Source organism: Pseudomonas bharatica, assembly GCF_048586865.1.
Lineage (GTDB): Bacteria > Pseudomonadota > Gammaproteobacteria > Pseudomonadales > Pseudomonadaceae > Aquipseudomonas > Aquipseudomonas bharatica.
On the sequence record NZ_JBMAWR010000002.1, the window covers coordinates 55,953 to 113,623 of the forward strand.

Annotated in this window: 47 protein-coding genes, 1 tRNA gene and 1 pseudogene (2 of these 49 cut by a window edge); 21 read left to right on the top strand and 28 right to left on the bottom strand. The window is 61.8% G+C overall.

Annotated elements, in window-relative coordinates; genetic code table 11:
- The 6 genes from ku to ACKLLE_RS02745 form a co-directional block, all read right to left on the bottom strand.
- Nucleotides 1-667: the 5' portion of a non-homologous end joining protein Ku gene (gene ku / locus ACKLLE_RS02720; RefSeq protein WP_064303781.1), read on the bottom strand. It extends 167 nt beyond the left edge of the window; only the first 667 of its 834 coding nucleotides appear in the window; it begins with the start codon at nt 665-667; the stop codon falls past the left edge of the window.
- Between the two features lie 9 nt (nt 668-676).
- Nucleotides 677-811 carry a PSPA7_2676 family Cys-rich small protein gene (locus ACKLLE_RS02725; RefSeq protein ID WP_346425417.1) on the bottom strand — a complete coding sequence of 45 codons (135 nt, stop codon included), beginning with the start codon at nt 809-811 and terminating at the stop codon, nt 677-679.
- A 72-nt stretch (nt 812-883) separates the two neighbouring features.
- The gene (locus tag ACKLLE_RS02730; protein WP_158467786.1) at nt 884-1,069 is read right to left on the bottom strand and encodes a hypothetical protein; all 186 of its coding nucleotides are present in this window, start codon (nt 1,067-1,069) and stop codon (nt 884-886) included.
- A gap of 110 nt (nt 1,070-1,179) precedes the next feature.
- On the bottom strand, nt 1,180-1,356 hold the full coding sequence (locus ACKLLE_RS02735) for a con-10 family general stress protein (protein ID WP_009408912.1): 177 nt from the start codon (nt 1,354-1,356) through the stop codon (nt 1,180-1,182).
- A gap of 379 nt (nt 1,357-1,735) precedes the next feature.
- Nucleotides 1,736-2,215: a copper chaperone PCu(A)C gene (locus tag ACKLLE_RS02740; RefSeq protein WP_420057056.1), complete on the bottom strand. Its 480-nt coding sequence runs from the start codon at nt 2,213-2,215 to the stop codon at nt 1,736-1,738.
- Nucleotides 2,209-2,814 (bottom strand): SCO family protein, encoded by a 606-nt coding sequence (locus tag ACKLLE_RS02745; protein ID WP_009398928.1) that lies wholly within the window; start codon nt 2,812-2,814, stop codon nt 2,209-2,211. The genes ACKLLE_RS02740 and ACKLLE_RS02745 overlap by 7 nt, the downstream gene beginning before the upstream one ends.
- 310 nt (nt 2,815-3,124) lie before the next feature.
- Here ACKLLE_RS02745 and ACKLLE_RS02750 point away from each other — a divergent pair, with 310 nt between their 5' ends.
- Complete coding sequence (locus tag ACKLLE_RS02750; protein WP_420056713.1) at nt 3,125-5,068, top strand: autotransporter outer membrane beta-barrel domain-containing protein; 1,944 nt, start codon at nt 3,125-3,127, stop codon at nt 5,066-5,068.
- A gap of 171 nt (nt 5,069-5,239) precedes the next feature.
- Nucleotides 5,240-6,073, top strand: coding sequence for a bifunctional allantoicase/(S)-ureidoglycine aminohydrolase (locus ACKLLE_RS02755; protein WP_009394085.1), 834 nt, complete (start codon nt 5,240-5,242; stop codon nt 6,071-6,073).
- A 172-nt stretch (nt 6,074-6,245) separates the two neighbouring features.
- Here the strand turns inward: ACKLLE_RS02755 and ACKLLE_RS02760 are convergent, their stop codons facing one another.
- The 6 genes from ACKLLE_RS02760 to feaR all read right to left on the bottom strand — a co-directional run bounded on the left by ACKLLE_RS02760 (nt 6,246) and on the right by feaR (nt 14,061).
- Nucleotides 6,246-7,121, bottom strand: a complete 876-nt coding sequence (locus ACKLLE_RS02760) for a LysR substrate-binding domain-containing protein (RefSeq protein ID WP_420056714.1) — start codon at nt 7,119-7,121, stop codon at nt 6,246-6,248.
- A gap of 45 nt (nt 7,122-7,166) precedes the next feature.
- Nucleotides 7,167-7,607: a lysozyme gene (locus tag ACKLLE_RS02765; protein WP_064303785.1), complete on the bottom strand. Its 441-nt coding sequence runs from the start codon at nt 7,605-7,607 to the stop codon at nt 7,167-7,169.
- 108 nt (nt 7,608-7,715) lie between these two features.
- On the bottom strand, nt 7,716-9,734 hold the full coding sequence (locus ACKLLE_RS02770; RefSeq protein WP_420056715.1) for a TonB-dependent receptor family protein: 2,019 nt from the start codon (nt 9,732-9,734) through the stop codon (nt 7,716-7,718).
- A 164-nt stretch (nt 9,735-9,898) separates the two neighbouring features.
- Entirely contained in the window at nt 9,899-10,759 is an 861-nt protein-coding gene (locus tag ACKLLE_RS02775) for a transporter (protein ID WP_064301745.1), read from the bottom strand.
- Between the two features lie 83 nt (nt 10,760-10,842).
- Entirely contained in the window at nt 10,843-12,960 is a 2,118-nt protein-coding gene (locus tag ACKLLE_RS02780) for a PQQ-dependent dehydrogenase, methanol/ethanol family (RefSeq protein ID WP_420056716.1), read from the bottom strand.
- 168 nt (nt 12,961-13,128) lie between these two features.
- The gene (gene feaR, locus ACKLLE_RS02785; RefSeq protein ID WP_420056717.1) at nt 13,129-14,061 is read right to left on the bottom strand and encodes a transcriptional regulator FeaR; all 933 of its coding nucleotides are present in this window, start codon (nt 14,059-14,061) and stop codon (nt 13,129-13,131) included.
- Nucleotides 14,062-14,313: 252 nt separating this feature from the next.
- Between feaR and ACKLLE_RS02790 the strand changes: the two genes are divergently transcribed.
- Entirely contained in the window at nt 14,314-16,497 is a 2,184-nt protein-coding gene (locus ACKLLE_RS02790) for a TonB-dependent siderophore receptor (protein WP_064301747.1), read from the top strand.
- A 142-nt stretch (nt 16,498-16,639) separates the two neighbouring features.
- Nucleotides 16,640-18,544 (top strand): sigma-54-dependent Fis family transcriptional regulator, encoded by a 1,905-nt coding sequence (locus ACKLLE_RS02795; protein ID WP_420056718.1) that lies wholly within the window; start codon nt 16,640-16,642, stop codon nt 18,542-18,544.
- Nucleotides 18,545-18,654: 110 nt separating this feature from the next.
- Here the strand turns inward: ACKLLE_RS02795 and aldA are convergent, their stop codons facing one another.
- Nucleotides 18,655-20,088 carry an aldehyde dehydrogenase gene (gene aldA / locus ACKLLE_RS02800; protein ID WP_064301749.1) on the bottom strand — a complete coding sequence of 478 codons (1,434 nt, stop codon included), beginning with the start codon at nt 20,086-20,088 and terminating at the stop codon, nt 18,655-18,657.
- A 26-nt stretch (nt 20,089-20,114) separates the two neighbouring features.
- A complete protein-coding gene (locus tag ACKLLE_RS02805; protein WP_420056719.1) occupies nt 20,115-22,295 on the bottom strand; it encodes a PQQ-dependent dehydrogenase, methanol/ethanol family in 2,181 nt (726 codons plus the stop codon).
- Between the two features lie 258 nt (nt 22,296-22,553).
- Between ACKLLE_RS02805 and ACKLLE_RS02810 the strand changes: the two genes are divergently transcribed.
- From ACKLLE_RS02810 to tcuC, 6 genes are all read left to right on the top strand, one after another.
- A complete protein-coding gene (locus ACKLLE_RS02810) occupies nt 22,554-22,874 on the top strand; it encodes a nucleotide pyrophosphohydrolase (protein ID WP_037058315.1) in 321 nt (106 codons plus the stop codon).
- A complete protein-coding gene (locus ACKLLE_RS02815) occupies nt 22,874-25,075 on the top strand; it encodes a DNA/RNA helicase domain-containing protein (protein WP_420056720.1) in 2,202 nt (733 codons plus the stop codon). The genes ACKLLE_RS02810 and ACKLLE_RS02815 overlap by 1 nt, the downstream gene beginning before the upstream one ends.
- Before the next feature lie 16 nt (nt 25,076-25,091).
- Complete coding sequence (locus ACKLLE_RS02820) at nt 25,092-26,027, top strand: LysR substrate-binding domain-containing protein (RefSeq protein WP_009394067.1); 936 nt, start codon at nt 25,092-25,094, stop codon at nt 26,025-26,027.
- A 144-nt stretch (nt 26,028-26,171) separates the two neighbouring features.
- Nucleotides 26,172-27,626 carry an FAD-dependent tricarballylate dehydrogenase TcuA gene (tcuA, locus tag ACKLLE_RS02825; RefSeq protein WP_420056721.1) on the top strand — a complete coding sequence of 485 codons (1,455 nt, stop codon included), beginning with the start codon at nt 26,172-26,174 and terminating at the stop codon, nt 27,624-27,626.
- Complete coding sequence (gene tcuB, locus ACKLLE_RS02830; protein WP_420056722.1) at nt 27,607-28,788, top strand: tricarballylate utilization 4Fe-4S protein TcuB; 1,182 nt, start codon at nt 27,607-27,609, stop codon at nt 28,786-28,788. The genes tcuA and tcuB overlap by 20 nt, the downstream gene beginning before the upstream one ends.
- A 48-nt stretch (nt 28,789-28,836) precedes the next feature.
- On the top strand, nt 28,837-30,129 hold the full coding sequence (gene tcuC, locus ACKLLE_RS02835; protein ID WP_420056723.1) for an MFS transporter: 1,293 nt from the start codon (nt 28,837-28,839) through the stop codon (nt 30,127-30,129).
- A 51-nt stretch (nt 30,130-30,180) separates the two neighbouring features.
- Here the strand turns inward: tcuC and ACKLLE_RS02840 are convergent, their stop codons facing one another.
- Both ACKLLE_RS02840 and ACKLLE_RS02845 read right to left on the bottom strand, forming a co-directional pair.
- Nucleotides 30,181-31,563: an amidohydrolase family protein gene (locus ACKLLE_RS02840; RefSeq protein WP_420056724.1), complete on the bottom strand. Its 1,383-nt coding sequence runs from the start codon at nt 31,561-31,563 to the stop codon at nt 30,181-30,183.
- A 40-nt stretch (nt 31,564-31,603) separates the two neighbouring features.
- On the bottom strand, nt 31,604-32,977 hold the full coding sequence (locus tag ACKLLE_RS02845) for a nucleobase:cation symporter-2 family protein (protein WP_420056725.1): 1,374 nt from the start codon (nt 32,975-32,977) through the stop codon (nt 31,604-31,606).
- Nucleotides 32,978-33,117: 140 nt separating this feature from the next.
- On the opposite strand from ACKLLE_RS02845, the gene ACKLLE_RS02850 reads away from it, so the two are divergent.
- Together ACKLLE_RS02850 and chrA are read left to right on the top strand one after the other, a co-directional pair.
- Entirely contained in the window at nt 33,118-34,017 is a 900-nt protein-coding gene (locus ACKLLE_RS02850) for a LysR family transcriptional regulator (RefSeq protein WP_420056726.1), read from the top strand.
- 65 nt (nt 34,018-34,082) lie between these two features.
- Nucleotides 34,083-35,447, top strand: coding sequence for a chromate efflux transporter (gene chrA, locus ACKLLE_RS02855; RefSeq protein WP_420056727.1), 1,365 nt, complete (start codon nt 34,083-34,085; stop codon nt 35,445-35,447).
- 6 nt (nt 35,448-35,453) lie between these two features.
- Here chrA and ACKLLE_RS02860 read toward each other — a convergent pair whose 3' ends face one another.
- The 3 genes from ACKLLE_RS02860 to ACKLLE_RS02870 form a co-directional block, all read right to left on the bottom strand.
- Nucleotides 35,454-36,041, bottom strand: coding sequence for a cytochrome b (locus ACKLLE_RS02860; RefSeq protein WP_420056728.1), 588 nt, complete (start codon nt 36,039-36,041; stop codon nt 35,454-35,456).
- Nucleotides 36,038-37,288 carry a catalase family peroxidase gene (locus ACKLLE_RS02865; protein WP_420056729.1) on the bottom strand — a complete coding sequence of 417 codons (1,251 nt, stop codon included), beginning with the start codon at nt 37,286-37,288 and terminating at the stop codon, nt 36,038-36,040. The genes ACKLLE_RS02860 and ACKLLE_RS02865 overlap by 4 nt, the downstream gene beginning before the upstream one ends.
- A gap of 8 nt (nt 37,289-37,296) precedes the next feature.
- Nucleotides 37,297-37,372: transfer RNA gene (locus tag ACKLLE_RS02870), tRNA-Gly, on the bottom strand.
- Between the two features lie 329 nt (nt 37,373-37,701).
- Between ACKLLE_RS02870 and ACKLLE_RS02875 the strand changes: the two genes are divergently transcribed.
- Complete coding sequence (locus ACKLLE_RS02875) at nt 37,702-39,132, top strand: tyrosine-type recombinase/integrase (protein WP_420056730.1); 1,431 nt, start codon at nt 37,702-37,704, stop codon at nt 39,130-39,132.
- On the opposite strand, the gene ACKLLE_RS02880 is transcribed toward ACKLLE_RS02875, so the two are convergent.
- From ACKLLE_RS02880 to ACKLLE_RS02895, 4 genes are all read right to left on the bottom strand, one after another.
- Nucleotides 39,090-39,371, bottom strand: a complete 282-nt coding sequence (locus ACKLLE_RS02880) for a winged helix-turn-helix domain-containing protein (RefSeq protein ID WP_420057057.1) — start codon at nt 39,369-39,371, stop codon at nt 39,090-39,092. The genes ACKLLE_RS02875 and ACKLLE_RS02880 overlap by 43 nt on opposite strands.
- Nucleotides 39,372-39,658: 287 nt before the next feature.
- The gene (locus ACKLLE_RS02885; protein ID WP_420056731.1) at nt 39,659-40,504 is read right to left on the bottom strand and encodes a pyrroline-5-carboxylate reductase; all 846 of its coding nucleotides are present in this window, start codon (nt 40,502-40,504) and stop codon (nt 39,659-39,661) included.
- A 32-nt stretch (nt 40,505-40,536) separates the two neighbouring features.
- Nucleotides 40,537-41,307, bottom strand: a complete 771-nt coding sequence (locus ACKLLE_RS02890; protein WP_420056732.1) for an SDR family NAD(P)-dependent oxidoreductase — start codon at nt 41,305-41,307, stop codon at nt 40,537-40,539.
- Nucleotides 41,308-41,382: 75 nt separating this feature from the next.
- Entirely contained in the window at nt 41,383-42,216 is an 834-nt protein-coding gene (locus ACKLLE_RS02895; RefSeq protein WP_420056733.1) for a transporter substrate-binding domain-containing protein, read from the bottom strand.
- A 324-nt stretch (nt 42,217-42,540) separates the two neighbouring features.
- On the opposite strand from ACKLLE_RS02895, the gene ACKLLE_RS02900 reads away from it, so the two are divergent.
- The 3 genes from ACKLLE_RS02900 to ppsA all read left to right on the top strand — a co-directional run bounded on the left by ACKLLE_RS02900 (nt 42,541) and on the right by ppsA (nt 47,006).
- A complete protein-coding gene (locus tag ACKLLE_RS02900) occupies nt 42,541-43,065 on the top strand; it encodes a heme-degrading domain-containing protein (protein WP_420056734.1) in 525 nt (174 codons plus the stop codon).
- A gap of 93 nt (nt 43,066-43,158) precedes the next feature.
- Nucleotides 43,159-44,559 (top strand): GABA permease, encoded by a 1,401-nt coding sequence (gene gabP / locus ACKLLE_RS02905; RefSeq protein WP_420056735.1) that lies wholly within the window; start codon nt 43,159-43,161, stop codon nt 44,557-44,559.
- A gap of 32 nt (nt 44,560-44,591) precedes the next feature.
- Entirely contained in the window at nt 44,592-47,006 is a 2,415-nt protein-coding gene (gene ppsA / locus ACKLLE_RS02910) for a phosphoenolpyruvate synthase (protein WP_420056736.1), read from the top strand.
- A 73-nt stretch (nt 47,007-47,079) separates the two neighbouring features.
- Here the strand turns inward: ppsA and ACKLLE_RS02915 are convergent, their stop codons facing one another.
- From ACKLLE_RS02915 to aptA, 5 genes and pseudogenes are all read right to left on the bottom strand, one after another.
- Nucleotides 47,080-47,847: a methyl-accepting chemotaxis protein gene (locus ACKLLE_RS02915; protein WP_420057058.1), complete on the bottom strand. Its 768-nt coding sequence runs from the start codon at nt 47,845-47,847 to the stop codon at nt 47,080-47,082.
- A gap of 90 nt (nt 47,848-47,937) precedes the next feature.
- Nucleotides 47,938-49,032: pseudogene (locus ACKLLE_RS02920) on the bottom strand (HAMP domain-containing protein); the annotation flags it as partial.
- Nucleotides 49,033-49,335: 303 nt separating this feature from the next.
- Nucleotides 49,336-50,640, bottom strand: a complete 1,305-nt coding sequence (locus tag ACKLLE_RS02925) for an aspartate aminotransferase family protein (RefSeq protein WP_420056737.1) — start codon at nt 50,638-50,640, stop codon at nt 49,336-49,338.
- A 106-nt stretch (nt 50,641-50,746) separates the two neighbouring features.
- On the bottom strand, nt 50,747-52,243 hold the full coding sequence (locus tag ACKLLE_RS02930) for a CoA-acylating methylmalonate-semialdehyde dehydrogenase (RefSeq protein ID WP_420056738.1): 1,497 nt from the start codon (nt 52,241-52,243) through the stop codon (nt 50,747-50,749).
- A 76-nt stretch (nt 52,244-52,319) separates the two neighbouring features.
- Nucleotides 52,320-53,666 carry an omega-aminotransferase AptA gene (gene aptA, locus ACKLLE_RS02935; protein WP_420056739.1) on the bottom strand — a complete coding sequence of 449 codons (1,347 nt, stop codon included), beginning with the start codon at nt 53,664-53,666 and terminating at the stop codon, nt 52,320-52,322.
- 101 nt (nt 53,667-53,767) lie between these two features.
- On the opposite strand from aptA, the gene ACKLLE_RS02940 reads away from it, so the two are divergent.
- From ACKLLE_RS02940 to ACKLLE_RS02960, 5 genes are all read left to right on the top strand, one after another.
- Complete coding sequence (locus ACKLLE_RS02940) at nt 53,768-54,688, top strand: LysR family transcriptional regulator (RefSeq protein ID WP_420056740.1); 921 nt, start codon at nt 53,768-53,770, stop codon at nt 54,686-54,688.
- Nucleotides 54,689-54,811: 123 nt separating this feature from the next.
- Entirely contained in the window at nt 54,812-55,744 is a 933-nt protein-coding gene (locus ACKLLE_RS02945; RefSeq protein WP_420056741.1) for a transporter substrate-binding domain-containing protein, read from the top strand.
- 52 nt (nt 55,745-55,796) lie between these two features.
- Complete coding sequence (locus ACKLLE_RS02950; RefSeq protein ID WP_420056742.1) at nt 55,797-56,618, top strand: amino acid ABC transporter ATP-binding protein; 822 nt, start codon at nt 55,797-55,799, stop codon at nt 56,616-56,618.
- A gap of 10 nt (nt 56,619-56,628) precedes the next feature.
- Complete coding sequence (locus tag ACKLLE_RS02955; RefSeq protein WP_420056743.1) at nt 56,629-57,300, top strand: amino acid ABC transporter permease; 672 nt, start codon at nt 56,629-56,631, stop codon at nt 57,298-57,300.
- A 10-nt stretch (nt 57,301-57,310) separates the two neighbouring features.
- Nucleotides 57,311-57,671: the 5' portion of an amino acid ABC transporter permease gene (locus tag ACKLLE_RS02960; protein WP_420056744.1), read on the top strand. Its footprint extends 305 nt past the window's final position; the window shows 361 of its 666 coding nt (coding positions 1-361); the start codon lies at nt 57,311-57,313; its stop codon lies off the right edge, out of view.

Consider the following 57,671-nt stretch of genomic DNA (forward strand, 5'->3'; position numbering starts at 1 on the left):
CCAGGTCCATGATGGTCTGGCGAAACTCGTCGCGGTAATCCTCGGGTGTCCAGCTGCCGCTCATGTCCCTGACCAGGCGCTTGGCCATGTCCAGTTCGGCCTTGCTGACCTTGGCATGGGTCACGCTGTCATCCAGCTCCAGGCTGTCGAGGTCCTTCACTTCGTCTGGCCAGCGCAAGGTAATCAGCACCAGCGCCTCGTCCAGTGGCCGCACAAGTGCCAAATGCTGCTGGGTATGTAGCACCACCGTGGCCAAGGCCACCTTGCCGGTGCTTTCCAGCGTATCGCGAAGCAAGGCGTAGACCTTGCCGCCGCGCTTGTCCGGCGCCAGGTAGTAAGGCGTGTCGAAGTGCTGCAAGGGAATGTCCCCGGCATCGACGAAAGAAAAGATATCGATGGTCTGGGTCGCCTCCGGCCGGGCCTTGCGGATCTCGTCCTCGCTGATCACCACATAGCGGCCCTTCTCGTATTCCACACCCTTGACGATATGTTCCTTGCTGATTTCCTTGCCGGTGACCTTGTTGATCCGCTTGTAGCCCACCGGGTCCATGCTGCGTTGGTCGAGCCAGTCGAAATCGACCCGCTGGCTGCGCACGGCGGATGCCAGGGCGACCGGGATATGCACCAGGCCAAAGCTGATCGCGCCCTTCCAGATTGCACGAGGCATGGCGGACTCCTAGCGACGCGGAAGTTGCAGAAGGTGATGACGCAAGGCACCGCAACGCTCGCAGCATTCGCAGTCGCCCTGCCCGGCATCGTTCACCGGCATCCAACGCCACTGGCATCCACGTAGCAGGCAAAGAAAGGTCATGGGGCACCTCCTGGTCATAGGTCTGTTACCACTAATGACTACCAGGAGGTGCGGAAGGTTTGATCGGGATGATCAGTTGTCGCTGTCCTTGCTCGGCGCCAGTTGCGAGGCAGGGCTTTCCGATTGCGGTTGCTGCATTTGCAGCGATGGCTTGCTCGGATCGGAATCCTTGCCGGGATGATCGGAATTGTCGAAACAGCCGCCCAGGGCCAGCAGGCCGGACAGCAGCAACAGGGCTGCGCCTTTGTTCATGGCCATGTTCTCCAGGAAAGTTCTTCACAACAGCAAATGGCGCATCAAGGCCGAGGCCTCCGATGCGCCAGACGAACGGGGCATGGCTATGCCCGGTCATTCACTACGCTACCGCGTCAGGAACGGCCACCCTTGCGGCCGGAGTCCTGGGTTTTCTGCCGATCCTGATTCATGCCACCCGAATGTTGCCCGCCCTTGCGACCGGCTTCGGAGGCTTTTTCCCGATCGTTGGCAAAGTTGCCCGGGTTGCCGCCGCCTTGCTTGGAGCCAGTGCGGTTTTCATTGTTAGCCATGATCTTTCACCTCATAGAAAACTAGGGATGCACGACGTTTGCCGTACATGATGTGTGAGTTCATGGCGGTACAAGGATTCGCTTTGGTTCGAAGCGGCCGGACGGGTGGCGGGAAATAGCGGGAAGGGGGTGTTTGGGGTGCGGGGTATTTGTGGTGTGGGTATCGGTTTTGGTGGCTGCGACGTGCCCGTCAGAGAACCGCGTTAGGGCCACTAGGCGCTTGCCGGGAGATCTTCAGCGCTCTCCAGATCGAGCGCCGCCCGCGCGGCGCTCGATCTCAAGGGCGCGGGAGAAGTCATGACAAGCACCTGTCAGCCCTGATGCGATCTACTGACGGACCTTCAAGACACAAGCCAACCGGGCGACGAAGCCCGTGAAATCACTGATGCACGTGACCGTGCTTCATTTCCGGCTCACCCTCGGTCAAGGAGCGCACCGGCGCCTTGATCTCGAGGTTTTCCTTGTTGCCCTTGGCATCCTCGATCACCAGGGTAAGCGGCACTTCCTGACCCTGCTTGAGCTGGTGAGCCAGGCCCATGAGCATCACGTGATAGCCGTTGGCATCCAGGCTCACCGCCTTGCCGGCCGGCAGGTCGAGGCTGGAGACCGGCCCCATGGTCATCACGTCGCCGTTCATCTTCATTTCATGGATCTGCACATCCTTGGCGACCGGCGACTGCACGGCGACCAGCTTCGCGTCGGTATCGGAGGTGAGGGTCATGAACGCGCCGGAGGAATGCTGGTTGGCCACGCTGGCACGGGCCCAGGCATTTTCCACGGTGGTTTGCGCCAGCGCCGGCAGGGCGGCGGCACACAGGGCCAGGACGGCCAGGGGTTTGCGAATCGGCAGCATCAGCAGATCTCCATCAGGGTCAGCAGGTCTTCGGCGCATTCCTTCGCCGTCAGCGAATGGGACAATCCCAGGTGCAGGCGCCCACGGGAATCGAAGACGAAGCTGGTGGACGAGTGCGACACGGTGTAGCTGTCGCCCAGCGGTACCTTCTCGTAGAACACGCCGAACTCCTTGGCGGTGGCCGCGATCTGTTCCGGGGTGCCGGACAGCGCGGTGAAGGTCGGGTCGAAGGCCTTCACATAGTCTTCGAGTACCTGCGGGGTATCCCGTTCCGGATCCAGGGTGATGAACACCACCTTGAGGAAATCGCCGTCACGGCCCATCAGTTTCTTGATCTGCACCGCACGCGCCAGGGTGGTCGGGCAGATCGCCGGGCACTGGGTGAAGCCGAAGAACACCATCGGCATGGAGCCGTAGAAGCTCGACAGCGCGTAGGTATCGCCGTGGACATCCTGGAGCTTGAAGGAGCGGCCGAGGATCTTGTTGCTCAGGTCCTTGCCGTATTTGAAGTCGAGCTTGGGCGAGGTATCGCAGCCGGTCAGGGCGGCGAGCCCCGCCAGGCCGAGCCCGGCGAGAACCTTGCGCCGGGTCAGTAGGTCGTTCATGTAACCATCCTTTGGGGAAGGTGCACGCTTGCGCAGGGAAGCTGTTCATTCCAGCTTTTCACGGGGCGGCATTTTCGCACGCGAGGACAGGAGGGGCCAGCGCAGGGCGCCCGAAGGGTGCGGCGTGGTGTCGCAGAAGGCGCTGCAAAAGCGTAACAAGGCATTAAACAATTCGTGCCGAATACGACAACGACACCGGACAAATCCGACAATTTACCCAAGCCTGTCACATATCGGCCCATTTCCTGCTGTCCTTGCGCCAGCGCATCGACAAGATGCCAACGCCTACCGACACACAAGGACAAGTGCCGTGCTCAAACCCCTCGCCATCGCCGTTGCCCTCGGATCCGCCTTGCTCCCCATGGGGGCTGGCGCCTATGACTACGGGCAATATGCCAGCCAGACCCTGGATCGCCTGATCCACGACTATCCCGGCCGTTATCGCGGCACCGCCAATTTCGCCGGCGCTGCCGACTGGATGCAGGCGCAATTGGCCTATGGCTACCAGACCAGCCGCCAGGATTTCACTTGGGCCGGCACACGCAGTTCGCAGAACGTCATCGCCTCCGCCGCCGGGACCAGCAGCAACTATGTGGTGCTGGGTGCGCACTTCGACACCTATTTCGGGCGCCCGACCCTGCAAGGCCTGGACGACAATGCCTCGGGCGCGGCGGTGCTGACCGAGATCGCCCGCAACCTCGGCGGCGTGCAACTGGAGAACGGCCTGGAAGTGGTCGGCTTTGGTGCCGAGGAAGAAGGGCTGCGCGGCTCCCGGGCCTACGTCGCGGCCCTCAGCGACAGCCAGCGCGCCAACCTGCTGGGGATGATCAACCTCGATAGCCTGGTCACCGGCGACAAGATGTACGCCCATGCCGGCAGCAATGCCGCCGACAACCCGGCCCTCGGCGCGTACCGCGACCAGCTCATGCGTATCGCCGGGGAGTTGAAGATCGACCTGTTCACCAACCCCGGCCTGAATCCCGCCTACCCTGCTGGCACAGGCTGTTGCAGCGATGGCGCAAGCTTCGAGGGCCTGAATGTGCCAGTGCTGTTCATCGAGGCGACCAATTGGGAGCTGGGTGATCTGGACGGCTACGAGCAGACCGACAACCCGGCGATTCCGGGTGGGTCCACCTGGCACGACCCGAACGAAGACAACCAGACCGTGCTCACCGGCGCCTTCGGTCAGGAGCGCATCGACCAGCGCCTGCGGGATTTTTCGCGGCTGCTGACGCGCCTGGTACTGGAGCTGACCAACGCCGACCTGCTCGCCTCCACCGCGTCCGGTGGGGCCATGGCGCGGCAAATGGAAGACCAGTTGCAGCGCCAGCATCAGGCCATGACGCGACTGCATGACCGCCGCTGGTTGAGCTTGCTGGACAGTCAGCGGACCGTGGGCAGCTTCGATGGCGAGGTTGGCGTCGAGGGCGAGGTGTCGCCCGACAGCGGATTCGATGTGGCCGGCAACCCGGAGTCCAAGCGCGTCGGCGTGCATGTGCTGGGCGACTACCGGCTGAGCGATGCGCTGACCGTCGGTGCCAGCCTGGGCTTCGAGCGCAGCCGCGACAGCCTGGAGCATGGCGGGCGGGTCGAAGGCGATACCTGGCAAGCCGGCCTGTTCGGCCTGCTCGATGATGGCGCAGCGCAGTGGCTGGCGGGTGAGCTGAGTGCCGGGCATACCCGTTTCGACACCCGCCGCTCGGTGTACATCCAGGCCAACAACGGCCCGGTTTTGCTTGACCAGCGCCTGTCCGGGGATACCTCCGCGCTGTTCTGGGGCGCGCGGCTGGAGGGTGGCCATGACTTCGACCTTGGAGGCTTGAAGACCGGGCCGCTGGCGGGGCTGGATTACGTGCATTACCGCATCGATGACTTCCATGAAGACGAAGCGCTGCGTACCGCACTGGGTTACGAGAAGCAGGACTACGACGGGCTCGAGGCCAGCCTGGGCTGGCGCCTGCGTGGCGAACTGGGGCTGGGTGCCGGCATGCGGGTCAAGCCCTACGCCAGCGTGCGCTGGGTGCGGGAGCTGGCGGATGGGCGACTGGACGAGATGGACCTGGCAGCCCGGGCCGACGGGCGCGTACGGGTCGCGGACCTGACGAAGGTCGACAAGAGCTTCGGGCGCGCGCAGCTCGGCGCGCAACTGATGGTGACCGAACAGCTGGGGGTATTTGCCGAGGCCAATACCCGATTCGCCCATGACGAAGGAAACCAGGCGGGATATTCGTTGGGCGTGCAGTGGCTATTCTGAGCCTTCGACGCAGTGGTGCATGATGGCGCCCATTCACAAAGCGAATAGAACGGATTCCAACATTTAATTTGTGGATGCACCGCGATGCTCATACTGTAGAGCGGCAGCCCCGGTAGAACGCCCGTTACAGGCGCTCCCGGGGTCACAACAACAAACACCCCGAGACTGTCCATGTCCAAATCCTACTTCGCCCCTCACGGCGGGCACCCGGCTCAGACCGAGCTGCTGACAGACCGTGCGATGTTCACCGAGGCCTATGCCGTCATTCCCAAGGGCGTGATGCGCGATATCGTCACCAGCCACCTGCCCTTCTGGGACAAGATGCGCATGTGGGTCATCGCCCGCCCGCTGTCCGGTTTCGCCGAAACCTTCTCCCAGTACATCGTCGAGGTGGCTCCGGAAGGCGGCAGCGAGCGTCCTGAACTGGACAAGAACGCCGAAGCGGTGCTGTTCGTCGTCGAGGGTGAAGTCGACATCACCCTGCAGGGCAAGAACTACACGCTCAAGCCGGGTGGCTACGCCTTCATCCCGCCGGCGGCCGAATGGAGCCTGCGCAACAACAGCAAGGCCAATGTCACCTTCCACTGGATCCGCAAGCACTACGAAGCCGTGGAAGGCCTGCCGCATCCGGAAGCGTTCGTCACCAACGAGCAGGACATCACCCCGATCCCGATGCCGGGTACCGACGGCGCCTGGGTCACCACCCGCTTCGTCGACATGGCGGACATGCGTCACGACATGCACGTCAACATCGTTACCTTCCAGCCGGGCGGCGTGATTCCGTTCGCCGAAACCCACGTCATGGAGCACGGCCTGTACGTGCTCGAAGGCAAGGCGGTGTATCGCCTGAACCAGGACTGGGTGGAAGTGGAAGCCGGTGACTTCATGTGGCTGCGCGCGTTCTGCCCGCAGGCCTGCTACTCCGGTGGCCCTGGCCCGTTCCGCTACCTGCTGTACAAGGATGTGAACCGCAACGTGCACCTGACGCTGAACCCGAAGCGTTGAGTGACGTCGGGCTCGCAGCCTGAATGAGAAAGCCCGCCGGTGGATGGCGGGCTTTTTTATGGGTGTCTGTGAGGGCCTCATCGCCGGCAACGCCGGCTCCCACAAGGTTTGCGGTGCACACAAAACCTGTGGGAGCTGGCTTGCCAGCGATGAGGCCGTCGAGGTCAAGCACTCATTCCTGATCCAGCAACCCCGCCAGCACAACCCCCAGCTCCTTCACCATCGGCTCCGCCGTCGACCGGTGCACCACCACGATCTCGTAGCTGTCCACCACCGGCAGCCCGTCCTTTGCTCCCAGCACCCGATGGTCTGCGGTGACTGCCCGCGGAGGCAGCAGGCTGATGCCCATCCCGTCCGCCACTGCCGCCTGGATTCCGCTGAGGCTGGAGCTGGTGAACGCGATCCGCCAACGCCGCCCAAGGCCTTCAACGGCATTGATGATCTCGTCACGGTACAAACCCCGGGGCGGGAAGGTCACCAGCGGGATCGGGTCCAGTTGCAGCGCCGGATTCTTCGCGCTGTCGATCCAGGACAGTTCTTCCGACCAACTGGCCACCCCTTCCCTACCGTTGCGCCGTTGCTTCAACAGCACCAGATCCAGCTCGCCGTTGTCGTAGCTCTGGGCGATGTCCCGGCACAGGCCGCTGGCGACTTCCAGCTTGACCTCGGGATGCTTGCGGTTGAAGGCGGACAAGGCCTTGGTGGTGCGGCCGCCGACGAAATCCTCCGGCACGCCCAAACGCACGGTAACGCCTACGGTTGCTCCGGCCAGGGCTTCGAGCATCTGGTCGTTGAGCGCCAGCATGTGCCGGGCATAGCCGAGCAGGGTCTGGCCGGCATCGGTGGGCAGTACGTCGCGGTTGCCGCGTTCGAGCAGGCGGTGGCCGACCATGTCTTCCAGGCGGCGGACCTTCTGGCTGATGGTTGATTGGGTGGAGTGCAGGCGCGAGGCGGCGGTGGTGAAACTGCCGCAGTCGGCGACCACCACGATCGCGCGTAGCAGATCGAGGTCGAACAGGGTTCTAGCGGGTTTCGCAATGGCAGGCATGGGGGCATTTACAGAATGAATGACCCCCGAGGTTTTAGCATGCCCTCAGGCTGCCGGCGAGCCTTGCAGGAACATCTGCCGTTCGGCATCGCGGCGCTTGACCATGCCGATATCCGGTCGCCCACGGACCTGGATCCATTTGGAAAACTCCGCCGCTGCGTTTTCGAAATCGCCGGCGTTGACGTGGCGCAGCAGGATCGAGTTGCGCAGACGCGCCAGGCCGTAATCGAACACCAGCAGCAAGAGCGCGTCCCATTGGCCCTGGCTGACCGGAACCGTCAGCATCCCGGCCAGTTGCGTCTCGAAACGGCCAATCTCGTGTTCCAGCTTGGCCTCGGCCTCGGGCTGGGTGATCTCCATGCCCTCGCTGACATCGCCATAGTGGGCATAACCGATGAACCACAGGCCGCTGACATCCTGGCGGGCCTTGAGGGTCAGTCCGTTGCGGCGTTTGATCAGGTCCAGGCCCGTCGGGGACAGTCGCATGTGCCAGCTCCTTGCATGAAAGTGAAGGACAACGTCGGGCAAGACTACTTCAGTCATGGCGCCCAGTGATAGCACTTAGCTGCTACTGAATGCCGCATGCCTGGCGCGTCAGAAGCTCACCTTCACCCCCACATACCCGGTCCGCCCCGGTGCCGGCTCGTAGTAGCGTCCGCCGCTGTCATTGATCCGCAGGTTGTCGTAGTAGCGACGGTCCGTCAGGTTATCCAGCCCTACATAGGGCTCCACGTTTTCCGCCCAGCCCTTGAGCTGCATGCCCAAGCGCAGGTTGACCAGCGCATAGCCACCGACCCGTGCGGTATTACCGCTGTCGGCGTACTGGCGGTCGAACACCGAGGTGTTCAGGCGTGCATACCAATTGTCACGGCTGTAGGAAACTTCACCGAACAGGCTTTGCACGGGAATGCCGGGCAGGCGGTTGCCGTCGGCATTTTCGAAACTGCGGTAGGTGTAGTCGTTGAGGCTGTAGGCCGTGCTGACCTGCCAGTGTTCGTCCGGCTGCCAGCGCGCGCTGAGCTCCAGGCCGTCGCGGCGGGTCGAACCGGCGTTGCGGTAGAACGTGCGGCCATCGACGTAGGGCACCAGTTCGTCACGGGTATCGATGCGGTACACCACGGCTTCGTAGCGCCAATGCGCAGTTTCACCCTTGAAACCGACCTCCTGGTTGAGCGCCTCGGCCGGTTCCAGGCTGCTGTTGAAGCCGCCACCATTGGGATTGGCCAGTTCGCTGACAGTCGGCGTCTCGAAGGAGGTAGCGACGCGGGCGTAGATCGTGTGGGACGGATCCAGGCGATAACTGAGACCAACGCTGTAGTTGAGGTCACGCAGGTTGCGCTTGCCGGAGTCGTCACCATCACGCAGGTAGTGATCGTCCACGCTCAGGCGTACGGTGTCGTGGCGCAGGCCCAGGCTGAGCAGCCAGTTCTCGCCAAGCTCGGTGCGGTTTTCCACGAACAGGCCGAGGCTGCGGGCCTCTTCACGTTGACGGGAGGTCAGCGCCCCCTTCTCGCCCCCGAGGATGTTGTTGTTGCGATCACGGTCGTCGCGCAGGGATTCAAGGTCGCCTCCGAACGTAAACCAGTGCTTGAGGCCGAACCAGTCGGCGACATGGGTGTAGTTGGCGCCGGCGCCGGCGAACAACCGCTCATAGCTCGTCTGGCCGTTGGCGGCCAATGGCAGGCGATTCTCGAAATCCCGTTGACCGACATAGCTGCGGATCTGGTAGGTATCTTCTCCAAGCGGCTGTCCGTCCCACACCAGCGACAGACGCTGCTGCCTGATGCGCTCGTCGGAATCGAAGCTCAGGCTTTGCGGACGGGCCTGGTTGCGGTCGGCACGAACCTGCCCCAAGGTCAACCCGCCCGGGTCCTCCGAGCGGTTATCGAGGGCGTGCAGGGTCAACGCCAGGCGCCCCGTTTCGCCCCACCAGCGCAGCTTGCCGGTGAGGTTGTTGGCCTCGCTGGTGGCGTGCTGGCGATAGCCGTCGGACTGGGTCGAGCTGACCGCGGCCAGGGCGCCGAAATTGTCCTCGGTGCCGCTGGCTTCCACGCTCTGCCGGCGGAAACCGTAGCTGCCGACACTGACATCGCCGGACACACCGGGGTGATCGCCCGGCTCGCGGGTCTCGATTGCCAGCACCCCGCCCGCGCCGTTGCCATAGAGCACGGCAGCCGGTCCGCGCAGCACTTCCATACGCTCGACCAGGCCCAGGTCGAAGCCGTCCAGCTCGGTCTGGCCATCGGGCATGGTCAGCGGTACGCCATCGACCAGCACGCGAATGCCACGCACGCCGAAGCTGGAGCGCGAGCCAAAACCGCGGATCGCCGGGCGCAGCCCTTGGGCGGCGTTGTAGCGGCTTTGCACCACAACCCCTGGCACGCCGGAGAGCAGGTTGCCGAGGGTCAATGCCTGTTCGCCGCGACTGTCGGCGGCATCGACCACGCTGGCGGACAACGCGGCCTGGGCCCACTCGTCGCCGGTGCGCGTGGCGCTGATCACCACGGGATCGACATCGACAGCGGTATCGGCCAAGGCGCCGGTACTGGTGAGCAGTAGCGCACCCAGGGCGGCGCGGCGGTGTGCGGCGCGTTGCCGCTCGTTGTCATTCATAAGGCTTTCCATCCGGTCCCGCACAAAGGGGCTGAGTGGACCATAAACCGGCGGTTGGGCATAGGGCTATCAGGCTTGGGGCTGGGGGTTGGGGGACTTGGGTTGGGGGTCGAAAGTAGGAGTGTCAGAGCGATTTTGGGGCTGCTTTGCAGCCCCAAGGGATCTCAATAGAAATACGCCAGCCTGAACTGCAACGAATTATCGATCTTCACGCCCTCGCGCACCGAGGTGTCGTGCATCACCTGCCCCATCACCTGCAACTGCTTGTTGACCATGGTCGCCACGGTGAAGCCGACGGTTCCATTGTCACGGCTGGTGGCCAGGGTCACGCCATCCAGGGTTTCGCGGCCGCCCCAGTTGTGCCGGTAGGTGAGCGCCGCATAGGTATCCTGGGTGAAGTTGTAGCGAAGGTGGTTGTGCAGCTGCAGCAGGGTGTCCTTTTTCGCATCGGTGGAGCGCTGGTCCTGGTAGAACTCGGCCTCGGCGATCACATCCCAGGTGATCCGCTCCGTCAGGCCCTTGATGTAGCCGACCTGGAAATCCACCGCCCAGCGGTTGTTGCTGAGGGCAAAGCCTTCGTTTTTGTCGCTGCCGGTCGGCGCGGTGAAGAACACCGACCAGCCCAGGTGTTCGTTGCGCTCCAGGTCGCCGATGGTCCACAGCGTACCGCCGAAGGTGATGTCGCCGAGCCCGGAATTCTTCGTATGGGTCGCACCGATATCCTGCTGGCCGAAGGGGATGACGATCTGCGGGTCCCAGGTGTAGCCGGTACCGAAGAAGTCCGTGAAGTGGATCAGGCGCAGGACGCCCACCGTCATGTCCAGGTCAAGATCGTCGGCGACCTTCTTGCCGCCGGAGTAGACCTTGTCGCCCCGCGGGTTCTGTTGATAGAGCACCACCACATCGGTGCCCTTGGGCAGCGCAGTGTAATCACCGGGGTCGGGTTTCACATCGGCCAGGGCCGTGCAGGTAGCGCCGAACAGTGTGAGGCCGAGCGCAAGGGCCGGGGCGTTGAAGCTCTTCATGATGGACTCTCGTTGTTGTTTTTGTTGGCGTGCAGAGCCCCGGACGGCCCCGTTTCCGGGGTCGCCTGGGTAATGAATCGAACTCAGTTGGCGGCGCTGGCCTTCAGATCGGCTTGAAGATCATGGGTGCGCTTGACCAGGTACTGGCGGATAAGCTCCATATCCTCGGCCTTGAGGATGTCGGAGAAGTTCGGCATGCCGCGGTAGATCAAGGCCCCGCTGACGAACGCCGGGAAAGCCTGGTGCTTCTCCTTCGTCAGGTAGCGCAGGTCGGGGACGACCCCGCCGGCCACCGCATTCAGGCCATGACAGCCGGCGCACAGGCCATTGAACAGGTTGCGCGCCTGGGCCAGTTGCTCCGGTGAGGCTGTCAGCTCCAACTCGACATTGGGGAACACCGGCGCCTGCTTCGGCGGGGGTAGCTCACCTTTGGCTCCCAGCTTGAAGGCAATGATCCGCGACTCGGACTGGACCTTGGCCTTGTTGGTCAGCGAGCCGGTCAGCAACGGCAGGATCCCGCCCCAGCCGACGGAAAAGGCAACGTACTGATCCTTGCCCACGGTATAGGTGATCGGCCCGGCCATGACCCCGGAGTTGGCACGGTGCTCCCAGAGCTTCTCGCCCTTGTCGGCGCTGTAGGCCACCACGCGACCGTCTGCGGTGCCCTGGAACACCAGGTTGCCGGCGGTGCTCAGGGTGCCGCCGTTGCCGGCGCTGGCGTATTCCTGCTTCCAGGCCGGGGCCTGCTTGACCGGGTCCCAGGCGATCAGCTCGCCGGTCCAGGCATCGCGGATCTGCTTGAAGGCCTTCGGATCTTCCGGCACGTCCGGTACGTCGAGTCCGAAGTTGAGCACCGATTTGTTAGGGAAGAACATCGGTTCCTTGGCCGCCTTCAGCTCGGCCAGGGTGTGCTGGGCCGGGATATAGACGTAGCCGGTCCTGGGGCTGTAGGACATCGGGTGCCAATTGTGGCCACCGAGGAAACTTGGCTGTACGACCTTGGGTTCTTTCGAGTAATCCGCCGCGCCGGTCAGCACTGGCCGGCCCGTTTTCAGATCGATCTCGCTGGCCCAGTTCACCGGGACGTAGTTCTTCGCCGAAAGCAGCTTGCCGTTGGTGCGGTCGAGCACATAGAAGAAGCCGTTTTTCGGTGCCTGCATCAGGACCTTTCGCACCTGGCCGTCGATCGTGATGTCGGCGAGGATCATGTGCTGGGTCGCGGTGTAGTCCCAGCGGTCCTGCGGGGTGACCTGGTAGTGCCAGACGTATTCACCGGTGTCCGGGCGCAGGGCCAGGATCGACGAAACGAACAGGTTGTCGCCCTTGCCCTGGCTGCGGAACTGGTAGTTCCATGGCGAGCCGTTGCCGGTGCCGATGTACAGCAGGTCGAGTTCCGGGTCGTAGGCCATGGAGTCCCAGGCGGTGCCGCCACCGCCCCACTTCACCCAGCCGTCGCCGGTCCAGGTCTTCATCGCCATGGCCATGGCCGGGTTTTCCGGCGGCAATTTGGGATCGCCCGGCACGGTGTAGAAGCGCCAGGCCTGCTTGCCGGTCTCGGCGTCGTAGGCGGTGACATAGCCGCGCACGCCGAACTCGGCGCCGCCGTTGCCGATCAGCACCTTGCCCTTGACGATACGCGGCGCGCCGGTGATGGAGTAGCTCTTGCTGCGGTCGATGATGGTGTCCACCGACCAGGCTTCCTTGCCGGTGGCCGCGTCGAGGGCGACCAGGCGGCCATCGAAACTGCCAACGTAGACCTTGCCGTTCCACACCGCGACACCGCGGTTGACCGGGCCGCAGCAACCCTGGCTGAGATTGGCCGGCGGCACATGGGGGTCGTATTTCCACAGCATCTCGCCGGTCGCGGCATTCATCGCATAGACGATGCTGAAGGCTCCGGTGGTGTACATCACTCCGTCCACCACTATGGGTGTGGCCTCGGTGCCGCTGTCGATATCCAGCCGGGTGGTCCAGGCCATGCCGAGCTGGCCGACGTTGCTGTCGTTCACCGCGTCCAGCGGGCTATAGCGCTGCTCGTCGTAGGTACGACCATGGCTCATCCAGTTGCCCGGTTCGAGGTTGGCATTGATCAGGCGTTTCGCATCGACCTGTGCGGGAGCGCTCGGCGGGGCGTCGGCAGCCGAGGCATGCAGGGTCGAAAGCAGCACGGGCAGGCCCGCCAGCAGGAAAAGGGTTTTCATGTGTTTCGGACTCCAGCGACACATTTATTGTTGTTATGCGCCCGCAAGGCAGCCTGCCCCGCAGGTCAAGCATTAGCAGGCTCTGCACTACGCAGGAGTATTAGAAGTCGTGCCGCAAGGCGGCGCTTGACTGTCACCGCCAATGCAGTTGGCATTTCTTGCCAGTGCCTACAGCTGGAAGGCGTGTGCCCGGTAATCCCGGGGCGAAACCTCGAACTGGCGCTTGAACGCGCGGCTGAAATGGGCGACATCGACGAAGCCCCACTTGAAGGCGATCTGGGTGATCGACTGGCTGCGCAGGGTGTGACAACACAGGTCATGGGCCACTTTCGTCAGACGGGTGCGAAGGATGTAGCGCGAGACGCTTTCGCCGTGTTCCTCGAACAACCGGTAAAGACTGCGCACCGAGGTGTGCAGTTGATCCGCCAGATAGGCAGGGCCGAGATCGACATCCTGCAGCGACTCGTCCACCAGGCGCAGCGCCGTGGCGAACAGGCTGTCGCTGTGCAGCAGCGGGTTTTCTCCCTGCGCCTGCCCGGACATCGCCGGCAGCACCAGCGACACCAGCGCGTTCTGGATGGCCTGGCCGTCATCGCCATTGGCCGCGCCGTCGCCGAGCAGGCCGATCGATTGCACCAGCGAGCGCACCATGCGGCTGGACACATTGTTGCGCGACAGTTTGCCGAACAGGTTATCGCCCTTGAACTGGCGGGTAACGATATCCCGTGACAGGTGCACGGAAATGTTTTCGACCAGGCCCAGCGGCTCGATCTCGAACAACCGCGCCGAGTCCACCAAGGCGATGTCCTCGGGGCCCAGCTCGACCTCCATGCCCGCCTGGCGAATCCGCTGGCGGCCGCTGCGCTGGTAGATCAGGAAGCAATGGCTGTCATCGCTGTCCACGCCGATCAATTCGCGGCTGATCAGGCGGGCATTGGTACGGATATGGGCGGTGTCCAGGGCACCGATGGCCTGGCTGTGGATCTCGCCGATGAAGTGGCGGGTAAGGCTCGAAGGCAGGGTGCTGAAATTGCCGCAAATGCTGCGCAGGGACTGGCACCAGCGCTCGAAGCCGGCCTGCTCGCTCGATGACAGGAACATGGCATCCTCCGATCTTATTATTTAATTAACATATTATCTAATTTCGAAGAGATCAAGCCGTTTAACGATACAACCTAAACCTGTAAGCACGCTAAAAAGTATCACGATACCCTGGCTTCGACAGGGGAAATGTCATCGGCTTTTTCCTGGGTCCGATCTTTTTGCACCTTGCCCTTCCCCGTGCCAGCAAATCTTGCCATCATTATTAGTAACAATTCTCATAAGCACTTTGTTTTTCATTAGGAGCATGGCATGGCTGTCCCGGTACCTCCCCGTCTCTTTCGTCCTTCACTCAATCTGCTGTCCGTAGCGATCTGCATGGCCGGTTCCCTGTCGGCAATCGCTGACGAAGCGAGCACGACGCCCGCGCAGACGCCACCCGAGACCCTGGAACTGGGCGCGACGCAAATCAGCAACACCCAGCTCGGCAGCACCACCGAGGGCAGTTCGTCCTACACCACGGGCATCATGTCCACCGCGACCAAGCTGCCGATGACGATGCGCGAAACACCCCAGGCGGTCACCGTGATGACACGCCAGCGCATGGACGACCAGGCCATGACCAGCATCAACGACGTGGTCAAGTACACCCCCGGCCTGTTCCTCAGCCAGTCCAGCGGCCCCGGCCGGCAGACCTACTCCTCGCGCGGTTTCGATATCGACAACCTGATGTACGACGGCATCCCCAGCACCTACCAGGGCTGGACCGTCGGCGCCCAGCCGAACCTGGCGATGTTCGACCGGGTCGAACTCGTCCGCGGCGCTACCGGGCTGGTGACCGGCGCCGGCAACCCGTCGGCGGCGATCAACCTGGTCCGCAAGCGCCCGCTGGCCGAGCAGAAGGTCACCCTGACCGGTGCGGCCGGCAGTTGGGACGACTACCGCGGCGAAGTGGATGCCTCCAGCCCGCTGAATGCCAGCGGCACCCTGCGTGGCCGTGTAGTGACGTCCTGGCAGGATGCCAACAGCTTCGTCGATCGCGCCGAAGAGACCCATGGCCTGTTCTATGCCATCACCGAAGCCGACCTGAGCGACGACACCACGCTGTCCCTGGGCTTCTCCCACCAGAAGGACCGGACCAATTACTTCTGGGGCTCGTCGATGGTAGGCCTCGACGGCCATCACCTCGATCTGCCGCGCTCGTACAACCCGGGCACCGATTGGGAAGACAAGGACCAGGACATCAACACCCTGTTCGCCGAAATCCGCCAGCAACTGGCCTACGACTGGAAGCTGCAGGTCAATGCCTCCTATACCCAGCAGGACGCGCTGTTCTCGGGCTCCTATCAGTCGCGCTGGGCCCCCGACAAGAGCCTGGCGCGCACCGTTTACCAGTCCGGTCACGACGAAGACCAGGCCGGTGTCGATGCGTTCGCCAGCGGCCCGTTCCAGGCCTTTGGCCGCAGTCATGAACTGGTGGTCGGCGCCAGCAAGCGCATCTACGACATGACCACCCGCAACTACAGCCCCTACGACACCAACTGGCCGCTGAACGCTGGCAAGCCGGACTTCGTGCACAGCGGCAACAGCCGCAAGGTGACCAACCAGGAAGGCGTTTACCTGACCACTCGCCTGAGCCTGGCCGACCCGCTCAAGCTGATCCTCGGCAGCCGGCTGGACTGGTACGACTACGACGACAAGCAGAACTCGGCGGCCGATTACAAGGTCACCCGAAACGTCACACGCTACGCCGGCCTGGTCTACGAGCTGGACGACCACCACTCGGTCTATGTCAGCTACAGCGACATCTTCAATCCGCAAGCCTACAAGGACGCATCCGGCAGCCCGATCAGGCCGGTGGAAGGCAAGAACTACGAGGTCGGGGTCAAGGGCGAGTACTTCGACGGGGCGCTGAACGCCAGCGTGGCGCTGTTCCGCGTCGACCAGGAAAACCGTGGCGTGTCGCTCACGGACGTCTCCGGCTGCGTGGACCCGACCAACTGCTACGCGGCTTCCGGCCAGGTGCGCAGCCAGGGCATCGACATGGAGCTGCAAGGTGCGCTGACCCGCAACTGGCAGATCGGCGCCGGCTACACCTACGCCCGCACCCACTACCTCAAGGATGACGCCAAGCCGCAGAACGAGAACCAGCGCTTCAGCACCGATACACCCGAGCATCTGTTCAAGGTGTCCACGGTGTACCGCTTCGAAGGTCCGCTGGAAAAGTTGCGGGTGGGCGGCAACGTCTACTGGCAGAGCCGCATGTACAACGATATCGCCACCGCCAATGGCGCGTACCGGCTCGAACAGGGCGCCTATGCGGTCACCGACCTGATGGCGGGCTATCAGCTGACCCGTAACCTCGACCTGCAGCTCAACGCCAACAATATTTTCGACCGCAAGTACTACTCGGCCATCTCCACCTCGGTGGACTATGGTGGGGATGTGTACGGCAAGCCACGAAACATGATGGTGACGGCGAAATACAGCTTCTGATCGCCACGCCCGCGCAGGGATGCGCACCCCTTCCCTCTCCCCTCTTCACTCCCGTCCCTTGGCACGGCTTCCCCCCTGCGGCTATCTTAGTGCCGTGACGCAACATGGCCCGTTACACCGACAACAAGATACGGAGCCGTTCATGACCCGGCATAGCGCGCAGCCCCATCCCAGTGAACTCGCAGCCTTCGTCAGCGAGCATTTTCCTGGTCGAGCGATTCGTCCGGACGGGTTGATCGCCCAGTCCTGGTATCGCAGCGTGGTCCAGCACAGGCTCGACCCAGGCACGGCCACGCGCCTGGATATCCTCAGCGCTGCGGATATCCGCCGCCACCAGCAGCAACACCAGGAGTACCTCGCCATCGCCGGCCAGGGCGTCAGCGGCCTGGCCCGGCGCGTGGTCCCGGCGGGCTTTGCGGTGCTGCTCAGCGATGAGCAGGGCATCACCCTCGACGCCCGCCTGCCCCGTGAACACACGCCGTATGTACGCTCCGGACTGGTGGTCGGGGCGCGCTGGGACGAGTCCATCGCCGGTACCAACGGCATCGGTACCACCCTGGCCGCCGCCGAGCCGCTGATCATTCACCGCCAGGAGCATTTTCTCGACGCCAATGCCGCGCTCAGTTGCTCGGTGGCTCCGATCTTCGATGCCCAGGGCCTGCTTCGTGGCTGCCTGAATGCCACCTGCCTGAACAGCGACGGGCCCAAGGAAAGCCAGTACCTGACCCTGCAACTGGTGATCCTGTACGCCCGCCTGATCGAGAACGCGCATTTCCGCCAGAGCTACAGGGACCGGCTCAGCCTTTCCCTGAAGCCTATCGACGAAATCACCGACCTGGCCAACGAACAATTGCTGGCCCTGGACGACGAGGGTCGGGTCATCGGTGCCAACCACGCAGCCTTTGTCGCCCACGACAGCAATGCCGACGGCCGCTTGATCGGCAGCCTGATCGACCGTTTGCTGCCCATGGCGGTCGATGACCTGCTGCGCCAGACCCACGGCGGCGCCCGCGGCCTGCGCTTGCGCGCCCGGCATGACGACACGCTGCTGGACCTGAGCCTGCGCATTCCCTCGGCCAGGCACGGCCTGGCACAGACACCGGCACCGGCGCCGACTCGCGCCCGGCCACCCCGCCACCCCGACCTGGAACGCCTGGCCGGTGCCGACCCGACGTTGCAGCACAGCGTGCAGCGCCTGCGCAAGGTCCTCGACAAGGACATCGCCATCCTGATAACCGGTGAAACCGGTACCGGAAAGGAAGCCTTCGCCCGCGCCATCCACCAGGCCAGTGCGCGCCGGGGCGGGCCTTTCGTCGCGCTCAATTGCGCGGCGATTCCGGAAAGCCTGATCGAAAGCGAACTGTTCGGCTACCGCGGCGGCAGTTTCACCGGGGCCGAGAAAAAAGGCATGAAGGGCAAGCTGGAATTGGCCAATGGCGGCACCTTGTTCCTCGATGAGATCGGCGATATGCCTGCGCATCTGCAAACGCGCCTGCTGCGGGTGCTGGCCGAACGCGAGATCTCGCCTATCGGTGCTGCGGCACCGGTGGCGCTGGATATCCAGGTGATCTGCGCAACCCACCAGGACCTGCAGGCCATGCTGCGCGACAAGGGCTTTCGCGAAGACCTGTTCTATCGCCTCAACGGCATGCACCTGCGCCTGCCACCCTTGCGCGAACGCAGTGATCGCGGTCACCTGCTGGATGCACAGCTCGCAGCCCAGGGCATGCGAATCACCGCCCAGGCGCGCCAGTGCCTGCTCGACGCGCCATGGCCCGGGAATATCCGCCAGTTGCTCAATGCCCTGCGCTATGCGGTGGCCCTGGCGGAGAACGGCTGTATCGACCTGGATTGCCTGCCGGAGGACCTCCTGCAAAGCAGCCCTGCGCCTTCAGGCAGCCACTCGCAAGGCGAGGACCTGCTGGCGGTCCTGCGCCGGCATCGCTGGAACATCAGCGCAGCGGCGAGCGAACTGGGTGTAGCGCGCTCGACGCTGTATCGGCAGATGAAAAAGCAGGGGCTGGTGCAGCCCAATGACCGGTTTTGAACCTGAAACTGCAGTAGTGAATCCACCACTGCAATCGCTGGCAAGCCAGCTCCCACAGGTTTGTGGGAGCTGGCTTGCCAGCGATGAGGCCATCAGCAACAACCAGGCTGTCAGCCCTGGATATAGACCACATGGCTATGGGTGTACTCGTACAACCCATGCTTGCCATCCGCCCCGCCGATCCCCGATTTGCGCGTGCCGGCATGGAAGCCTTGCATGGCTTCGAAGTTCTCGCGGTTGATGTAGGTCTCGCCGAAATCCAGCGAGCGGGTCGCCTGCAAGGCCGCACTCAGGCTGCGGGTGTAGATCGATGAGGTCAGGCCGTATTCGCTGTCGTTGGACAGTGCGATGGCTTCGTCCAGGTCGTCGACCACCTGGATCGGCAGGACCGGGCCGAAGATTTCCTTGCGCATGATCTCCATGTCCGCCGAGCATCCCGCCAGTACCGTCGGCTGGTAGTGGAAGCCCTGGCCGAGATCGGCCTGCGCGCCGCCGGTAATCACCTGGGCCCCCTGCCCGCTGGCGGTACGCACCATCTGCGCCACCTTGTCCAGCGCGGCGCGGTTGATCAACGGGCCCATGTCCAGGCCGTTCTCGGCCAGTGGATCACCGTACCGGGTAGCGGCCATGGACGCTGCGATGCGCTCGATAAAGGCATCGGCCACCTTGCGCTCGACATAAACCCGCTCGGCGCAGTTGCAGACTTGCCCGGTATTGATCACCCGTGACGCGGTGATGGCCTTGACCGCCAGGTCCAGGTCCGCGTCGGCCAGAACGATCGCAGGCGCCTTGCCGCCCAGCTCCAGGTTGAGCTTGGTGATGTTCGGCGCCGCCGCGGCCATGATCCGCGAACCGGTGCCGACGCTTCCGGTAAAGCTGATGAGGTCGATGCCGGGGTGGCTGCTCAGCGCGTTGCCCACCGTCGCCCCGGTACCACAGACCACGTTGAAGACACCGGCAGGCAGATCGGTCTCGGCCACCAGGCGGGCGAATTCGAAGCAGTTGATCGGGGTCTCCTCGCTCGGCTTGATCACGATGGTATTGCCGGTCAACAAAGCCGGCGCCATCTTGCGCGCGATCAGGAAGAACGGGAAGTTCCACGGCAGGATCCCGGCCACCACGCCCAAGGGCTTGCGCAGCAGCAGGATGCTTTCGCCGGGGCGGTCGCTGCTCAGCACTTCGCCCTCCAGGCGCCGCGCCCACTCGGCCATGTAGTCGAGATAATCAGCAGTGAAGTTCACCTCGACCCGAGCCAGCTCCAGCACCTTGCCCTGCTCGGCGGTGATGATCCGCGCCAGGCGCTCGCTGTGCTGCCGCACCTTGCCGGCGATGGCGCGCAGGTAGCCGGCACGCTCGATTGCCGGTCGCAACGCCCAGGCCTTCTGCGCCTGGCGCGCGGCGGCGATGGCCTGCTCGACCTGTGCGCTGCTGCCCTGGGGCACCCGGCCGAGCAACTGGCCGTTGGCCGGGTTGTACACCTCGATCAGTTCGTCGCTGGGGACGAAGGCGTTGCCAATGTAGTTCTGATAAGTAGCGTCACTCATGTGTCTTCTCCATGTCGGTCCGTGGCTTAGTGCTTGGTGCTGAACTGCTTCCAGGCTTCGCCTTCGTTCTGCAGGTCGTGGGAACGCTTGATCAGGTATTGGTGGATCTGCTCGACCTGTTCAGGCGTGAAGGCATCGGCGAAGGACGGCATGCCGTCGGGTACGCGACCACCGTAGAGAATGCCGAGGAACATCTGGTGCTTTTCCGCGGTGAGCTTGCGCAGGTCCGGCAGCACGCCGCCGCTGACCGCGTGGATGCCGTGGCACTGCGAGCAGTAGCCGTCGTAGAGTTTCGCGCCGGCCTCGATGGCCGCCGTATCGGTGCCCAGGGGTGGAGGTTTGGGCGTGTCCGGGCGAGGTGCAGGTTCCTGCAGTTTGGCGGTGCCGCCGATCTTGTAGGTCAGCACCTGGGAGAACGGCTGCACACCCGCGCGCAGCGACAACGCCCCGGCAAAGGTGGAGAACGCCCCGCCCCAGCCGGCCATGAAGGTCACGTACTGTTCACCGTCGACGCTGTAGGTGATGGGCGCTGCCATCACCCCGCTGGCCGCCGGTTGCTCCCAGAGTTTCTTGCCGCTGTCGGCGGCGTAGGCGATGACGCGGCCATCGGCGCTGCCTTCGAAAACCAGGTTGCCGGCGGTGCTCAGGGTGCCGCCGTTGAAGATGGTCACATAGGGCACTTCCCAGGCGGGTTGCTGCTTGACCGGGTCCCAGGCGATCAACTTGCCGGACCAGCCCTTGGCCATCTCCAGCAGGCCATCGACGTTTTCCGGCATCATCCCGGTGCGCAGGCCCAGCTGGTACATGCTCTTGAACGGGTTGCGCTTCGGCGCCTCGGGAATGTGTTCGTAGTAGGCCGACATGATGTGGGCCGGGATGTACACCAGCCCGGTGTTCGGGTTGTAGGACATCGGCTGCCAGTCATGGGCGCCCCAGAAGGCCGGGGTCACCAACTTGCGCTTGCCGTCCTTCCAGTACGCGGCGTTCTCGTCATCGACGATGGGCCGGCCGGTCTTCATGTCCATGCCCTTGGTCCAGCTCTGCGGCACGATGCCCTTGGCCGAAAGCAGCTCGCCGGTGGCGCGGTCGATCACATAGAAAAAGCCATTCTTCGGGGCCTGCATCAGCACCTTGCGCGGCCTGCCGTCGATCGGCAGTTCGGCGAGGATCATGTGCTGGGTCGCGGTGTAGTCCCAGGCATCGCCCGGCGTGGTCTGGTAGTGCCAGGCGTATTCGCCGGTGTCGGCGTTGACCGCGACGATCGACGACAGGAACAGGTTGTCGCCCTTGGCCTGGCTGCGCCATTTCGGGTCCCATAGCGAGCCGTTGCCGACGCCGATATACAGCAGGTTCAACTCCGGGTCGAAGGCGAACGAGTCCCAGGCCGTGCCGCCGCCGCCCTGCTCGACGAAGGCATCGCCATGCCAGGTTTTGGCGGCGATCTCCATGCCCTTGCCTTCCGGTGGCAACTTCGGATCCCCCGGCACGGTATAGAAACGCCAGGCCTGCTTGCCGGTTTCGGCGTCATAGGCAGTGACGTAGCCACGCACGCCGAACTCGGCGCCACCGTTGCCGATCACCACCTTGCCGTTGACCACCCGAGGCGCGCCGGTGATGGTGTAGCTGCGCTTATGGTCCGCTCGGGTATCGACCGACCAGGCGAGTTGGCCGGTGCGGGCGTCGATGGCTTCCAGGCGGCCATCGAGCACGCCCACGTACACCTTGCCCTTCCACACCGCCACGCCGCGGTTGACCGCGTCGCAGCAGGCTTCACCGGCGCGGTTGCGGTCGGATTTCGGATCGTATTTCCAGATCAGCTTGCCGTTGCGGGCATCCAGCGCGTAGACCACGGAGAACGGCCCGGTGGTGTACATCACGCCATCGACCACGATCGGCGTGGCCTCCACACCCCGGTCCAGATCGAGCTTGTAGCTCCAGGCCAGGCCGAGCTGGCCGACGTTGCGGTCGGTGATCTGCTTGAGCGGGCTGTAGCGCTGTTCGTCGTAGGTACGACCGGTACTCATCCAGTTGCCAGGTTCCTGGTCGGCGGCGATGAGACGTTTGCTGTCGACATTGGCCGGCATCCCGGCGGCCAGGGCAGGCGCCGCAGCCAGGCTCAGCAGCAACGCGGCGGCCAGGGACTTCAAGGGAATGCCGGCGACGATGGAACGGGCGCCGGGAGGCGAGGCATGGCCAATCTGTGTCATGGGAGTTGTCCTGTTCTTATTAGTGGCGCTTGCTGCGCACCTCTCAGGGAGCAACGGCCATGCCAGCACGCCTTGGCAGCGTGTAAGCGCCGTATCACGCGGGCTTGCCGGGACCGGAGCAACCAGCCAGGTGCAGCGCGGGCGCTACAGGTGTTGCACCTGGCGCTACAGCGCGCGCTACACCTGCCGGGCGAAAACCTTGTTTCACCCGGTTTCGTAAGCAATCATGAGCGCATCAACTTGCCGGCGTGCCCGAATATGGAAGAAGCGATCAAGAAGCTGCGTGCATTTCGCGATGCGCGTGACTGGAAGAAATTCCACAACCCCAAGGACCTGGCGCTCGCCTTGAGCATCGAAGCCAGCGAACTGGCGGAAGTGTTCCTGTGGAAGTCGGCCGAGGAAGCCGACATCGCCAGGGTCAGGGAAGAACTGGCCGATGTCCTCGCCTATGCCCTGCTGCTGGCCGATCACTACGAGCTCGACGCGCAGCAGATCATCCTCGACAAGATCGAACTCAACGAGCGCAAGTATCCGGTGGACAAGGCCAGGGGATCTGCCAGGAAATACACGGAGCTGTAATGAACAAAGCCCTGGACGGCAAACCGCTGGTCGAAGTGAACCGCTACGCCTTTTCGCGCCGGACGCTGGAACAACAGCTTCGTGAGCACTTCCACGCGGCGGATTCGTGGCCGCTGGTCTATATCCTCAGCGATGAAGCCAGAAAGCAGGCCTATGTTGGCGAGACCGCCGATGCCCTCAAGCGGATGAACACCCACCTGGCCAATGGCGACAAGAGCCTGCTGCGTTCGGTGCATCTGATCAGCAGCGACAGGTTCAACAAGTCGGCGACCCTCGATATCGAATCCTCGCTGATCAAGTACATTGCCGCCGATGGCAGGTTCTCCCTGCTCAACAGCAACCTGGGGCTGGTCGATCACAACTATTACCAGCGCTCCGGACTCTATGCCGCGATCTTCAAGGAGACCTGGAACAAACTGCGCAGCGAAGGCCTGGTGCAGCATTCCCTGGAGTCGATCGACAACTCGGACCTGTTCAAGTACTCGCCTTACAAGTCGCTGTCCTCCGAGCAGCGCCAGGGACTGCTCGGCATCCTGCATGCGCTGCTCGACGAGCAAAGCAAGACCCTGGTGGTGCAAGGTGGCGCGGGCACGGGTAAATCGGTGTTGGCGATCTACCTGTTCAAACTGCTGCACTCGGCTATCGATGAAACCAGTTTCCACGAGTTCGATAGTGAACAAGCCGAACTGCGCAACCTGTTGCTGGGCATCAAGCAACGCTACGGCACGCCGAAAATGGCGCTTGTGGTGCCCATGGCGTCGTTTCGCTCAACCTTGAAAAAAGCCTTCAGGCACATTGCCGGGCTGTCCCCGGACATGGTCATCGGTCCTGCCGACCTGACCAAGCGAGACTACGACATCGTCCTGGTGGATGAAGCCCATCGCTTGCGCAAGCGCAGCAACCTGGGGCCCTACTTTAAAGGGTTCGACACTGCCTCCCGGGCACTGGGCTTCGACCCCTTCGGTTGCAGTGAAGTGGACTGGGTCTGCCGCCAGGCGGGAAAGGCGATCTTCTTCTACGACAACAGCCAGTCGATCAAGCCCTCTGATGCCAATGCCGAGGACTTTGCCAGGCTCAAGGCACTGGGCACGACGCAAGTGCAGACGCTGTACTCGCAGTTCCGGGTGCGTGCCGGCAATTCCTATGTGACCTTCCTCGATGAGCTGCTCAACGTCCGCCGAAACGGCCAGCCAAGGTTCACCCCGAAAAACTATGAACTGGCACTGTTCGATTCGCTCGGCGACATGATGCAGGTGGTGCAGGAAAGAAATCGCCAGTTCGGCCTGTCGCGCATGATCGCCGGCTACGCCTGGCCCTGGATCTCGCGGAAGAACAAGGACGCGTTCGATATCGAGATCGACGGTGTGCAATTGCGCTGGAACAGCACCAGCCAGGACTGGATCAATACGCCGGGTTCCGAGGCCGAAGTCGGCTGTATCCACACCACCCAGGGCTATGACCTGAACTTCGCCGCCGTCATCCTTGGCCACGAGATCGGCTACGACAAGGTCCGCGGCGAGATCACCATCGACCCGGCCCGCTATTTCGACCGCAACGGCAAGAGCGGGATCAGGCAGCCGGGCGAACTGAAGCAGTACATTCTCAATATCTACAAGACCATGATGCTCCGCGGTATCCGCGGGACATTCATCTACGCCTGCAACAAGGACTTGCGCGACTACCTGGCACAGCACCTGCCCTTGCACTCGCCGGCAGAGCCCGTGCGCGAACCGGTGAAACCGGCCCCGTACGTGAACGCGGTGCCACTGTACGACCTGCGCGCGGCGGCAGGCGGGTTCAGCGAGGCACAGCAGGCCGAACGGCAAAGCTGGATAGTCGTCGGCGACGACCTCCCGCTGGACCGCGGCTACTTCGCCTGCGAGGTGCTGGGCGAATCGATGAACACCATCATTCCCGATGGCTCGACCTGCCTGTTCCGCGCCGAGCGCGGCGGCAGCCGCAATGGCCGGATCGTCCTGGTGGAATTGTGGGATGAAGGCGCGAGCGCCCAGTACACGGTCAAGGAATATCGCAGTGTCAAGGTCGAGGACGAGAATGGCTGGCACCACGAAAAAATCCTGCTGCTGCCACGCTCCTCCGACCCGGGGTTCGAACCGCTGGAATTGCGCGACGACCTGCTGTCGCGGTATCGGGTGGTGGGAGAATTCGTACGGGTTATCCGCCAGAACCTGGCCTCCTGACTGGAACTCCTGAACCGTGGAACTCAGACAACTGCGCTACTTCGTGAAAATCATCGAACAGGGCAGCCTCGGTCGCGCCGCGCTGGAGCTGGATGTCGGCGTATCGGCCCTGAGCCAGCAGATCGCCAAGCTGGAAAGCGAGCTGTGTACCCGGCTGCTCAACCGCACCACCACCGGCGTCACCCCGACCACCGCCGGCATGGCGTTCCTGCATCATGCCCAGCTCAGCCTGCGCCAGGCCGACAATGCCATTCTTGCCGCCCACCGCGGACGCATGAGCGGTTATGTCACCGTGGGCCTGCCGCCGACCACCGCGACCGTGCTCGCCCTTCCCCTCATCGACGCGATGCGCGAGCGCTACCCGGATATCCAGTTGCACCTGGTGGAAATGCTCTCCGGCCACCTGGCCGCCCAACTCAATGCCCGCCAGCTCGACCTGGCCATCCTGTTCCAGCTCGAGGGCGGCAAACGCTGGAGCGTGACGCCGCTGCTCGATGAACGGCTGTTCGTCATCAGCGCCCCCCAGGTGCCTCACGCTCCGCATTCCGGCAGCGTGCAACTGGCCGATTTGGGCCAGTTGCCACTGATCATGCCCAGCGTCCAGCACGGGCTTCGCAGCACCTTGATGACGGCGTTCGAACGCTCGGGCCTGGTGCCCAATATCATCATGGAAGTCGATGGCCTGGCCGTGCTGATGAACGCCGTGCGCGCCGGCCACGCCGCTACCATCCAGCCCGGTGCCGCCGCGGCGCTCAAGGGCGAGAACGGGCTTGAAGTGACGCAGATCAGCGACGCCCATGTCGGCCGGCGCAACCTGCTGGCCACCCTGGCGGATGACGAGCTGTCGCCAGCGGCCCTGGCAGCGCGGCGCGTGGTGCTGGACGTGGCGCGGCGGCTGGTCGCCGAGCAGCAGTGGCCCGGGGCGACCTGGATTGCCGACAGCAGTTGCTGAGTCACCAGCCCAGGCCGGCAAAGCCTTTAGTAAAACTGAACACCCCATGCCGTAGTTCGCCTTTCGGCAGGCCCTCGATCGCACTATTTTCCGCTCACTCGCAGCAGGCTCCTCGTTCATGCCGGCTGCGACCGAGGAGCGAAAATGATCGATGTTCTTGTTGTTGGCGGCGGCAACGCCGCCCTGTGTGCCGCACTGATGGCCCGCGAGGCGGGGGCCAGCGTCCTGCTGCTGGAAGCCGCACCCAAGGCGTGGCGCGGCGGTAATTCGCAGCACACCCGCAACCTGCGCTGCATGCACGACGCACCGCAGGATGTACTGGTCGAGGCCTATCCCGAAGAGGAATTCTGGCAAGACCTGCTCAAGGTCACCGGGGGCCTGACCAACGAAAAACTTGCACGCCTGGTGATCAAGGCTTCGTCCGGTTGCCGGGGCTGGATGCGCCGGCATGGCGTGCACTTCCAGCCATCGCTGTCCGGCGCGCTGCATACCGCCCGCACCAATGCCTTCTTCATGGGCGGCGGCAAGGCGCTGGTCAATGCCTATTTCCGCAGTGCCGAGCGGCTCGGCGTACAGGTTCGCTACGATGCCGGGGTGGTCGATATCGAGATGGACGGCGACCGCTTCGTCGCTGCCCATATCGGTGCGCGCGACGTGCAAGGCCGGCACCTGCCTGCCGAGCGCATCGAGGCGCGCACCTGCGTGCTGGCCGCTGGTGGATTCGAGTCCAACCGCGAATGGCTGCGCGAAGCCTGGGGTCGCAACGAGCGCGGCGAATGGCCATCGGACAACTTCCTGATTCGCGGCACCCGTTTCAACAACGGCGTACTGCTGCGCCGCATGATCGACCTGGGCGCCGACACCATCGGCGATCCTACCCAGGCGCACATGGTCGCCATCGATGCGCGCGCGCCCCTGTACGACGGCGGGATCTGCACGCGCATCGACTGCGTGTCGCTGGGCATCGTGGTCAATCGCGACAGCCAGCGCTTCTACGATGAAGGCGAGGACTTCTGGCCCAAGCGCTATGCAATCTGGGGACGCCTGGTGGCCCAGCAGCCTGGCCAGGTGGGCTTTTCGATCATCGACCAGAAAGCCCTCGGACGCTTCATGCCCCCGGTGTTTCCCGGCACCACGGCCAACACCCTGGAGGAGCTGGCCCAGCGCCTGGGCCTTCCGGTGCAGGCGTTCGTCGAGACGGTACGCGCCTACAACGAGGCCTGCCGCACCGGCACCTTCGACCATACCCGCCTGGACGATTGCCATACCGTCGGCGTGCAACCCGCCAAGAGCCACTGGGCCCGCCCGATCGATACACCGCCCTTCTACGGCTACCCCCTGCGCCCGGGCGTGACCTTCACCTACCTGGGCCTGCGCACCGACGAGACGGCCGCGGTGCACTTCGCCGGGCGTCCCAGCCCGAACCTGTTCGTCGCCGGCGAGATGATGGCCGGCAACGTGCTGGGCAAGGGCTACACCGCAGGCGTCGGCATGTCCATCGGCACCGCGTTCGGACGCATCGCCGGCGTCAGTGCGGCTGCCGCCGCCGGCCATCACTACCCATTCGAAGAGAACGATCATGACCGCGCAACTGCCTGAACCTCGCCAGGTCGACCCCGCCCAGCCGGGTGTCGAGCTTATCCCGCTGTTGAACCTGCAGGAGCAGGAAGTCGATCGGCAAATGCGCATCTGCAACGCCTGCCGTTACTGCGAAGGGTTCTGCGCGGTATTCCCGGCGATGACCCGCAGGCTGGAGTTCGGCAAGGCCGACATCCACTACCTGGCCAATCTTTGCCACAACTGCGGGGCGTGCCTGCATGCCTGCCAGTACGCCGTACCTCATGAATTCGCGGTCAATGTGCCCCAGGCCATGGCCAGGGTGCGCCTGGATACCTACGCCGAGTACGCCTGGCCACGCAGCCTGGGGCGCCTCTATCAGCGCAACGGGCTGACCCTGGCGCTGGCCAGCGGTTTCGCCCTGGTGCTGTTCCTGTGCCTGACCCTGCTGGCCATGGGCAATCTGTTCACCGCCATGCCTGGCGGCAACTTCTACGGCATCTTCCCGCATAACACCCTGGTGCTGATGTTCGGCTCGGTGTTCGGCTTCGCCTTGATCGCCCTTGGCCTGGGCGTGCGCCGCTTCTGGCGGGATGTCTCGCCGCCGCCGGCGAGCACCGCGCTGAAGACCGCTGCGGCAGTGGAAGCGACGGCCAGTGTCGCCAGGCTCAAGTACCTGGATGGTGGCCATGGCCAGGGCTGCAACAATGCCGATGACCGTTTCACCCTGTGGCGGCGTCGCTTCCACCACCTGACCTTCTACGGTTTCATGCTGTGCCTGGCGGCCACTGCCACCGCGACCCTTTACCACTACCTGCTGGGCCTGGCCGCACCCTATGCGCTGACTAGCCTGCCGGTAATGCTCGGCATCGCCGGCGGCCTGGGCCTGCTAGTAGGACCCGCCGGGCTGCTGTACCTCAACCTGCAGCGCGACCCGACCCAGGGCGACGCCAAGCAGAAACCCATGGACCGAGGCTTCATTGCCCTGCTGTTGCTGGTCAGCGCCAGCGGCCTCGCACTGCTGGCATTTCGTGAAACCAGCGCCCTGGGCCTGCTGCTGGCCCTGCACCTGGGCCTGGTGATGGCGTTCTTCCTGACCATGCCCTACAGCAAGTTCGCCCACGGCATTTTCCGCAGCGCCGCGCTGCTCAAGCACGCCATCGAAAAACGCCAGCCAAACCCGATCGACGCCGGCAGCGAGTAAGCGCGACAGCGCCCTTGAACAACAACAAAAACCAGCAAAACGGTAGCCATGATGAAAAACACCAAGCAAACCGCTAGCGCCCGGCTGGGCGCTATCCTGCGGGTCACCAGCGGCAACTTCCTCGAACAGTTCGATTTCTTTCTGTTCGGGTTCTACGCCACCTACATCTCCCAGACGTTCTTCCCCGCCAGCAACGAGTTCACCTCGTTGATGATGACCTTCGCCGTATTCGGCTCGGGTTTCCTCATGCGACCGCTGGGAGCGATCGTGCTCGGCGCCTATATCGACAAGGTGGGCCGGCGCAAAGGGCTGATCGTGACGCTGTCGATCATGGCCGCCGGCACGGTATTGATCGCCCTCGTCCCGGGCTACGCCAGCATCGGCCTGTTCGCGCCCCTGCTGGTGCTGCTCGGCCGGCTGTTGCAGGGCTTCTCGGCCGGTGCCGAGATGGGCGGGGTATCCGTGTACCTGTCGGAAATCGCCACGCCGGGGCGCACCGGCTTCTATACCAGCTGGCAGTCGGCGAGCCAGCAGGTGGCGATCGTCGTGGCGGCAGCGCTGGGCTACACCTTGAATACCTGGATGCAGGCCAGCGAGCTGGCCGCGTGGGGCTGGCGCATCCCGTTCTTCATCGGTTGCGTGATCATCCCGTTCATCTTCATCATTCGCCGCTCGCTGCAGGAAACCGAAGCATTCAAGGCCCGCAAGCATCACCCGGGCGCCAGCGAGGTCTTCCGCTCCATGTGCGATAACTGGCGCACCGTGCTGGCAGGCGGGCTGCTGGCGGCAATGACCACCACCACGTTCTACCTGATCACGGTGTACACGCCCACCTTCGGCAAGACCGTGCTGCACCTGAGCAGCACCGACAGCCTGGTGGTGACGCTGCTGGTCGGGGTGAGCAACTTCATCTGGCTGCCCATCGGCGGCGGCCTGTCCGACCGCATCGGCCGCCGGCCGCTGCTGCTGGGCATCTCGCTGCTGTGCGTGCTGACCGCCTACCCGGCCATGCACTGGCTGGCCGAGGCCGCCAGTTTCGAGCGGCTGCTGGCGGTATTGCTGTACTTCTCGTTCTTCTTCGGCATGTATAACGGTGCCATGGTCGCGGCGCTGACCGAGGTCATGCCGCCCAATGTGCGGGTGGTCGGTTTCTCGCTGGCGTTCAGCCTGGCTACCGCGCTGTTCGGCGGCTTCACTCCGGCCGTATCGACACTGCTGGTCGAAGCCACCGCAGACAAGGCCTCACCGGCCTACTGGCTGATGTTCGCAGCGGTATGCGGCTTCACCGCTACCACCGTGCTGTACCGCCGGGCCAGGCCTGCGGTGGCTCGCAACTGCTGAATCACCGCTCCACCCCGCGGAGGATGCCGGGCGAAGGCCGCAACCTTCGCCTCAGGCACTGCCCACCCGGTCCAGCTCGTTGACCGACACCCCGGCCTGGTCAAGCCAGGCCTTGCGCCGGACAAACAGGTCGGGGGCCGTCTCGTTGACCTCGGTGATCAGCACGTCCAGTTCGGCGCTCTTGAGCTGCCCGTTTTCCACCAGCACGCGCCCGGCGACCATGGTCATGTCCACGTCCCCGCCCTGCACGGCGTGCACCAGGTTGTGATGAAGGTTGGCCAGCGGACCACGGGAAATCAGCGGCGTCATTCTCGGCGTATCGACACGGATAGCGATGATGTCGGCGGCCTTGCCGATCTCCAGCGAGCCGATCCGGTCGTCCATGCCCAGGGCCCGTGCGCCGTCGATGGTAGCCATGCGGCATACCGACCAGGCATCGAGCGCCGCGGCATCGAGACTGGCGAACTTGGCCAACAGGGAGGACACCTTCATCTCCTCGAACATATCCAGGTTGTTGTTTTCCTTTTCGCCATCGGTCCCCAGGCCAACGGCAACGCCCGCCGCCAGCAGTTTCACGATCGGAGCGGCCCCCGACGCCAGCTTCATGTTGCTGACCGGGTTGTGCGCCACACCGATATTGCGCCGGGCCATCAAGGCGATTTCCTGGTCATCGACCCAGACGCAATGGGCCAGCAGCACCTTGCTGGCCTCGAGCAGACCGAACTTCTCCAGGGCCTGGACGGGACGCACGCCGTAACGCCGCAGGGTTTCCTCGACATCGAAGCGGCTTTCGTTGCTATGGGTGTGGAACCCCACCTGGTTGGCCTTGCACATGTCGGCGATGCGCTTCCAGGCCTGCGGCACGGCGTAGAACAGGTGCTCCAGGCCGACCCACACCTCGATGCGACCGTTCGCTGCGCCGTGCCAGCGCTGGATCAAGGCGTCGTTTGCGTCCAGGGTTTCGAAGTAGTCATGGTCCGGATGCTCGGCCACATAGGGGACCAGTACCGCACGGATGCCCAGCTCGTTGGCGGCCTCGGCGCTGCCATGCATGTAGCGCCACATATCCACCAGCGTGGTGGTGCCCGACAGCAGCGCTTCGCTGTAGCAGAGCATCGACGCCAGGCGCGCCTCGTCAGGCAGCAGCACACGGTGCATGGGATCGATGTAGGCCTGCAGCCAGTCCCAGACCGGCAGGCCCTCGGCAGTGCCGCGGAGCATGCCGGAGTGGCAGTGGGTATTGACCAGGCCCGGCATCAGCAAGCGATCGGTCAGGCGACGGATCGGGGCCAGCGGATGCCGGGCGAGCAGCTCGTGCGCCGGGCCGATATCGGCGATCAAACCGTCCCGGACCAGCACTGCGCCGTCCTCGATCACGCTATTGCGGGCGTCCATGGTGAGGACGAAGTCGGCCCTGATGAGTTCACAAGTCATCGTGTTTAACCTTCTTGCTGTTTATAGGGTGTGCAGGCGTTCAGCTGTCGCCGAGCGCGGCAGAGCGGGCAGCTTGCGCCCGGGCTTCGTCGGCCGTGCCCAGGCCGTTGAACAGGAGGTTGAGGAGCATGGCGCTGCAAACGCTGAGGACGATCCCGCTTTCGGTGAATACCCGGCACCAGTCGGGCAAATGATGAAAGTACTGCGGCGAGACCATCGGGATCATGCCGATGCCCACGCTGGTGGCGACGATCAGCAGGTTGGAGCGCGACTGCTCGAAATCGACCGTTGCAAGGATGCGCACGCCCATCAGCGTGACCATGCCGAACATCACCATGCCGGCGGCACCCAGAACGTACTGGGGCGTGGAGGCGACGATCCAGGCCAGTTTGGGAAACAGCCCCAGGCCGATCAGGATCATCGCCCCGGCCATGCAGACATGGCGGCTCCTGACCCCGGTAATGGTCACCAGGCCGATGTTCTGCGAAAAGGAGGTATAGGGAAACGCGTTGAACACCCCGCCAAGAATGGCCCCCAGCCCATCGGAGCGAAGCCCGCGAACCAGCCTTTCGCGGGTGGTCGGACGGTCGACCATCTTGCCCAGGGCAAGGAACATCCCGGTCGATTCGACCATGGTCACCAGCATGACCAGGCACATCGATACGACTGCGACCACATCGAATTTCGGCATGCCGAAGGCGAACGGCGTGATCGTCGCCAGCCATGGCGTCTGCTGCAGGCCGTCAAGCGCGATATCGCCACGCAACAGAGCGATGAAGAAACCGGCCAGCACACCCAGCAGTACCGCGATATTGGCGAGAAACCCTTTTGCGAAGCGATTGATACCCAGGATGAGGATCAGCTGCAAAAGCGAAATGGCCAGGTAGGCCGGTTTGCCGTAGTCCGGATTCGGACTGCCGTTGGCCAGCACCGGGTTGCCGCCGGCCGACCAGTCGATCCCGACCCGCATCAGGCTGATGCCGATGACCAGCAGCACGGTCCCCGTCACCACCGGTGGAAAGAAACGCAGAAGCCGGCCCATGAGCGGCGCAAAAAGAATCCCGAACAGACCGGATGCGATGATCGCCCCATAGACGCCCGGCAGCCCGAGCGACGGGTTCAGGGCAATGGCGATCATCGGCGTGACCGAGGCAAAGGTGACGCCCATCATGATCGGCAAGCGGATGCCGAAGAAACGGTTGCCTGCGCATTGCACAAGCGTGGCCAGGCCGGCGGCGAACAGGTCGGCGTTGATGATAAGGGTCAACTGGTCCTTGGGAAGCTGCAGCGCGGCGCCAAGGATCAGCGGAACGATGATGCATGCCGAATACATCACCAGCACATGCTGGAAGCCCAGTATCAGTGTTTGCGCCAGCGGAAGCCGCTGGTCCACGGGGTGAACGGTGTTGGTCATTGCCTTCTCCTGGTTGGCATGGTCGAGGCAGTGATGGGATAGGATTTTTGTCGTGATTGTTTTTATATGGCGGGGCAAACATGCGCCCCGCCGCTCCCGTTGTAAAAATGGGACCTATCAATTTTTTTCATGGTGCAACGATGAGGATGTCCCTGGAGCAACTGGCCGCCTTTTGCGCAGTCGCCAGCGAGCGCTCGTTCTCCGCCGCAGCGCGCAAGCTGAACAAATCGCAGTCGGCGGTGAGCATTTCCATCGGCAACCTGGAGATCGACCTGGGTGTCACCCTGTTCGACCGCAGTCACCGCTATCCGCAGTTGACCGGCGAAGGGCGTGCGCTGCTGCGCGACGCCGAGGCAATCCTCGGGCAGTGCTTCAACATGGAAAACCGGGCCAGCAGCCTGGCCGAAGAGCTGGAGACCGAGCTGGTGATCAGCATCGACGATGCGATTCCCTACCAGGCACTCGCGCCCGTGATGGAGGACTTTTCCAGGCAGTTCACCCATGTCGACCTGACCGTGCTGCATCCGTCCCGGCAGGACGCCCTTGACCTGATCGAGGAGAAGAAGGTGCTGCTGGGGATCCTGTGCACGCGCTCGCATTACCCCAGGAACCTGCAGTTCAAACGCCTGGGCATCATCACCTTCAGCAATGTCGTGTGCCGGGATCATCCGCTGGCGCGGATGGCGCCGGTGAGCTTCAACCAGTTGAGCAACTTCCGGCAGTTGGTCTACCTGCCGTTCCAGGACCGGCTGCCTACCAGCGAATACCTCAACTCACCGAATCACTGGCGGGTCGAAAGCTATCTCACCCTGATGAACATGCTGCGCGAAGGCATGGGCTGGGCTACTGTCCCTACCCAGCTCATGCAGGACCTCAGCCCCGACGGGCAACTGGTCGAGCTGGAGCTGGAAGCGTATCCGTTCACCGACTGGACCGTGGGGGTCGACCTGGTCTGGTCGTCATTGTCGCGTTCCGGAAAGGCCGGCACCTGGCTGCGTGAGCAGCTTGGGCGGACACGGATCCCGACAGTCGGAACATGAGTTTTGTACGCGCCAGGCCCGGGCGCTTATCGATTCGCCACCACACCCTCCAAGGAGACTGCCAATTGGCTGATACCGACACCCCTGCCACCGAGCGACCACAGGTCGAGCGCCCTCCCGTGGGCGTCCTCGAAGCCTTCCTGTTCTGGCTGAAACTGGGCTTCATCAGCTTTGGCGGGCCCGCCGGGCAGATCTCCATCATGCATCAGGAGCTTGTCGAGCGTCGGCGCTGGATCAGCGAGAAGAGGTTCCTGCATGCGCTGAACTACTGCATGCTGCTGCCCGGACCAGAAGCACAGCAATTGGCTACCTATCTAGGCTGGCTGATGCACCGGAGCTGGGGCGGAGTGATCGCCGGCGCGTTGTTCGTGCTGCCATCGCTGTTGATCCTGATCGGCTTGTCCTGGATCTACATCGCCTTTGGCGAAGTACCGGCCGTGGCCGGGATCTTCTACGGCATCAAGCCGGCGGTGACCGCCATCGTCGTCCATGCGGCGCACCGGATCGGCTCCCGGGCCCTGAAAAACCCCTGGCTGTGGGCAATCGCCGCAGCCTCGTTCGTGGCCATCTTCGCGTTGAACGTGCCCTTCCCGCTGATCGTGCTGGGCGCCGGGATCATCGGTTACATCGGCGGTCGCCTGGTACCGGAGAAATTCGTGATCGGCGGTGGGCACAAGGCGGCCAGCACCGATTACGGTCCTGCCCTGATCGATGACCACACGCCAGCACCCGAGCACGCCCGCTTCCGCTGGCCCCGCCTGCTTGGCCTGATGGTGCTCGGTGCGGCCCTCTGGCTGCTGCCCATGGGCGTCCTGCTCGCAGCCTTCGGCTGGAATGGCACGCTGACCCAGATGGGCTGGTTCTTTACCAAGGCCGCGCTGCTCACCTTCGGCGGCGCCTATGCGGTTCTGCCCTATGTCTATCAAGGAGCAGTGGGGCATTACGGATGGCTGACGCCGACCCAGATGATCGACGGCCTCGCCCTGGGGGAAACCACTCCCGGGCCGCTGATCATGGTGGTGGCCTTCGTCGGGTTCGTAGGCGGCTATGCACATCCCATGTTCGGCGCCGACCATCCGTTCGCCGCCGGCGCGATCGCCGCGAGCCTGGTCACCTGGTTCACCTTCCTGCCATCGTTCCTGTTCATCCTCGCTGGCGGCCCGCTGGTGGAGTCGACCCGCAACGAGCTGAAGTTCACCGCGCCATTGACCGCAATCACCGCCGCTGTGGTCGGGGTCATCCTCAACCTGGCCCTGTTCTTCGGCTTCCACGTGCTCTGGCCAAACGGCTTCGCCGGGATGTTCGACTGGCCTTCGGCATTGATCGCCGCAGGCGCAGCCATCGCCCTGTTCCGCTTCAAGCGCGGGGTGATCCAGGTATTGGTGGCCTGCGCGCTGATCGGCCTGGCGATTCATCTCGTTAGGTGGTGAGGGGACTCAGTTGTCCGGCAGGCGCGACACCCGGGTACGGGACCCTCGCGCCATGCTGGAAAAGACGCCATCACGGAAAATCCAGGCGTGCACCAGGGCAGCACCGATATGCCCCAAAAGCAGCGCGAACAGCAGCCATGCGCCGATTCCGTGTGCCAAGCGCAGCCATGCGTAAAGCACCGGGTTTTCGGGAACGATGGCCGGCAGCGTCCATCCATCCATGAGGATGACCGGCCAGTTGCCGGCCGAACGTACCGCCCAGCCAAGCAGCGGTAAGGCGATCATCATCAGGTAAAGCAACCAGTGGGAAGCATGCGCGGCCGCCGCCTGCCATCGTGGAACACTCGCGGGCAGCGCCGGCACCGCTCGCAGCAAGCGATTGGCGAGACGCAGCAACGCCAGGACCAGGATGGCGATCCCCAGCGGTTGGTGCAGGTCGATCAACCAGGGACGCAGAGACAGAGAACTCATCATGCCTACGCCAATGAAGAGCATGGCCAGGATTCCGATCGCCATTGCCCAGTGCAGGACTCGCCCGAGAAGGTTGAAATGCCCAGGTGCGGGCGCGGGGATTTCAGGTAGGTCGTGCATCATTCGCCGTCCTTCTTGCCGATAGCCTGGGTCGCTTTTCCAAACCCGATCTCGCGCAGGCGCGCGTTATAGGAGTGCGAATAAATTCCCGCCCGTGCTGCCAGCACAGGATCCCTGGACAGCTCGATACCCGAGGGCACGAGCGTGGGGTCGAAGTTGATATCGCGGCATCCGCCTTCGGCCTGATCGCGAACGCTGGTCACCTCCAGCGTGCCGGCGACCACCTGTTGCCGCTCCGGAGGCCATGGCTGGGAAGGATCATCGACCGGATCACCGGCTTCGGCCAATTGCAGGACCAGGTCCCAATAAAGCGACCCATTCGCCGACCGCTGTTTTATGTCCTCGAACAGAAAATCATGGCCAGCCTTCGCCCGCTCTTCGGCAGATAGGCCTGGCAGCGTCGCATGGGGTCGCATGGACCAGCGCACGGCCTGGCGCTTGCCATCCGCGGCCAGCAACACGAAAGCGTTGATCACGTTGTACTGCGCACCTGCGAAACTGCGCGGCCAGGGCGCGGTAGCCTTGTATTCGACCGCCTTGCGCGCTTCAGGATACTTCTCGAAGAATGCAGCGACACGTGCCGGATCCGGCTGCCCCGTGGCAGGATCGGGCTCGAAAGCACTCCTCTGCGCCAGGAATCCTTCGGCATCACGGGTCGGGAAATAGGGTGCGTTGTTCAGCTTCATCCGCCATTGCGACTGGTCGTCGGCGGTAAGCAACAAGGCCATGCTGACGGTACTGGTGGAAGTATCGGCCGCATGAGGATCTCCGGACCCGATGGAGAAGCGTCCGATGGCCGGGATGTCTTGTTGGGAAAAAACACGAGCCTTCGACAGCGAGGACGCGACCCCGCTACTGTGAAAGACCCCGGTGAAACACACACCCTTGCCATGTGCACGACGATAGCCGGGCTCGAAGTCCTGCAGCGTATTGCCAAGGAATGTCCTGGTGGTGGTTCGATCCCCTAGCAGACCCGCAGCCCAGGCGAACAGCAGCGCCAACCCGCCGACAATGACGGCGATGGCTGCGAGAGGAAACCAGATTGTCTTGAATTTTCGCGCTTGCACAGCACTCCCTCGGGATCTGTCGATCCACATTGAATTACCGATCGAGAAGCCTAGCGCATTTTGGAAAAGATCCCTTGAGCCGGCGTCGTCACTGGACCGGTCCGCTTGAAGAATCGTTCCCAGGCCGGCCGAAAATATTCGGACCCGGAAATGAAAAATGCCAGTCAGCAAGCTGACTGGCATTTCATGTTTGGAGCGGGAAACGAGACTCGAACTCGCGACCCCGACCTTGGCAAGGTCGTGCTCTACCAACTGAGCTATTCCCGCTTTTTTACCGCTTTACGATGTGGGAGGTGGATGACCACTAACCAGCATCGATGAAAATCCAGTCTGGGACAGCAACTGAATCTTCGGGGATTTTTGGTCGGGACGGAGTGATTCGAACACTCGACCCCTTGCACCCCATGCGCTTAATTATTAGATTTCCTTGGAACTCAATAGGCCGGACCGGACCACCTGAAAGCTAGCAAATACTTGGCCTTCAGGCTATATTTAGCTCTATTCGGGTCCACCAGCATCCACCCATAGCCAAGCCACTCGGTGGGGCAAAAGTGGGGCAAAATTACAAGGTGATCGACCTTGGCTAGGGGTAGAGATTGGCGAAGATCACAGTGAAGCAACTCGAAGCACTCACCCCCGCCGACGATGGCAAAACTCTACGCGAAGAGGGTGGCCTGACAGCCAAAGTTCGTGCTGGCGTGCGAGGCGTAACAGCGCTGTTCCGCTATGAGTTCAAAATGGGTGGAGCTAAACGCGATCACCGCCTGGGCAGTTGGCCAAAAAAATCGTTAGCGCAGATTCGTGCCGAGCGAGACGAAATGAAAGCAATCGTCAATAAAGGTATAGAACCTGCCACAGCGCTAAAGGCAGCGAAGATCGAAGCTCAAGCTGCAGTTGCCGCCACCATTGCTGAGGCCGAACGCAAGGATTCAGAAAACAAGACATTCGCCGCACTCTTTGAAGCGTGGTTGCTCGACGGAGTGTCTCGTCAGGACGGCAACGCAGAACTGCGTCGTAGTTTCTCAAAAGACGTGCTTCCAGTTATTGGCGGTAAACCACTCCGCACCGTAAATGAAAAAGATCTGCTCACCGTCCTGCGCGCCGTCAAAGACCGAGGCCTAAACCGTACTGTTGTTATTCGCAGCAAAGACATAGGTCAGATGCTGCGATGGGCCGAGAAACGCAAACCGTGGCGCACCTTGATGGTTGACGGCAACCCTGCCGACCTGATTGACGTCAACAAACTGCTCGATCAGGACTATCAAGTGCAACGTGATCGCGTTCTGTCCACAGGGGAAATCCAAGAACTGCAACAGATTTTCACCTGCCTGGCGCGAGATTATGATGCCGTGCCCGCTGGCCAGAAGTACTCCGGCATCCGACCTGTGAACGCCCGCGTGCAGTGCGCAGTCTGGATCTGCCTCAGCACACTTTGTCGCATTGGCGAACTCCTGAAATCCGAATGGCGACATCTCGACCTGGAGAAAGGCACCTGGTTCGTCCCAGCAGAAGCCACCAAAGGGCATAAGGGCAAACGGCAGGATCACCATATATTCCTATCGAATTTCGCCCTGGCTCAATTCAAACGTCTTAGAGAAGAAACCGGCCACACACCCTTCTGCTTTCCCGGCAAGGACGAAAACAATCACGTTGATACCAAAACCGTCAGCAAGCTGATCGGAGACCGCCAATGCTGTTTCAAAAATCGCAGCAAGCCTTTATCTGGCCGCCATCACGATGACTCACTGGTCCTAAGCCAAGGTAACAAGGGCGAATGGACTCCGCATGATTTGCGTCGTACAGGCGCGACCATGATGCAAGAACTGGGTGTGACACTTGAGATCATTGATCGATGCCAGAATCACTTGTTGGGTGGCTCAAGGGTGCGTCGACACTATCTGCATTATGACTATGCTAAGGAAAAAACTGAGGCATGGAACATGCTTGGGGATCGTCTTGAAAGCATCCTTTTAGCAAGCTACGCTCACGAATCACAAGCTCGAAGCCTGAGCCCCCGGCCTCGGTGAGTGTCAATTTTTACAGCACACCCAAGTCCAATCAGTATGCGCCTGATATAGCTGAGTTGAACCTCCAGCACTTTTGTGCCTGGGTCGAAGCTGTATCCCCACACATGACTGAATATGAGCTCTCGAGTGACAAGCTGTTCGGCATGCCGCACCAAAAACTCCAGTATCTTGAACGACTTCGGTTTCACGGTGACGCAACGAGCGCCACATGCCACTTCACGACTGGAGGGGTTCAGCATTAGATCTGCAAAATTAAGCAACTTGTGCAAGGAAGACACCTGACCAGCTTTTAAAAATGTTGAGGACTCCTGAGCGAGCCAGCCATAGGCAACATGCCCAGTGAAATGTTTACGCCGATCAGGCTGGTCTTTACCGCCACATCCTCGACCTTAGTCACTCGTTGTGTGGACTGGCCCTTTGCGATGGCGTGATTAATGCCAGTATTCTGATACGACGATTTGAGATCTTTCGCCACTCTCGGCCTCTACGGTTGCGTGCACCTTTGACATGCTGACAGCCCAGTCGATCAGCCCTCGATTTTGTTCAGCACATTGTCCAAAGCTGCCAGCAGCGCCGCACCTCCGCCTTGATTTTCAAAGTCACGAAAAACCTGTTCATTCAAACCACCTTTCGTGGAGAACTCCCCGCGTAAACCGGTGAAACCCACCCCGGCCGATTCGCGTGCGAAATTACCCAAGCTTGCAAAAAGTGGCTTCAAATAACTCTGAGCTTTTGCACTAGACATTCCCTTGGCCTCCAGCCAGCTGGCTACTAGCTCAAGGACGCCAAAATAGGTACCCATCAAGGCGCTCGCCACCGCCAACTGATCGAACTCGGCCTTACTGTCGCAACACACCGCAGTACCCATGGCATCAAACAGCTCGCTGGCGGCCTGATCACGTGGATAAATTGCTGTCACACCCTCGCGCTGCGCAACAAACGGGAGCGGAATAGCTCTCACAATCCGTTCAACCCTGACGCCTGTCCAGCGCGCCAGGGCGTCATGGTCCGTGGCCGCAATCACACTGATGACCGTGGTATTGGCTGGGATCAAGACCTCACGAAGCACCTCATGGGCAACCTGCCAGCGAACTGCCAACACCAAAATTTCGCATCCATCTACTACTTGCTGATTACTCTGCGCCACGGTTACCTTTGGGTATCGAGCGCGAAGTCGAGAGGAAACTTGTTCATTCCTGGGCGAAACGATCACTGACGAGGTGGCCCCAAGTGCTGAAGCCATCAACCCGTCAATGATGGCTTCAGCAATAGTTCCCGTGCCAATGAAACCATAAACCACTCGAGCAACTCCTACGACACTCTCGTCATTCAAAACTTGGTTTTCTGATACTTCGCCCATCAACAGGGCCACGTCGTAACTCGAGCCCTGTCGATGGCGGAGCCTCAGCGAATGTAACTACCGCCATTGACGTCCAGCGTTGCACCATTCAGGGACGCCTGCGAGGGCCGTAAGGTGAACGCGACCAACTCGGCGATCTCCGACGGGCTCGCCATCCGACCAACAGGAATGTCGCTCACCGCCGCCGTCTCACCATGTTGTGCGACAAACTGCTCAGCCATGTCGGTACGCACCCAACCCGGCGCAATAGCCACCGCAACCACACCATCAGCAGCCACGCTACGGGCAAGGGACTTTGTAAGGTTGATCAACGCAGCTTTACTGGTGCCATAAGGCAAGGCATCGGCAGCGTAGCCGCGCTGGGCCGCACGACTGGCCATGTTGATGATTCGTCCGCCACCGTGGGCACGGTAGTGCTGGACAGCTTCGCGGCTGAGATCGGCGGCAGCGAAGAAGTTGACCTGAAACTCACGGCGCCAAGCCGCGCGCCACTGTGCCGAGTCGGCCTCCAGGCCAATTTCAGTGCGGATACCGGCGTTGTTCACAAGACCATGGATACGGCCACCGCTCAACTCAAGTGCGGCCTGCCAAAGCTGCTCTGGCCCGGCCTCATGACTCAGGTCGCCCTGTACGATCCAACCCTTACCGCCGATGCGCTCGAGCAATGCGCGGGCGCCCTGCTCGTCACGGCTGTAATGAATGATCGGGCGCGCACCCTCGGCCGCCAACTGCTCGACGATCGCGGCACCAATACCACCAGAGGCACCGGTCACCAATACGGTTTGTCCTGCCAGGGGGCGTGTCGGGTCACACATCAGTTATCACCTTCTTGGTTCAAGAACGGAAAAATGCTGCCCGCACCACAATCGCGGACAGCATGCCAGGGAATCCTATTTGGCAGCATTGGCCTCGTTCGAGGCCTTGTCGACCAGTTGCTGGATATCGCCGGTATCGCGCTTTTGGCGCAGGTAGATATTCAGCACTTCCAGGTCGGCAGGCGAAATATCGCGCCGCACGCCGAACGATACGCCCTGCTTGGCTAAGGCCGGCTTGGGCAAAATCTCACGCGTCCAGGTAGGGTTGGCCATTGCAAACAAGTGGTTGGTATCACTGGCGTCTACCAGCACGTCAGCGCGTTTTGACATGACCGCAAGGCGAGCTTCATCCATGCCTGGCAATCGCATGATCTTGCCGTTATGGATCACCGAGGAAATGGCTTTGTCCTGGGCCGTACCCGACATGACAGCGAATGTCACTTCGGGCTTGTCGAGAGCCGAAATGTCCTCTGTCACATCCGCTACCTTGGGGTTTTCCTTGTTCACCAGCAACGACACCTGGTAATCGGTGGCTGGCACCGTGAAAGCAACGGCCAAGGCGCGCTCGGGGGTTTGGTTCAGCGCCATGGCCAAGTCCCACTTGTTGCTTTGTAGCCCAGCCACCAGATTGTCCCAGTTGGTGTCGACGAACGACACCTTCACCTTCAGCACCTTCTCCCCGAAATCGCGGCACAAATCAACGAAGTAGCCGCTGTACTGACCTGTCTTGGCGTCGCGCATCACATAGGGTGCGGCCACGGCCGCACCGCAGCGCAACTCGCCTGCCTTCTGAATATCTTTCCAAATAGAGGTTTCTGCAGCCTGGGCGGCGGACTGAGCCAACAGTGCACCACACAGGCTGGCGCCAACGAAAAAACTTTTCAGATACGACGGGACCGGAAGAACCATTTCACACCTCACTGATATTCATTGTTTTTTGGCAGGAAGGTACGGCACGTGCTGCATGCGATTTTGTGTGCATGACTGCATTCACAATAAAAATTATGATAGAAGCTGTCAACAGCCTCTCACTATAGTGATTTAGGAATCGCAATCTCTTCTTTGATCTGCGCCAGCAAACGCCAGAGCAGTCAATACCCTCGCTGATAATGGGTGATATTTTTCGAAACATAGCGTGAGAAAAAATGGATTTAACTCAACAATGCTTTCGCTCCAAGCTTTTGTGGTCTGTTGGGTCCGCACGAGCGGCGGACCGCTGAATGGAGGTCGACCATGAACCTGAATGATGAACTGGCGCTTTTGATTCGCCAGGAAGAAACCCTCCAATTCCCTCGTTTTGACGAGGAAACGGCTTGGCAACTGGGCAGCCTGCTGTACCACCAGGCAGGGGACAAATCGTGGCCGCTGGTAATTGATGTGAGGCGTTTCGACCGCCCCCTGTTCTATGCCGCAAGGCCCGGCATCACCTCTGACAACCTCGCGTGGGTGGCCCGTAAGAACAACACCGTTCAGCGTTTCCTGCGCAGCTCCTATCGAATCCGCTACCAGCTGGCCCTGGAAGGCCTGGATATCAGCGAGCGCTACTTCCTTTCACCGGCCGACTACGCAAGCGTCGGCGGCGGCTTCCCGATCATTGTCCGAGGCTCAGGTGTCATCGGCTCGGTAACGGTTTCCGGCTTACCTGATCGGAAAGATCACCAAATCATCGTCGAGGCGCTCTGCGAGCTGCTCGGCCATGACCCAGACACTTTGGCACTGTCACCAGAGTGCCCGTTCCAAAAGGCAAGCCTGCGCTAGCGCTTTACCCCACCGCTCGATCTCTCCCAGAGCGCCGGGGACTTGCCTGCTGTACGGATTAGAACGCTCCAAGAACAAATAATGAGTCTATCCATGTCAAATACATCACTCGCTCCCGGCTTGAAGCAGCGGCACGTCACCATGCTGTCGATCGCCGGCGTCATCGGTGCAGGCCTGTTCGTTTTCTCAGGGCATGCCATTGCCAAAGCCGGCCCCGCCGTTATCCTGGCCTACATCTTTACTGGTGCATTGGTGGTGCTGGTCATGCGCATGCTGGGCGAAATGGCGGTCGCATCACCGGATACCGGTTCGTTTTCAACCTATGCAGACCGGGCCATCGGCCCTTGGGCCGGATTCAGCATCGGCTGGCTGTACTGGTGGTTTTGGGTGCTTGCCATTCCATTGGAAGCCATTGCTGCAGCCAATATCATTCATGCCTGGGTGCCAGCCATCGACACTTGGGTCACTGCTTTAGCCGTTATTTTGCTGCTGACCTGCTCCAACTTGTTCAGTGTCGCCCGCTACGGAGAATTTGAGTTCTGGTTCGGCCTGATCAAGATTGTCGCCATCATTGCCTTCATTGCGCTCTGCGCGGCTGCATTGATGGGCTGGCTGCCTGATCGAGAGCTCAGCGGCATCAGCCAGCTCATGGCAGAGCACGGCGGCTTCGCACCTAACGGTTTGTCTGCGATCATCGGTGCGATGCTGACGACCATGTTCAGCTTCATCGGCGCCGAGGTGGTAACCATCGCGGCCGCAGAGTCGAAGAACCCCGCACGCCAGATCACGCGCGCCACCAACTCGGTGGTATGGCGTATCTGTGTCTTCTACCTGCTGTCGATCCTGATGATCCTGTCCGTCGTCCCCTGGAACGATCCGCGTCTGCCAGAGGTTGGCTCGTTCCAGCGCGCGCTGGAGATCATGAACATCCCTAACGCCAACCTGGTGATCGACATCGTCGTCTTGCTGGCGGTCGCCAGCTGCATGAACTCCCAAGTATACACTGCGTCTCGCATGCTCTATTCGCTGGCTAAACGTGGTGATGCACCGCGGATATACAAGTACACCACTGAAGCGAATGTTCCGCTCGCGGCAGTGGTGGGCTCGACAGTGATTGGCATAGTGGCAACCTTCATCAACTACTTCGCCCCTGAAAACGTATTCAAGTTCCTGCTGTCGACGTCCGGCGCAGTCGCCCTGCTCGTCTACCTGGTTATCGCGATCTCGCAGCTGTGTCTGCGCAAGAAGTTGATGGCCGAAGGCGAACTGCCGGCGTTTCGCATGTGGCTATTCCCGTGGCTGACCTGGGCTGTGATTCTGTTCATCAGCGGTGCGCTGATCGGCATGTTCTTCATCCCGGCCTATCGCTCCGAGATCACTGCTACCGGCCTACTGGCCGTGATGATCATCTGCCTTGGCCTGATCCACCAGAGAAGGTCGCACGCCACAGGCGCCCTGAATCACGAACAACATGCTGCGCTATCTGAGCGATGAGCGTGTCTGCTATGTCCACTGGAGATTCAAACGTGGTTGAGTACGTAGTTTCCCTCGATAAGCTCGGCGTCCATGATGTGGAGCATGTGGGGGGCAAGAACGCATCCCTGGGCGAGATGATCAGTAACCTCGCCGGTGCCGGCGTGTCGGTGCCGGGCGGCTTTGCCACTACGGCTCAGGCGTACCGTGACTTTCTCGAACAGAGTGGCCTGAACGACAAGATTCACGCCGCGCTTGATGCCCTGGACGTGGACGACGTCAACGCCCTGGCCAAGACCGGCGCGCAGATTCGCCAGTGGGTCATGGAAGCCGAGTTCCCGGCGCGTCTGGATGCGCAAATCCGCACGGCCTTCGCCGAGATGTCCAAGGGCAACGACAACATGGCCGTGGCCGTGCGCTCCTCGGCCACCGCCGAAGACTTGCCGGACGCCTCGTTCGCTGGCCAGCAGGAAACCTTCCTCAACATCCGTGGCGTCGACAACGTGATCCGCGCGGCCAAGGAAGTGTTCGCCTCGCTGTTCAACGACCGTGCCATCGCCTACCGGGTGCACCAGGGCTTCGACCACAAGCTGGTGGCGCTGTCCGCTGGCGTGCAGCGCATGGTCCGTTCCGAAACCGGCACCGCCGGCGTGATGTTCACCCTCGATACCGAATCGGGCTTCCGCGACGTGGTGTTCATCACCGGCGCCTACGGCCTGGGCGAAACCGTGGTACAGGGTGCGGTCAACCCTGACGAATTCTACGTGCACAAGAACACCCTGCAGGCCGGCCGTCCGGCCATCCTGCGCCGCAACCTGGGCAGCAAGGCGATCAAGATGGTCTACGGCGACGAAGCCAAGGCCGGCCGCTCGGTCAAGACCGTCGAAGTGGACCGCGCCGATCGCGCCCGCTTCTGCCTGAGCGACGACGAAGTCAACGAGCTGGCCAAGCAGGCCATGATCATCGAGCAGCACTACCAGCGCCCGATGGACATCGAGTGGGCCAAGGACGGTGACGACGGCAAGCTGTACATCGTCCAGGCTCGCCCCGAGACCGTGAAGAGCCGCGCCAGCGCCAACGTCATGGAGCGCTACCTGCTCAAGGAGAAGGGCACCGTACTGGTCGAAGGTCGTGCCATCGGCCAGCGCATCGGCGCCGGCAAGGTCCGTGTGATCAACGACGTGTCCGAAATGGACAAGGTACAGCCAGGTGACGTGCTGGTTTCCGACATGACCGACCCGGACTGGGAGCCGGTCATGAAACGTGCTGCCGCCATCGTCACCAACCGCGGCGGGCGTACCTGCCACGCGGCGATCATCGCCCGTGAGCTGGGCATTCCGGCCGTGGTCGGTTGCGGCAACGCCACCCAGGTGCTCAAGGACGGCCAGGGCGTGACCGTCTCCTGCGCCGAAGGCGATACCGGTTTCATCTTCGAGGGCGAGCTGGGCTTCGACGTCAAGCAGAACTCGGTAGATGCCATGCCAGAGCTGCCGTTCAAGATCATGATGAACGTCGGCAACCCGGACCGCGCCTTCGACTTCGCCCAGCTGCCCAACGCCGGTGTCGGCCTGGCGCGCCTGGAGTTCATCATCAACCGCATGATCGGTGTGCACCCCAAGGCGCTGCTGAACTACGCCGGCTTGCCAGCCGACCTGAAAGAAAGCGTCGACAAGCGCATCGCCGGTTACAGCGACCCGGTCGGCTTCTATGTCGAGAAACTGGTCGAAGGCATCAGCACCCTGGCTGCAGCCTTCTACCCGAAAAAGGTCATCGTGCGCCTGTCGGACTTCAAGTCCAACGAGTACGCCAACCTGATCGGCGGCAAGCTGTACGAGCCGGAAGAAGAAAACCCGATGCTGGGCTTCCGCGGTGCCTCGCGCTACATCAGCGAATCGTTCCGTGACTGCTTCGAACTCGAGTGCCGTGCGCTGAAGCGCGTGCGCAACGAAATGGGCCTGACCAACGTCGAAATCATGGTGCCGTTCGTGCGCACCCTGGGCGAGGCCAGCCAGGTCGTCGACCTGCTTGCCGAAAACGGCCTGACCCGTGGCGACAACGGCCTGCGCGTGATCATGATGTGCGAGCTGCCGTCCAATGCGATCCTTGCCGAAGAGTTCCTCGAGTACTTCGACGGCTTCTCGATTGGCTCCAACGACCTGACCCAGCTGACCCTGGGCCTGGACCGTGACTCGGGTATCATTGCCCACCTGTTCGACGAACGTAACCCGGCAGTGAAGAAGCTGCTGGCGAACGCCATCCAGGCGTGCAACAAGGCCGGCAAGTACATCGGCATCTGCGGCCAAGGCCCGTCGGACCACCCGGACCTGGCCAAGTGGCTGATGGAGCAAGGCATCGACAGCGTGTCGCTAAATCCGGATTCGGTAATCGAGACCTGGTTGTTCCTAACTGAAAGCACATCTTCAGCGCCAACCACCCTCCCACAAGTGGCCCAGCTCGAACCCGCCTGACCCGCAGTCTTGCTCTGTTTGACTGCGTATCAACATCGCCCGCTTAGTAGCGGGCGATCTTGTTTCTGGCGGATCACGTACAGAAACGGCGCACCAGACCATCCAGTTCATCGGACAAACCTGCGAGACTCTGCGAGTCCTCCCGTGCCGATTGCGCCAATTCAGCTACCCGCTGCGCGTCGCCATGGATACAAGCGATGTGCTGATTGATATCCTCGGCCACCTGATGCTGCTCTTCAGCCGCCGTGGCAATCTGATTGTTCATGTCGCGAATGATGTCGACCGATGCCCGGATGTGACCGAAGCTGTCACGGGCCTGGCCGATACGATTCACCGACTGCGCCGACACCTGTAGGCTCGCGTGCATCTGCCCAGCCACTTCGGCGGTGCGCCCTGCCAAATTGCACAAGAGGCCATCGATCTCGGCGGTCGATTCCGCAGTACGCTTGGCCAAGGCCCGCACTTCATCGGCCACCACCGCGAAACCGCGTCCTTGCTCCCCCGCCCGAGCGGCCTCGATGGCGGCATTGAGAGCCAACAGGTTGGTCTGTTCGGCAATTGAACGGATGGTACCAAGAATCGACTGGATAGCACTGCTATCGCGCTCAAGTTGCTGGATCGACTGCACCGACCGATCAATCTCCTTGCTCAAACGCTCGACACTGGAAACCGCAGCGTCGATCTGCTGCTGCCCTTCCCGTGCCTGTTGCTGACTATTGTCGGCCGACTGTGCCGCCTGGCTACACGAACGCGCCACCTCGTTAGCCGTGGCGACCATTTCTTGAAAGGCCGTCGACACCAGTTCAACGGCCTCACGCTGCCGGTCGGCGGCATCGGCCATGTCCGATGAGACCCGTGTAGAACTGACCGAGGTCGCAAGGATTCTGCCGGCAGCCGACCCGATCTGCTGGATGAGTGCACGGATTGAGCCCAGGAACTGGTTGAACCAGCCTGCCAACTGTGCGGTTTCGTCTCGGCCACGCACGTGCAGGCTTGCAGTCAGGTCACCCTCCCCTTGGGCGATCTGTTCAAGACCCTCGCTTACACCTCGGATTGGCTGCACGATCAAGCCGGCGAAGGCTGCTCCAACCACAGCGAACAACGCCGCTAGTGACAAGGTGATAGCCATGATCAACCAGGTCAGGTTAGAGGCCGACTGCATGACCTCACCCTTGCGAATCAGGCCTATGAAGGTCCAACCCAGCTTCGGAGCGGGGTAGACGTTCGCCATGTAGCGCTCGCCATCGATCTCGAGCTCGACCAACCCTCGCCTGGCGCTCGCAAGCTCGGCATAGCCCGGCCCAAAGCCCGCCAACGGCTTGAAGTTGTGGCTGGCATCACGGGGATCGACCATAACGTTGCCGTTATCCTCGATGAGCATCAGGTACCCGCTCTCACCCAGCTTGATCTGCTTGATGATCTCAGTCAGCCCTTTGAGCGAGACATCAATGTTGATCACCCCACCGGATTCCCCCAATTGGTTGCTCACCGTGCGCACAGTACTAACCAGCACATCGTCTGCCCAGCCATAGGGGGCAGTGCGCAGGGTCTTGCCTGGATTGGCCATCGCCAGTTGATACCAAGGGCGCACACGCGGGTCATATTGGGACAATACTTGGCCCATCGGCCACGTAACATGCCCACCGTCAGCTACGCCATAGGATATATAGGCATAATCGGAATGACTGCGCCCGAGCCGGTCGAAGACGTCCAGAAGACGCTCATCCTGAGGTCCGGGCGCGACACTTTGGCTGTGCGCCTCGAAATATTTGTTGAGGTTGGTATGCGTGGCTATGAGCTCCGGCTGCAGCGCCAGATAGTCCACATTTTGTGTAATGCCCTGGAAAAACAGGTTCATTGCATTGCTGACCTGGCGAATCTCCCGACTGCTGTTATCCAGGAAGCTTTCTCGGGCCTGCTCTCGCAAGTTGAAGGTGATCAGCAGCGCTATCAGTGCAAGGGGCACCCCCGCGATTCCGGCAAAAGCCCAGGTCAGTTTCTGTTTGATCTTCATCGACGCCCTCATGTTGTTATCGTTGTTGCGCAAGGTCGCTGCCGAACCACCAGAGCGACCAAGATCGTGGAATAGAGGTGGGACACCTAAAACAAAAAAAGGCCGCCAGCGTGGTGGCGGCCAGGTCTTGGGCCGAAGCTTCGACTAAGTGGTGAGGAGGTGTGTGCCCGCCGCCCAGGTTGGCTGCGGGCAATCCGCAGAGAGCGCTCTGCGTGCACTGATACCGGCTTCATCAATACGCTGGGTGAGAACAGCCGATGACGCCCATACCCGGTTTTGTGGCCAACATCCATCGACGCTGGCCCTGTACAACAATTAACCCAGTACCGAGCCGATCACTTCATCGAGGATGGCAATACCGGCCTCAACTTCTTCAGCTTTGATGATGCAAGGCGGTGCCACGTGAATACGGTTTTCGACCACGAATGGCAGCAGGCCCCGCTCCAGCAACTTGTTCTTCAGCGCAAGCATGGTGTGTGCGGCCAACGGCGCACGGGTCGCCTTGTCGCTGACGAATTCCAGCGCCCAGAAGACGCCGGCACCACGGACTTCGCCAATGGCCGGATGACGCTGCTGCAGTTCACGCAGACGCGGGCCCAGCTGTTTCTCGCCGATTTCCTGGGCGTTCTCGACCACGCGCTCTTTGCGCATGGTGTCGATCGACGCGACAATCGAAGCCATGGCCAGCGGGTGGCCGGAGTAAGTCAGGCCGCCTGGGAAGAAGTGGGTGTCGAAGTAGCTGCTCAGTTGCTCCGAGATCACCACACCGCCGACAGGTACGTAGCCCGAGTTCACACCCTTGGCGAAGGTGATCAGGTCCGGCACCACGCCGTAGTGCTCGAAGGCGAACCACTTACCGGTACGACCAAAGCCAGCCATGACTTCGTCGAGGATCAGCATGATGCCGAACTCGTTGGCCAGTTCACGCACGCCCTGCATGTAGGCGGCCGGGGTCACCAGCACACCGGCAGTACCCGGCAGGCTTTCCAGCAGAATGGCGGCGATCGAGTTCGCGCCTTCGCATTCGATCACACGGCGCAGGTGACGCAGGGCGCGTTCGGTTTCTTCAGCCTCGGTCTGGGCGTTGAACTCGCTGCGGTACAGGTATGGGGTGAAGAAGTGCACATGGCCACGGGCGTACTCGTTCGGCACACGACGCGGATCACCAGTGGCGACGATCGCCGAGCCGGTGTTGCCGTGGTAGGAACGGTAGGACGACAGCACTTTGTCACGACCGGTGAACAGACGCGCCATGCGGATCGCGTTTTCGTTGGCGTCAGCGCCACCGTTGGTAAAGAAGACCTTCTTGAAGCCGGCCGGGGCCTGCTCGATGATGCGTTTGGCGGCTTCGCCGCGCACCAGGTTGGCTGTTGCTGGGGCAATAGTAGCCAGAGCGCCGGCTTGTTCCTGAATGGCCGTGATGACCGCTGGGTGCTGATGCCCCAGGTTGGTGTTAATCAGTTGGCTCGAGAAGTCCAGGTAACGCTTGCCGTCGTAGTCCCAGACGGTGCTACCCTCGCCCCCGGCGATCACCAGAGGGTTGAGTGTTCCTTGCGTAGACCACGAGTGAAATACGTACTCGCGATCAAGATCTTTCACGTATTGATTGGTAATCGCCATGATGCTTTTCGACCTGCTAATTGCGTGAAGAGTGACGAACGCCTGCGCCATCGCGGTTCTCCGTCAGAACAGTGAACGGCGCAGGCATTCGAACCAGGGGCTTGCCTTAGCTGTTGCTAGGGAAAGCGAATTGAGCAGCCTCATGGCTGGTGCGTTTCGGCCAGCGCTGGGTGATGGCTTTCTTGCGGGTGTAGAAGCGCACACCGTCTGGACCATAGGCGTGCAGGTCGCCGAACAGCGAACGCTTCCAGCCGCCGAAGCTGTGGTAGCTCACCGGTACCGGCAGCGGCACGTTGACACCGACCATGCCGACTTCGATTTCGTCGCAGAACAGGCGCGCCGACTCACCGTCGCGGGTGAAGATGCAGGTGCCGTTGCCGTACTCGTGGTCGTTGATCAGTTTGATCGCCTCTTCCAGGCTGTTCACGCGCACCACGCACAGTACCGGGCCGAAGATCTCTTCTTTATAGATGCGCATTTCCGGGGTAACGCGGTCGAACAGGGTGCCGCCCACGAAGTAGCCGTCTTCGTTGCCCGCTACTTTGAAGCCACGGCCGTCAACTACCACCTTGGCACCGGCGGCAACCCCGTCATCGATGTAGCCCAGCACCTTGTCACGCGCAGCAGCGGTGACCAGCGGGCCCATGTCCAGACCGCAGGAAGTGCCGGCACCGATCTTCAGCGCCTTGATCTGAGGTTCGAGCTTGGCGATCAGGGCATCTGCCACCTGGTCACCCACGCACACAGCCACAGAGATCGCCATACAGCGCTCGCCGCACGAACCGTAGGCGGCGCCCATCAGCGCGCTGACGGCGTTGTCCAGTTCGGCGTCCGGCATCAGCACCGCATGGTTCTTGGCGCCGCCCAGCGCTTGTACGCGCTTGCCGCGCTTGGTGCCTTCGGCGTAGATGTACTCGGCAATCGGGGTCGAACCGACGAAGCTCAGGGCTTTCACTTCAGGCGCTTCGATCAGTGCGTCCACGGCTTCCTTGTCACCGTGCACAACGTTCAACACGCCTTTTGGCAGGCCGGCTTCGTGCAGCAGTTCGGCGATCAGCAGGGTCGAGCTTGGGTCACGCTCCGACGGTTTGAGGATGAAGCAGTTGCCACAAGCGATGGCCAGTGGGTACATCCACAGCGGCACCATGGCCGGGAAGTTGAACGGGGTGATGCCGGCGACCACGCCAATTGGCTGCAGGTCGCTCCAGGCGTCGATGTTCGGGCCCACGTTGCGGCTGTACTCGCCCTTGAGGATCTCGGGAGCGGCACTGGCAAATTCGACGTTCTCGATACCGCGTTTGAGTTCACCCACGGCGTCTTCGATTGTCTTGCCGTGCTCTTCACTGATCAGATGGGCGATGCGCTGCTCGTTGGCTTCCAGCAGTTGCTTGAAGCGGAACATCACCTGCGCGCGCTTAGCCGGCGGCGTGTTGCGCCAGGCCGGGAACGCTGCCTGGGCGGAGTCGATGGCCTTCTGCACAGTGGTGCGGCTAGCCAGACCCAGCTTGTGGATCGCCTGGCCGGTAGCGGGGTTGAATACGTCGGTGGTGCGTGCAGCGTCTGCGACGTGTTCACCGTGGATCAAGTGCTTGATAGTGGTCATCATCTTTCCTCAAGTTTGGTGACAAGCTGACTATTTGTTGTATTAAGGAAGCTCCCGCCACGCGAGAGCGTGCTGATCAGTTGATACCTTGCAGGGCTTCGCCCACGGCATCGAACAGACGATCCAGTTCCTGGGGTTTGGTATTGAACGTTGGGCCGAACTGCAGGGTGTCGCCTCCGAAGCGCACGTAAAAACCTGCCTTCCACAACGCCATGCCCGCCTCGAACGGGCGAATCAGCGCATCGCCATCCCGTGGCGCAATCTGCAACGCCCCGGCCAGGCCGCAGTTGCGGATATCGACGATATGCCGGCTACCCTTAAGGCCATGAATGGCCTTCTCGAAGTACGGTGCCAGTTCCGCCGACTGCTGAACCAGATTGTCCTTTTCCAGCAGGTCCAAGGTGGCCAGGCCAGCTGCGCAAGCGACTGGATGGGCGGAATAGGTATAACCATGGGCGAACTCGACGGCGTATTCGGGAGACGCCTGGTACATGAAGGTGTTGTAGATTTCGCTGGAGGCAACCACGGCACCCATTGGGATGGCACCGTTGGTGACCTGCTTGGCGATGTTCATGAGGTCCGGGGTAACGCCGAAGTACTCGGCTCCGGTCATGGTCCCCATACGCCCGAAGGCCGTGATCACCTCATCGAAAATCAGCAGAATGTTGTGCTGGTCGCAGATCTCGCGCAGGCGCTGAAGGTAGCCTTGCGGCGGCACGATGACACCCGCCGAGCCCGACATCGGTTCGACAATGACTGCTGCGATGTTGGAGGCATCCTGCAGTTCGATCAGCTTCAGCAATTCATTGGCCAAGGCCACACCGCCCGTCTCGGCTGCCCCCTTGGTGAAGGCTAGGTCTGGCTGCAAGGTGTGCGGGAGGTGGTCGACATCCATCAGCGGGCCGAACATCTTGCGATTGCCACCGATCCCGCCCAGCGACGTGCCGGCGACGTTCACGCCGTGGTATCCGCGGGCACGACCAATCAGTTTGGTCTTCTGCGGCTGCCCTTTCAGGCGCCAGTACGCACGCGCCATCTTGATGGAGGTGTCGGCGCTCTCCGAACCTGACCCGGTGAAGAACACGTGATTGAGATTGCCCGGTACCAGGCCGGCAATCTTTTCGGCCAGCTGGAACGACAGTGGGTGGCCATACTGAAACGCTGGCGAGTAATCGAGGGACACCAATTGCTTCGCGACCGCGTCAGCAATTTCCTGCCGGGAATGGCCCGCTCCACAGGTCCACAATCCCGAGAGGCTATCGAACACCTCTCGGCCATGCTCATCGATCAGGCGATTACCTTTGGCACCCACGATGAAGCGCGGGTCTTTCTTGAAATTCCGATTGGAGGAAAATGGCATCCAGTGCGATTCGAGCTGGAGGCCACTGGCCAAGGAGAGAGATGTCTGCAAGGCCTGGTTCATGACGGTAATCCTGAGCGTGGAGTGATGGGTCTAGCTTGTGCTGGAAAGTCATATGCGATAAATCTATATTTTCTTGCACTCAGTTATTGGATAACTCACGCATGACCAAGAAGACGCCCCTGCATCAGGTAAGTGATTTTGATCTCAGGCTGCTGCGGGTATTCAAAACCGTCGCCGAATGCGGCAGTTTTTCCGGTGCCGAAAGTGCGCTGGGCATCACTCGGTCGGCCATCAGCTTGCACATGGGCGACCTGGAAAAACGTCTGGGGATGCGCCTGTGCCAGCGCGGTCGAGCAGGCTTTGCCCTCACCGACGAAGGCCGTGAGGTGCTGCGCGCCAGCGAAACCGTGCTGGTGGCCATCGAGGGCTTTCGCAGCGAAGTGAACCAGATGCACCAGCAATTGCGCGGCGACCTGAACGTGGCGATCATCGACAATCTTGTCACACAGCCGAAGATGCGCATCACTCATGCGCTCAAAGCCGTGCGCGCCGAGGGCAGTGGCGTGCGCATCAACCTGAGCATGAGCACCCCTGGCGAAATCGAGCGCGGCCTGCTCGATGGCCACCTGCATGTCGGCGCCGTACCGCTGATCTCACCCCTCTCCGGTCTGGACTACAGCCTGCTCTACGAGGAGCGTTCGAACCTGTATTGCAGCCATGAGCATCCGCTATTCGCCCATGCCGCCAGTGTTACTGACGAGCAACTGGCGCAGGCCGATGCCGTGGTGCCGACCTACCGCCTGACAGCCGAGGCGATCGGTTTGCACCAACTGCTCAACTTCGGGGCTTCGGCGACTGACCGTGAGGGTATTGCGTTTCTTATCCTGACTGGCAGCTACATCGGTTTCCTGCCCGATCACTACGCCGCCGCTTGGGTGGAAAAAGGCATCATGGCAGCGCTTGACCCCGATCGCCTGCACTTCGATGCCAAGCTCGCCATCGCCACCCGAAAGGGGCGCCGACCGAACATGATCCTTGAGCGCTTTCTCAACGAATTACAGTTGACCGGCAGCCCCACCTAGCTCCACCTCCCTCCATTCCTCCCGCACATGTCCCCAATCACTTTGACAGGTGGTCGGGGACGCTTTGCTTCAAAAAATTCTTTCAAGCGTGTTGACAGGTTGCGCAAAGTCGCAATAGCCTGAATGCATCGCTGCACACAGTGTGGCACTCAAATAAAACACAGCGATTCGTTTGCTTGCTCTTCTGCCTACAAAAACAAATTACCGGAGAGATTCAACATGGCACGGTCCCTTTCACGCAAAGTCAGCGCCGGCGTTGCATGCCTTACCGCAGCGCTGGCGTTGCTGTCGCAACCTGCGGCACAGGCCGACACCCAAACCTGGCAAAACGTCCAGAAAGCCGGCGTACTGCGTTGCGGCGCAGCTGTCGCGGCACCCTATGTGATGCGCGATCCGGCCTCAGGCCAATACAGCGGCTACTTCGTTGATTTGTGCCGCGACTTCGCTGAAAACGTGCTCAAGGTAAAAGCGCAGTTCGTCGACACCAGCTGGGATAACCAGGTGGCTGGCTTGCAAAGCGGTAAGTGGGACATGGCTATGGCGCTCAATATGACGCCTGAGCGTGCACAAGCAGTGGCCTTCTCTACCCCAGCCACTGACTACCAGGTTTCGTTGCTGATCAACGAGAAGAACCCGAAGTTCAGCGGTGCCGGTAACGCCATCACTGATTTCGATAAACCTGGCGTCACCATTGCGGTCATCTCCGGTACCGCCGCCGACAAAGCCGTCACCGCCGCCATCAAGAACGCCACGTTGATGCGCCTGCCTGGTTCGGACGAAACGCGCATGGCGCTGATGTCGCGCCGCGCCGATGTGCTGGCTGACGCCAACGACACCAACCACCTGTTCGCCATGGCCAACAGCTGGGTCAAGGAAGTGCTCCCTGTCCCCGCCATGGCCAAGCAGGGGGTGTCCTTCGCCCTCGCCCATGACACGCCTGCTGCAGACCTTGCCCAGCTCGATGCCTACCTGACTCAGCGTCGCGAGTCCGGTGAAATCGACAAACTGGTGGACAAGGCCAGCGCCGAAATCATCGCGGGCGGCAAAGCCCAGTAACTCCAGCGGACATATAGAGGGCCTCGCAGCAGGCCCTTCGGAGACGACTGTAATGACCACACCTCATTTGGTGGCTTCCCAGCCACAGGCTTCGCTCAACCCGAATTCAGACATGAACGGCAATTTCATCCAACTGCGCAGCGTGCGCAAAGCCTACAGCGAGCAGCTGGTGGTCATGGACCAGATGAACCTGGACATGCGTGCCGATGATCGCCTCGTCATCATCGGCCCATCGGGCAGCGGCAAAAGCTCGTTGCTGCGCGTTCTGATGGGGCTCGAAGGCATCCAGGGCGGCAGCATTCAGTTCCAGGGCAAACCTTACATCGACGGCGCGCGCAAACAGGGCAAGCCGCTGGATGAAACCTTGCACAAGCAGATCGGCATGGTGTTCCAGCACTACACGCTGTTCCCGCACTTATCGGTACTGGGCAACCTGATTCTGGCGCCAGTCAAGGTGCATGGTCTGAGCAAGGCCGAAGCGACTGAAAAAGCCCGTACCTACCTCGCACGTCTGGGCTTGGAAAGCAAACTGCATGCTTATCCTTCGCAACTCTCAGGTGGCCAGAAACAGCGTGTGGCGATTGCCCGCGCGTTAATGCTCGAACCCCGCCTGATGCTCTTCGACGAAGTGACCTCGGCGCTGGACCCGGAAATGGTCATCGAAGTGCAAAACGTGATGATGCAACTGGCCGAGCAGAAGATGGCGATGATCATCGTCACCCACGATATGCACTTCGCCCGCCACATCGCCACCCGCGTGGTGTTCTGCGCGAATGGCAAGGTCGTCGAGCAGGGCCATCCCGAGCAAATCTTCACCCAACCCAGGGAAGCCCGCACCCGCGAGTTCCTGGAAAAGGTCGTGCAGTTCGATTGAGGGCACTGCCATGAACTACCAATTTGACTTCCACTTCCTCAGCGGCAGCCTGCCGGCGCTGCTCGACGGGCTCAAGGTAACGCTGGAACTGGCGCTGGTCTCGAACCTCATCGGTATCGTCTGCGGCTTCCTGCTGTGCTTGATGACCCTGAGCCGCTGGTTCTTCATTCGTTGGCCGGCACAGCTGTTCATCGAGTTTTTCCGCTGCACCCCGGCACTGCTGCAGATCGTCTGGTTCTTCTATTGCGTACCGATGCTGTTCAACGTGTTCATCGACCCCATCGCCATGGGTTTCCTGGCATTGGGCCTGAACCTCACCGCGTTCAACGCCGAGGCTTACCGCGCCGGTGTGCAGGCGGTGCCGCGCGAGCACCTGGATGCTTCCATCGCCCTGGGTCTGAAGTCGTGGCAACGCACGCTGTACGTGATCCTGCCGCAATCGCTGCGCAGCGCCCTTCCGGTGCTTATCACTAATGGCATCGGCACCCTGCAGCAAAGCGCACTGGTGGCCATCGTCGCAGTGGCGGACCTGATGTACGTGGGCAAGAGCCTCGCCACGGAGGCGTACCGCCCACTGGAAACCTACACCCTGATCGCCCTCATCTACTTCGCCTTGTCGCTGCCGATCGCGCAGTTGGTGCAGTGGTTCGAGCGTCGCCAGGAACTGGCCGGACAGCGCTGAGGAGATAACCATGCCACTCGATTTCTCGGTTGTACTGGGCTACTGGCCGGTATTGCTCAAGGGCCTGGCCCTGACCCTGGCGTTCACTGGCGCCTGCGCGTTGCTGGGAAGCCTGCTCGGCTTCACGGTCAGCATGCTACGCCAGGTCAAGCTAAAGGTAGTGCAGCTGCCACTGATGCTTTACGTGGAGTTTTTCCGCGGCACGCCGCTGCTGATCCAGCTGTTCTGGGTGTTCTTCTGCTTCCCGGTCGTGTTCGGCCTGGATATCCCGCCGTACGTCTCGGTGCTGATCGCCCTAACACTGTTCATGGGCGCGATCACCAGCGAAACGTTCCGCGGTGCGCTCAAGTCGATTGCCAGCGAACAACATG

Bases quoted from the DNA above. Each gene is read 5' to 3' on its own strand.
- ACKLLE_RS02730 (WP_158467786.1), bottom strand. From the start codon at position 1,069: ATGGCCATGAACAAAGGCGCAGCCCTGTTGCTGCTGTCCGGCCTGCTG.
- ACKLLE_RS02890 (WP_420056732.1), bottom strand. From the start codon at position 41,307: ATGTGTGACCCGACACGCCCCCTGGCAGGACAAACCGTATTGGTGACC.
- ACKLLE_RS02950 (WP_420056742.1), top strand. From the start codon at position 55,797: ATGACCACACCTCATTTGGTGGCTTCCCAGCCACAGGCTTCGCTCAAC.
- tcuA (WP_420056721.1), top strand. From the start codon at position 26,172: ATGATCGATGTTCTTGTTGTTGGCGGCGGCAACGCCGCCCTGTGTGCC.
- ACKLLE_RS02780 (WP_420056716.1), bottom strand. From the start codon at position 12,960: ATGAAAACCCTTTTCCTGCTGGCGGGCCTGCCCGTGCTGCTTTCGACC.
- ACKLLE_RS02805 (WP_420056719.1), bottom strand. From the start codon at position 22,295: ATGACACAGATTGGCCATGCCTCGCCTCCCGGCGCCCGTTCCATCGTC.
- ACKLLE_RS02925 (WP_420056737.1), bottom strand. From the start codon at position 50,640: ATGGCGATTACCAATCAATACGTGAAAGATCTTGATCGCGAGTACGTA.
- ACKLLE_RS02880 (WP_420057057.1), bottom strand. From the start codon at position 39,371: ATGCTGAACCCCTCCAGTCGTGAAGTGGCATGTGGCGCTCGTTGCGTC.
- ACKLLE_RS02795 (WP_420056718.1), top strand. From the start codon at position 16,640: ATGACCCGGCATAGCGCGCAGCCCCATCCCAGTGAACTCGCAGCCTTC.
- feaR (WP_420056717.1), bottom strand. From the start codon at position 14,061: ATGTTCCTGTCATCGAGCGAGCAGGCCGGCTTCGAGCGCTGGTGCCAG.
- ACKLLE_RS02810 (WP_037058315.1), top strand. From the start codon at position 22,554: ATGGAAGAAGCGATCAAGAAGCTGCGTGCATTTCGCGATGCGCGTGAC.
- ACKLLE_RS02845 (WP_420056725.1), bottom strand. From the start codon at position 32,977: ATGACCAACACCGTTCACCCCGTGGACCAGCGGCTTCCGCTGGCGCAA.
- ACKLLE_RS02770 (WP_420056715.1), bottom strand. From the start codon at position 9,734: ATGAATGACAACGAGCGGCAACGCGCCGCACACCGCCGCGCCGCCCTG.
- ACKLLE_RS02865 (WP_420056729.1), bottom strand. From the start codon at position 37,288: ATGCCAGTCAGCTTGCTGACTGGCATTTTTCATTTCCGGGTCCGAATA.
- ACKLLE_RS02815 (WP_420056720.1), top strand. From the start codon at position 22,874: ATGAACAAAGCCCTGGACGGCAAACCGCTGGTCGAAGTGAACCGCTAC.
- ACKLLE_RS02930 (WP_420056738.1), bottom strand. From the start codon at position 52,243: ATGACCACTATCAAGCACTTGATCCACGGTGAACACGTCGCAGACGCT.
- ACKLLE_RS02945 (WP_420056741.1), top strand. From the start codon at position 54,812: ATGCATCGCTGCACACAGTGTGGCACTCAAATAAAACACAGCGATTCG.
- ACKLLE_RS02850 (WP_420056726.1), top strand. From the start codon at position 33,118: ATGAGGATGTCCCTGGAGCAACTGGCCGCCTTTTGCGCAGTCGCCAGC.
- ACKLLE_RS02755 (WP_009394085.1), top strand. From the start codon at position 5,240: ATGTCCAAATCCTACTTCGCCCCTCACGGCGGGCACCCGGCTCAGACC.
- ACKLLE_RS02745 (WP_009398928.1), bottom strand. From the start codon at position 2,814: ATGAACGACCTACTGACCCGGCGCAAGGTTCTCGCCGGGCTCGGCCTG.
- aldA (WP_064301749.1), bottom strand. From the start codon at position 20,088: ATGAGTGACGCTACTTATCAGAACTACATTGGCAACGCCTTCGTCCCC.
- ACKLLE_RS02735 (WP_009408912.1), bottom strand. From the start codon at position 1,356: ATGGCTAACAATGAAAACCGCACTGGCTCCAAGCAAGGCGGCGGCAAC.
- ACKLLE_RS02955 (WP_420056743.1), top strand. From the start codon at position 56,629: ATGAACTACCAATTTGACTTCCACTTCCTCAGCGGCAGCCTGCCGGCG.
- gabP (WP_420056735.1), top strand. From the start codon at position 43,159: ATGTCAAATACATCACTCGCTCCCGGCTTGAAGCAGCGGCACGTCACC.
- ACKLLE_RS02775 (WP_064301745.1), bottom strand. From the start codon at position 10,759: ATGAAGAGCTTCAACGCCCCGGCCCTTGCGCTCGGCCTCACACTGTTC.
- ACKLLE_RS02760 (WP_420056714.1), bottom strand. From the start codon at position 7,121: ATGCCTGCCATTGCGAAACCCGCTAGAACCCTGTTCGACCTCGATCTG.
- ACKLLE_RS02840 (WP_420056724.1), bottom strand. From the start codon at position 31,563: ATGACTTGTGAACTCATCAGGGCCGACTTCGTCCTCACCATGGACGCC.
- ACKLLE_RS02900 (WP_420056734.1), top strand. From the start codon at position 42,541: ATGAACCTGAATGATGAACTGGCGCTTTTGATTCGCCAGGAAGAAACC.
- tcuB (WP_420056722.1), top strand. From the start codon at position 27,607: ATGACCGCGCAACTGCCTGAACCTCGCCAGGTCGACCCCGCCCAGCCG.
- aptA (WP_420056739.1), bottom strand. From the start codon at position 53,666: ATGAACCAGGCCTTGCAGACATCTCTCTCCTTGGCCAGTGGCCTCCAG.
- ACKLLE_RS02860 (WP_420056728.1), bottom strand. From the start codon at position 36,041: ATGATGCACGACCTACCTGAAATCCCCGCGCCCGCACCTGGGCATTTC.
- ACKLLE_RS02725 (WP_346425417.1), bottom strand. From the start codon at position 811: ATGACCTTTCTTTGCCTGCTACGTGGATGCCAGTGGCGTTGGATGCCG.
- ACKLLE_RS02765 (WP_064303785.1), bottom strand. From the start codon at position 7,607: ATGCGACTGTCCCCGACGGGCCTGGACCTGATCAAACGCCGCAACGGA.
- ACKLLE_RS02915 (WP_420057058.1), bottom strand. From the start codon at position 47,847: ATGGCCGATGCCGCCGACCGGCAGCGTGAGGCCGTTGAACTGGTGTCG.
- ACKLLE_RS02940 (WP_420056740.1), top strand. From the start codon at position 53,768: ATGACCAAGAAGACGCCCCTGCATCAGGTAAGTGATTTTGATCTCAGG.
- ACKLLE_RS02895 (WP_420056733.1), bottom strand. From the start codon at position 42,216: ATGGTTCTTCCGGTCCCGTCGTATCTGAAAAGTTTTTTCGTTGGCGCC.
- tcuC (WP_420056723.1), top strand. From the start codon at position 28,837: ATGATGAAAAACACCAAGCAAACCGCTAGCGCCCGGCTGGGCGCTATC.
- ACKLLE_RS02790 (WP_064301747.1), top strand. From the start codon at position 14,314: ATGGCTGTCCCGGTACCTCCCCGTCTCTTTCGTCCTTCACTCAATCTG.